At 68.2% G+C, this 55,741-nt stretch carries 55 protein-coding genes (2 of these 55 cut by a window edge); 17 read left to right on the top strand and 38 right to left on the bottom strand.

Annotated features, from left to right (window positions below; all coding sequences use genetic code 11):
- From mtgA to AXA74_RS09000, 3 genes are all read left to right on the top strand, one after another.
- A protein-coding gene (gene mtgA, locus AXA74_RS08990) for a monofunctional biosynthetic peptidoglycan transglycosylase (protein WP_032963313.1) crosses the window boundary here: on the top strand, positions 1-271 show its 3' portion. 446 nt of this gene lie to the left of the window's left edge; 271 of the gene's 717 nt are visible here — the last part of the coding sequence; its start codon lies off the left edge, out of view; its stop codon occupies positions 269-271.
- Between the two features lie 81 nt (positions 272-352).
- Complete coding sequence (lptG, locus tag AXA74_RS08995; protein ID WP_032979299.1) at positions 353-1,516, top strand: LPS export ABC transporter permease LptG; 1,164 nt, start codon at positions 353-355, stop codon at positions 1,514-1,516.
- Positions 1,517-1,562: 46 nt separating this feature from the next.
- Complete coding sequence (locus AXA74_RS09000) at positions 1,563-2,399, top strand: symmetrical bis(5'-nucleosyl)-tetraphosphatase (protein WP_032957382.1); 837 nt, start codon at positions 1,563-1,565, stop codon at positions 2,397-2,399.
- Between the two features lie 4 nt (positions 2,400-2,403).
- Here AXA74_RS09000 and AXA74_RS09005 read toward each other — a convergent pair whose 3' ends face one another.
- The 6 genes from AXA74_RS09005 to AXA74_RS09030 form a co-directional block, all read right to left on the bottom strand.
- Positions 2,404-3,144 (bottom strand): lysophospholipid acyltransferase family protein, encoded by a 741-nt coding sequence (locus AXA74_RS09005; protein WP_029580146.1) that lies wholly within the window; start codon positions 3,142-3,144, stop codon positions 2,404-2,406.
- Entirely contained in the window at positions 3,141-4,340 is a 1,200-nt protein-coding gene (locus tag AXA74_RS09010; protein ID WP_032979298.1) for an amidohydrolase family protein, read from the bottom strand. The genes AXA74_RS09005 and AXA74_RS09010 overlap by 4 nt, the downstream gene beginning before the upstream one ends.
- Positions 4,337-5,107: an aspartate carbamoyltransferase gene (locus AXA74_RS24665; RefSeq protein ID WP_230584669.1), complete on the bottom strand. Its 771-nt coding sequence runs from the start codon at positions 5,105-5,107 to the stop codon at positions 4,337-4,339. Before AXA74_RS24665 ends, AXA74_RS09010 begins: the two co-directional genes overlap by 4 nt.
- 5 nt (positions 5,108-5,112) lie before the next feature.
- Positions 5,113-5,508: a Holliday junction resolvase RuvX gene (gene ruvX, locus AXA74_RS09020; RefSeq protein WP_029580143.1), complete on the bottom strand. Its 396-nt coding sequence runs from the start codon at positions 5,506-5,508 to the stop codon at positions 5,113-5,115.
- The gene (locus AXA74_RS09025) at positions 5,501-6,094 is read right to left on the bottom strand and encodes a YqgE/AlgH family protein (RefSeq protein WP_029580142.1); all 594 of its coding nucleotides are present in this window, start codon (positions 6,092-6,094) and stop codon (positions 5,501-5,503) included. The genes ruvX and AXA74_RS09025 overlap by 8 nt, the downstream gene beginning before the upstream one ends.
- 62 nt (positions 6,095-6,156) lie before the next feature.
- Positions 6,157-6,321 (bottom strand): rubredoxin, encoded by a 165-nt coding sequence (locus AXA74_RS09030; RefSeq protein ID WP_003814980.1) that lies wholly within the window; start codon positions 6,319-6,321, stop codon positions 6,157-6,159.
- Positions 6,322-6,426: 105 nt separating this feature from the next.
- On the opposite strand from AXA74_RS09030, the gene thiD reads away from it, so the two are divergent.
- The 4 genes from thiD to AXA74_RS09050 all read left to right on the top strand — a co-directional run bounded on the left by thiD (position 6,427) and on the right by AXA74_RS09050 (position 11,102).
- Positions 6,427-7,281, top strand: a complete 855-nt coding sequence (gene thiD / locus AXA74_RS09035; protein ID WP_029580141.1) for a bifunctional hydroxymethylpyrimidine kinase/phosphomethylpyrimidine kinase — start codon at positions 6,427-6,429, stop codon at positions 7,279-7,281.
- On the top strand, positions 7,278-7,931 hold the full coding sequence (thiE, locus tag AXA74_RS09040) for a thiamine phosphate synthase (protein WP_032957371.1): 654 nt from the start codon (positions 7,278-7,280) through the stop codon (positions 7,929-7,931). The genes thiD and thiE overlap by 4 nt, the downstream gene beginning before the upstream one ends.
- 6 nt (positions 7,932-7,937) lie before the next feature.
- The gene (gene hemL / locus AXA74_RS09045) at positions 7,938-9,227 is read left to right on the top strand and encodes a glutamate-1-semialdehyde 2,1-aminomutase (protein ID WP_029580139.1); all 1,290 of its coding nucleotides are present in this window, start codon (positions 7,938-7,940) and stop codon (positions 9,225-9,227) included.
- Between the two features lie 213 nt (positions 9,228-9,440).
- Positions 9,441-11,102 (top strand): DUF342 domain-containing protein, encoded by a 1,662-nt coding sequence (locus AXA74_RS09050; protein ID WP_029580138.1) that lies wholly within the window; start codon positions 9,441-9,443, stop codon positions 11,100-11,102.
- A gap of 16 nt (positions 11,103-11,118) precedes the next feature.
- Here AXA74_RS09050 and AXA74_RS09055 read toward each other — a convergent pair whose 3' ends face one another.
- The 16 genes from AXA74_RS09055 to AXA74_RS09130 all read right to left on the bottom strand — a co-directional run bounded on the left by AXA74_RS09055 (position 11,119) and on the right by AXA74_RS09130 (position 27,595).
- Positions 11,119-11,523: a RidA family protein gene (locus tag AXA74_RS09055; RefSeq protein ID WP_029580137.1), complete on the bottom strand. Its 405-nt coding sequence runs from the start codon at positions 11,521-11,523 to the stop codon at positions 11,119-11,121.
- 20 nt (positions 11,524-11,543) lie between these two features.
- On the bottom strand, positions 11,544-11,972 hold the full coding sequence (locus AXA74_RS09060) for an acyl-CoA thioesterase (RefSeq protein ID WP_029580136.1): 429 nt from the start codon (positions 11,970-11,972) through the stop codon (positions 11,544-11,546).
- Positions 11,972-13,624 carry an AMP-binding protein gene (locus tag AXA74_RS09065; protein ID WP_029580135.1) on the bottom strand — a complete coding sequence of 551 codons (1,653 nt, stop codon included), beginning with the start codon at positions 13,622-13,624 and terminating at the stop codon, positions 11,972-11,974. Before AXA74_RS09065 ends, AXA74_RS09060 begins: the two co-directional genes overlap by 1 nt.
- A 25-nt stretch (positions 13,625-13,649) precedes the next feature.
- Positions 13,650-14,819, bottom strand: a complete 1,170-nt coding sequence (locus tag AXA74_RS09070; RefSeq protein WP_029580134.1) for an acyl-CoA dehydrogenase family protein — start codon at positions 14,817-14,819, stop codon at positions 13,650-13,652.
- Between the two features lie 3 nt (positions 14,820-14,822).
- A complete protein-coding gene (locus AXA74_RS09075) occupies positions 14,823-15,674 on the bottom strand; it encodes an enoyl-CoA hydratase family protein (RefSeq protein WP_029580133.1) in 852 nt (283 codons plus the stop codon).
- Between the two features lie 15 nt (positions 15,675-15,689).
- A complete protein-coding gene (locus AXA74_RS09080) occupies positions 15,690-16,478 on the bottom strand; it encodes an SDR family NAD(P)-dependent oxidoreductase (protein WP_032979297.1) in 789 nt (262 codons plus the stop codon).
- Positions 16,475-18,826, bottom strand: coding sequence for a bifunctional salicylyl-CoA 5-hydroxylase/oxidoreductase (locus AXA74_RS09085; protein ID WP_029580131.1), 2,352 nt, complete (start codon positions 18,824-18,826; stop codon positions 16,475-16,477). Before AXA74_RS09085 ends, AXA74_RS09080 begins: the two co-directional genes overlap by 4 nt.
- A gap of 130 nt (positions 18,827-18,956) precedes the next feature.
- Complete coding sequence (siaD, locus tag AXA74_RS09090) at positions 18,957-19,769, bottom strand: biofilm regulation diguanylate cyclase SiaD (RefSeq protein ID WP_029580130.1); 813 nt, start codon at positions 19,767-19,769, stop codon at positions 18,957-18,959.
- Positions 19,769-20,149, bottom strand: coding sequence for a biofilm regulation phosphoprotein SiaC (gene siaC / locus AXA74_RS09095; protein ID WP_029580129.1), 381 nt, complete (start codon positions 20,147-20,149; stop codon positions 19,769-19,771). The genes siaD and siaC overlap by 1 nt, the downstream gene beginning before the upstream one ends.
- A 40-nt stretch (positions 20,150-20,189) precedes the next feature.
- Positions 20,190-20,729, bottom strand: a complete 540-nt coding sequence (gene siaB, locus AXA74_RS09100) for a biofilm regulation protein kinase SiaB (protein ID WP_029580128.1) — start codon at positions 20,727-20,729, stop codon at positions 20,190-20,192.
- A gap of 19 nt (positions 20,730-20,748) precedes the next feature.
- On the bottom strand, positions 20,749-22,737 hold the full coding sequence (gene siaA, locus AXA74_RS09105) for a biofilm regulation protein phosphatase SiaA (protein WP_029580127.1): 1,989 nt from the start codon (positions 22,735-22,737) through the stop codon (positions 20,749-20,751).
- A gap of 275 nt (positions 22,738-23,012) precedes the next feature.
- Positions 23,013-23,717, bottom strand: a complete 705-nt coding sequence (locus AXA74_RS09110) for an ABC transporter ATP-binding protein (protein ID WP_032979296.1) — start codon at positions 23,715-23,717, stop codon at positions 23,013-23,015.
- Positions 23,711-24,496, bottom strand: coding sequence for an ABC transporter ATP-binding protein (locus tag AXA74_RS09115; RefSeq protein ID WP_032979295.1), 786 nt, complete (start codon positions 24,494-24,496; stop codon positions 23,711-23,713). Before AXA74_RS09115 ends, AXA74_RS09110 begins: the two co-directional genes overlap by 7 nt.
- Entirely contained in the window at positions 24,493-25,446 is a 954-nt protein-coding gene (locus AXA74_RS09120) for a branched-chain amino acid ABC transporter permease (protein WP_032957337.1), read from the bottom strand. Before AXA74_RS09120 ends, AXA74_RS09115 begins: the two co-directional genes overlap by 4 nt.
- A 2-nt stretch (positions 25,447-25,448) precedes the next feature.
- On the bottom strand, positions 25,449-26,369 hold the full coding sequence (locus tag AXA74_RS09125) for a branched-chain amino acid ABC transporter permease (protein ID WP_029580123.1): 921 nt from the start codon (positions 26,367-26,369) through the stop codon (positions 25,449-25,451).
- A gap of 62 nt (positions 26,370-26,431) precedes the next feature.
- Positions 26,432-27,595: an ABC transporter substrate-binding protein gene (locus AXA74_RS09130; protein ID WP_029580122.1), complete on the bottom strand. Its 1,164-nt coding sequence runs from the start codon at positions 27,593-27,595 to the stop codon at positions 26,432-26,434.
- A 251-nt stretch (positions 27,596-27,846) separates the two neighbouring features.
- Here AXA74_RS09130 and AXA74_RS09135 point away from each other — a divergent pair, with 251 nt between their 5' ends.
- The 7 genes from AXA74_RS09135 to AXA74_RS09165 all read left to right on the top strand — a co-directional run bounded on the left by AXA74_RS09135 (position 27,847) and on the right by AXA74_RS09165 (position 34,346).
- Positions 27,847-28,731: an alpha/beta hydrolase gene (locus AXA74_RS09135; protein WP_029580121.1), complete on the top strand. Its 885-nt coding sequence runs from the start codon at positions 27,847-27,849 to the stop codon at positions 28,729-28,731.
- Positions 28,732-28,749: 18 nt separating this feature from the next.
- Entirely contained in the window at positions 28,750-29,235 is a 486-nt protein-coding gene (locus AXA74_RS09140) for a MarR family winged helix-turn-helix transcriptional regulator (RefSeq protein WP_029580120.1), read from the top strand.
- A gap of 42 nt (positions 29,236-29,277) precedes the next feature.
- Complete coding sequence (locus AXA74_RS09145; protein WP_029580119.1) at positions 29,278-30,273, top strand: hypothetical protein; 996 nt, start codon at positions 29,278-29,280, stop codon at positions 30,271-30,273.
- Positions 30,274-30,364: 91 nt separating this feature from the next.
- The gene (gene argJ / locus AXA74_RS09150; protein ID WP_032979294.1) at positions 30,365-31,591 is read left to right on the top strand and encodes a bifunctional glutamate N-acetyltransferase/amino-acid acetyltransferase ArgJ; all 1,227 of its coding nucleotides are present in this window, start codon (positions 30,365-30,367) and stop codon (positions 31,589-31,591) included.
- Positions 31,592-31,744: 153 nt separating this feature from the next.
- Positions 31,745-32,611, top strand: a complete 867-nt coding sequence (locus tag AXA74_RS09155; RefSeq protein ID WP_029580117.1) for an ATP-binding protein — start codon at positions 31,745-31,747, stop codon at positions 32,609-32,611.
- The gene (locus AXA74_RS09160; protein ID WP_029580116.1) at positions 32,604-33,563 is read left to right on the top strand and encodes a Nudix family hydrolase; all 960 of its coding nucleotides are present in this window, start codon (positions 32,604-32,606) and stop codon (positions 33,561-33,563) included. Before AXA74_RS09155 ends, AXA74_RS09160 begins: the two co-directional genes overlap by 8 nt.
- A gap of 135 nt (positions 33,564-33,698) precedes the next feature.
- Positions 33,699-34,346 (top strand): fimbrial protein, encoded by a 648-nt coding sequence (locus tag AXA74_RS09165; protein WP_081093928.1) that lies wholly within the window; start codon positions 33,699-33,701, stop codon positions 34,344-34,346.
- A 5-nt stretch (positions 34,347-34,351) separates the two neighbouring features.
- On the opposite strand, the gene AXA74_RS09170 is transcribed toward AXA74_RS09165, so the two are convergent.
- From AXA74_RS09170 to AXA74_RS09200, 7 genes are all read right to left on the bottom strand, one after another.
- On the bottom strand, positions 34,352-35,782 hold the full coding sequence (locus AXA74_RS09170) for an efflux transporter outer membrane subunit (protein ID WP_032979336.1): 1,431 nt from the start codon (positions 35,780-35,782) through the stop codon (positions 34,352-34,354).
- Entirely contained in the window at positions 35,775-38,873 is a 3,099-nt protein-coding gene (locus AXA74_RS09175; protein ID WP_032957324.1) for a multidrug efflux RND transporter permease subunit, read from the bottom strand. Before AXA74_RS09175 ends, AXA74_RS09170 begins: the two co-directional genes overlap by 8 nt.
- Positions 38,870-41,965 (bottom strand): MdtB/MuxB family multidrug efflux RND transporter permease subunit, encoded by a 3,096-nt coding sequence (locus AXA74_RS09180; RefSeq protein ID WP_032979292.1) that lies wholly within the window; start codon positions 41,963-41,965, stop codon positions 38,870-38,872. The genes AXA74_RS09175 and AXA74_RS09180 overlap by 4 nt, the downstream gene beginning before the upstream one ends.
- Before the next feature lie 6 nt (positions 41,966-41,971).
- On the bottom strand, positions 41,972-43,210 hold the full coding sequence (locus AXA74_RS09185; RefSeq protein WP_029580111.1) for an MdtA/MuxA family multidrug efflux RND transporter periplasmic adaptor subunit: 1,239 nt from the start codon (positions 43,208-43,210) through the stop codon (positions 41,972-41,974).
- 176 nt (positions 43,211-43,386) lie between these two features.
- Positions 43,387-44,139 (bottom strand): cell division protein ZapD, encoded by a 753-nt coding sequence (zapD, locus tag AXA74_RS09190; RefSeq protein WP_029580110.1) that lies wholly within the window; start codon positions 44,137-44,139, stop codon positions 43,387-43,389.
- A 45-nt stretch (positions 44,140-44,184) separates the two neighbouring features.
- Entirely contained in the window at positions 44,185-44,826 is a 642-nt protein-coding gene (gene coaE, locus AXA74_RS09195; protein WP_032957318.1) for a dephospho-CoA kinase, read from the bottom strand.
- Positions 44,827-44,837: 11 nt separating this feature from the next.
- Complete coding sequence (locus tag AXA74_RS09200) at positions 44,838-45,587, bottom strand: prepilin peptidase (RefSeq protein ID WP_032957316.1); 750 nt, start codon at positions 45,585-45,587, stop codon at positions 44,838-44,840.
- A 202-nt stretch (positions 45,588-45,789) separates the two neighbouring features.
- Between AXA74_RS09200 and AXA74_RS09205 the strand changes: the two genes are divergently transcribed.
- Positions 45,790-46,530, top strand: a complete 741-nt coding sequence (locus tag AXA74_RS09205) for a copper resistance protein NlpE N-terminal domain-containing protein (RefSeq protein WP_032979291.1) — start codon at positions 45,790-45,792, stop codon at positions 46,528-46,530.
- Here the strand turns inward: AXA74_RS09205 and AXA74_RS23880 are convergent.
- The 4 genes from AXA74_RS23880 to AXA74_RS09220 all read right to left on the bottom strand — a co-directional run bounded on the left by AXA74_RS23880 (position 46,448) and on the right by AXA74_RS09220 (position 48,835).
- Positions 46,448-46,780 (bottom strand): response regulator transcription factor, encoded by a 333-nt coding sequence (locus tag AXA74_RS23880; RefSeq protein ID WP_080700181.1) that lies wholly within the window; start codon positions 46,778-46,780, stop codon positions 46,448-46,450. The two genes, AXA74_RS09205 and AXA74_RS23880, sit on opposite strands and share 83 nt — an antisense overlap.
- A 99-nt stretch (positions 46,781-46,879) precedes the next feature.
- Positions 46,880-47,722: a pantoate--beta-alanine ligase gene (gene panC / locus AXA74_RS09210; protein ID WP_029580106.1), complete on the bottom strand. Its 843-nt coding sequence runs from the start codon at positions 47,720-47,722 to the stop codon at positions 46,880-46,882.
- 14 nt (positions 47,723-47,736) lie between these two features.
- On the bottom strand, positions 47,737-48,624 hold the full coding sequence (locus AXA74_RS09215) for a segregation and condensation protein A (protein ID WP_032957314.1): 888 nt from the start codon (positions 48,622-48,624) through the stop codon (positions 47,737-47,739).
- 22 nt (positions 48,625-48,646) lie between these two features.
- Positions 48,647-48,835 (bottom strand): DUF3460 family protein, encoded by a 189-nt coding sequence (locus AXA74_RS09220; RefSeq protein WP_029580104.1) that lies wholly within the window; start codon positions 48,833-48,835, stop codon positions 48,647-48,649.
- Between the two features lie 118 nt (positions 48,836-48,953).
- Between AXA74_RS09220 and AXA74_RS09225 the strand changes: the two genes are divergently transcribed.
- A complete protein-coding gene (locus AXA74_RS09225) occupies positions 48,954-50,411 on the top strand; it encodes a DHA2 family efflux MFS transporter permease subunit (protein WP_032957312.1) in 1,458 nt (485 codons plus the stop codon).
- Entirely contained in the window at positions 50,398-51,915 is a 1,518-nt protein-coding gene (glpK, locus tag AXA74_RS09230; RefSeq protein WP_029580102.1) for a glycerol kinase GlpK, read from the top strand. Before AXA74_RS09225 ends, glpK begins: the two co-directional genes overlap by 14 nt.
- Positions 51,916-51,918: 3 nt before the next feature.
- Here the strand turns inward: glpK and AXA74_RS09235 are convergent, their stop codons facing one another.
- The 5 genes from AXA74_RS09235 to AXA74_RS09255 all read right to left on the bottom strand — a co-directional run.
- A complete protein-coding gene (locus AXA74_RS09235; protein ID WP_029580101.1) occupies positions 51,919-52,317 on the bottom strand; it encodes a CopD family protein in 399 nt (132 codons plus the stop codon).
- 18 nt (positions 52,318-52,335) lie between these two features.
- Positions 52,336-53,352, bottom strand: a complete 1,017-nt coding sequence (locus AXA74_RS09240) for a Bug family tripartite tricarboxylate transporter substrate binding protein (protein ID WP_029580100.1) — start codon at positions 53,350-53,352, stop codon at positions 52,336-52,338.
- 102 nt (positions 53,353-53,454) lie between these two features.
- Positions 53,455-54,195 (bottom strand): amino acid ABC transporter ATP-binding protein, encoded by a 741-nt coding sequence (locus AXA74_RS09245; protein ID WP_029580099.1) that lies wholly within the window; start codon positions 54,193-54,195, stop codon positions 53,455-53,457.
- 52 nt (positions 54,196-54,247) lie between these two features.
- Positions 54,248-55,348 (bottom strand): amino acid ABC transporter permease, encoded by a 1,101-nt coding sequence (locus AXA74_RS09250; protein WP_032957310.1) that lies wholly within the window; start codon positions 55,346-55,348, stop codon positions 54,248-54,250.
- A 1-nt stretch (position 55,349) separates the two neighbouring features.
- On the bottom strand, positions 55,350-55,741 hold the 3' portion of the coding sequence (locus tag AXA74_RS09255) for an amino acid ABC transporter permease (protein ID WP_029580097.1). The gene runs 799 nt beyond the window's last position; the window shows 392 of its 1,191 coding nt (coding positions 800-1,191); its start codon lies beyond the right edge, outside the window; it ends in the stop codon at positions 55,350-55,352.

The raw sequence follows: 55,741 nt of genomic DNA on the forward strand, positions 1-55,741 counted from the left end.
GACCTATATGATCGAACACGTCATGCCCAAGGAGCGCATCCTGGAGCTCTACCTGAACGTGGCGGAATGGGGCGTGGGCGTATTCGGGGCCGAAGCCGCGGCGCGCCATTACTATGGCACGAGCGCGGCCGGCCTGGGCGCTTCGCAATCGGCCCGGCTGGCGGCCATGCTGCCCAATCCCCGCTACTACGACAAGCACAGAAACACCAGCTATCTCAACTCCCGCACGGCGACACTGTTGCGCCGGATGCGCATGGTGGACATTCCGTGACCCGCAAGGGGCGGGGCCGGCTCCATATTTGTTAAAGTCTGGTGTTTTAGGCGCCCCGCGCCCTGAAGGTTTTTGAGATTCATGCGTACAGCCCGCCGCTATCTGGCCCGCGAGATCTATCGCTCCTGCGCAGTGGTCCTCCTGGCCCTGCTGGGGCTGTTCACGTTCTTCGCCCTGGTCGACGACCTGGACAACGTGGGCGACAAGTTCAGCATGCTGGCCCTGCTCTATATGCAGGCGCTGGCGCTGCCCACCCGCCTGTACGACCTGCTGCCCATCGGCTTGCTGATCGGCGCCATCCTCGCGCTGGCCGGCCTGGCGCAGCGCAATGAGCTGGTCATCCTGCGGGTGTCGGGCGTGAGCGGCATGCGGCTGATGCGCATGCTGTGGATCATCACCATCCCGATGATGATAGGCGCGACCCTGCTCTCGGAGTTCGTCACCCCCATTGCCGAAATCAAAAGCGGCGAAGCCGACCTCACCTTCCGCGGCAAAGCCGGCGGCGGGCGCCTGAACAGCGGCTACTGGTTCAAGGAGCCGACCCGCGACGGCGGCACCCGCATCATCAACATCAAGACCCTGCTGGCCGACGGCCAGGTGCGCGACGTCACCTTGTACGAATTCAAGCCCAACCTGGAGCTGGAATCCCTGTCCACGGCCGCCACCGGCCAGTTCACCGGCGGCGATCTGGTCCTGACCGACGTGGTGCAGACGCGCATCGACGACAAGGCCGCCGAGGCGCTGGCCAACGCCAGACCGCCCGCCACGCCCCCGGCTTCGGTGAGCCGGCAACCCAACCTGCGCCTGGACACCACGCTCAGCTCCGAGCGCCTGCTGGCCCGCGTGCTCACGCCCGAGCGCATGTCGGCCGTCACCCTGCTGGACTACATCGATTATCTGCATCACAACCAGCTGCAGGCCGATCGCCAGATCGTCGCCCTGTGGCGCAAGTTCGTCTATCCTTTCACCCTGCTGGTGATGATCACCATCGCCGCGCCGATCGCCTTCATGCAGACCCGCCGCGGCGGCGTCGGCGCCAAGGTCTTCATCGGCATCCTGATGGGGGTGGCCTTCTTCATGGTCAACCAGCTGGCCCTGAACGTCGGCATGCTCAGCCGCTGGCCGCCCTGGCTGACGGCCCTGGGCCCGAACGCCGCCGCCATGGTGCTCGCGCTGGGCGCGCTGGTCATGATGGAGTACCGGCACGGGTTCACCCGTCAATCGCAACAACGCAAGGCCGCCTGAAAGCGGTCCTTGGCAAGACCTCCTCAACCCGGAGATTAGCGTCGGCATGACGACTGGCAGCATCTGGATGATCGGCGACGTGCAAGGGTGCTGCACACCGCTGCAGCAATTATTGGCGCACCCCGATATCGCGTCCGATCCCGACTCGCGCTTCTGGTTCGCGGGCGACCTGGTCAACCGCGGCCCGGAGTCGCTGGCGACCCTGCGGCGCATCATGGCGCTCGGCGACCGCGCCGTGGCCATCCTCGGCAACCACGACCTGCACCTGCTGGCCACGGCGGCGGGCGTGCGCAAGCCCTCGCGCTCGGACACGCTCGATGACATCCTCAATGCGCCGGACGCCGCCGACCTGATCGACTGGCTGCGCCACCGGCCGCTGGCGCACTACGCGCATGAGCACCTGATGGTGCACGCCGGCGTGCTGGCCAAGTGGGATGTCGAAAAAACGCTGGCGCTGGCCGGCGAGGTGGAGGCCGCGCTGCGCGGCCCCAACTGGCAGAAAGCGCTGCAGAAGATGTATGGCAACGAGCCGGTCAACTGGAAGGAAGACCACAAGGGCGGCAAGCGCATGCGCGTCATCATCAATGCGCTCACCCGCATGCGCCTGTGCACGCCCGCCGGCCATATGGAGTTCGCCACCAAGGTGGCTCCGGGCGCCTGGCCCAGCGGCCTGGTGCCCTGGTTCGATGTCCCCCGCCGCGCCACGCGCGACGTGACCATCGTCTTCGGCCACTGGTCCACGCTGGGCCTGCTGATCCGGCCTCACCTGATCTGCCTGGATACCGGCTGCGTCTGGGGCGGCGCGCTGACCGCCATGCGGCTGCAGGACCGCAAGCTGGTGCAGATCAAATGCAGCCAGTTTCAGGACCCGCTGTCCGAATAAAGCCTCAGAGCTGCGCCAGGATGGCCTCGCGCGCCAGGCGCGAGAGCTCCAGCCGCGTATAGGGCGTGCCGTCCTCGTGCAGGGTATGCACCGGCGGCAGGAACACCACCTCGACCGCCAGGCCGGTGGCGCCCAGCACGCGCCACAGATTGGCGACCAGCGTTTCCTCGCCGACAAAGGCCGCGAAGCCGCTGCGCTGGCCATGATGCAGAAAGCGCAAGGCCACGGGCTGGATGTCCACCCCGGCAGCCCGGGCCGGCTCGAACAGGCTGGCATGGAAGGGCCGCAGTTCGAAGCCTTCGGTCGTCGTGCCCTCCGGAAACAACCCCACGGCGTCGCCGCGCGCGAAACATTCATGGATGGACTGCCCCATGGCATGCACGGCGTGGCGCTGGCTGCGTTCGATGAACAGCGTCCCGGCGCCGGCGGCCAGCCAGCCGATCACCGGCCAGCCGCGTATCTCGCTCTTGGCGACAAAGGCGGTGGCGCGCACCGCATTGACCACGAAGATATCGATCCAGGAAACATGGTTGGCGGCCCAGAGGACGGCGCCTGTCAGGCGCGGCTCGCCCTTGATGGACAGGCGCACGCCGCACATGCGCATCAGCCGGCGCGACCAGAATCGGTTGAGCGCCGCGCGCTGTCCGGCGGACAGGAATCGATAGACCAGGCTGACGCAGAACAGGCCGAACAACAGCCAGGGCAGCACCAGCATGGCCCGCAGGACAAAGCGCAAGAGCTTCAAGCCGGCATCTCCCAGAGTATGTTCCCGCCTATCAAGGTGGCGCGGACACGGCCGGGCAGCATCATACCCGCGAACGGCGTCTGCGCGCTGCCGCTCTGCATCTCCGCCACCCGGCGTTCGTCGTCCAGGTCCACCAGGCAGAGATCGGCCGGCGCGCCCGGCGCCAGGCTGGGCGCGGGCAGGCCGAGCACGCGGGCCGGGCCCAGCGTGACGCAGGCCAGCGCGCGCGCAGGGGCCAGTCCGCGCGCGCGGGCCCATTTGAGCGCCAGCGGCAACAACAGCTCCACGCCGCTGGCGCCCGGCGACGTTTCGGCAAAAGGCCCGGCCTTCTCGGCCGCGCCCAGGGGACGATGGTCGGAGCACAGGGCGTCCAGCGTGCCGTCGGCCAGGGCCTGGGCGATGGCCTCCCGGTCGCGCTGGCCGCGCAAGGGCGGGCGCAGGTGGCAGCGGCTGTCGTAGAAGCCGATGTCCAGGTCGGTCAGGTGCAGATGGTGGATGGAAGCGTCGGCCGTCACGGGCAGGCCTTCGGCGCGCGCGGCCCGCAGCAAGGCGATCCCGGCGGCGCTGGACAAGCGGCACAGGTGCAGGCGTGCTCCGGTGGCGCGCTGCAGGGTGAACAAGGTGTGAAGGGCCAGGACTTCGGCCTGTTCCGGAATGCCGGGCAGGCCCAGCCGGGTCGCGTAGGCGCCGGCCGCCATCACGCCGCCGGCGGCCAGCCCGGCATCCTCGGGACGCAGCCACAGGGTGGCGCCCAGGTCGGCCGCGTATTGCATGGCGCGCCACAGCAGGGCGCTGCCCGGCAGGGGCGCGTCGCCCAGGGCGATGCCGGCGCAACCCTGGTCCAGCAGGCCGGCCATGGCCGACAGCCGGCCCGCCGCATCCAGCATGGGCCCCAGGCGCAGGCTCCGCGGCATGCCCGGACCGTCCGGGGCCTCTGCCGGCAGCACCAGGCGGACCACGCCGCCGGACAGGGCCGCGCGGCCTTCCCGCCGCGGGTCCGCGCCCAGCTGCGCGGCCAGGTCGGTCAGGCCCGGCAAGACCGCCAGCCCGCCGGCCTCGATCACGCGCTCGGCCTGGAAGCCGGCCGGCGCCTGGCCATGGGCGATGATGCAGCCGTCGGCCAGGAAAAGATCCGCGACCTCGTCACGCCCGTCGAGCGGGTCCAGATGGCGGGCCGCGCGGATATGGATTCTCATGGCGCCCCCGCGACAAGCTGGCGGAACACCGCCATGGACGCGGCCTGCAAGCCCGGTCCATCCGGCGGCCCGAGGCGCAGCACGCCGGGCGCGGCCGCGCCCAGCGTCCAGCGGCGCGCATAGTCTTCGGCCGAAGGCAGGGCCGACAGGGCCTCCTCCGTCAGGCCGAGCTCCACCACGACGTCGACGCCATCGACGGCCTGGGCCAGGGAATCACAGGCGCGCAAGCCCAATTGGGGCAGGCCTTCGGGCAACAATGCCCGGGGGCCGGCGGCGCGCAGTTCGGGCGCGCCCAGCGTGGTCAGGGCGTGCGCCAGCGAACGGCCGCGCCCCGAATGCGCGAAATCGCCGATGAATGCCACCCGCAACTCGGTGAACCCGCCCTTGGCTTGGCGGATCGCCAGCAAATCGGCCAGGGCGGCCAGCGGCCGCGCATGCCAGCCGTCGCCGGCGTTGACCACGCGAGGCAGGCGGGCCGCCAGCGCATGGGCCGCGCCGCTGGCATGGTGGCGCAGCACATGGATATCGGCCTGGCTGGCGGCCGGCGGCGCGGCCAGCCGGCGCGTGGCCGCGCCCAGCGCGAGCGCCGCCTGTTCCAGGGCCTGGAGGGCGGCGCCGTCCGGACCGATCAGGCAGACCTCGCGGCCGGCCAGCGCGGCGCCGCCGCCATGGACGGCGAGCAAGGACTCCAGCAAGCGCTTGGGCAGGCCTTCGGTGGACAGGAAATGCAGCAGCTCGCCGCGCGGGCTCAATTGCGGATTGAACATATGCCTCAGGGCAGACGGTCGAGATAGCGCTGCAGGATGACGGCTGCGGCCATGGCATCGTCGGGCGCATGGCTGCCCAGCTGCGCCTGGGCCTCCATGCTGGAGCCGCGCTCGTCGACCAGCTCCACGGCCAGGCCGAAGCGGCCATGCAGCTGGTTGGCGAAACGCCGGCAGCGCTGGGTGGCGGGCTGTTCGCCGCCGTCGGTGGCCAGGGCCAGGCCCACGACCACGCGCTGGGGCTGCCACTCCTGGAGCAGTTGCGCGATACGGCCGAAGCGCTCGTCGCGGCGCTCGGAAAAGATGATCTCCAGCGGCCGCGCCTGGCGGGTCAGCGTATTGCCGATCGCGATGCCGATTTTTTTTTCGCCGAAATCAAAGGCCAGCAGGGTTTCCTCAGGCATGGCCCGCTTCGCCGGCCAGCATCACCGGATCGATTCCCAGAAGCTTCATGGCGGCGGGATAGCGGTCTTCGGCCGGCACGTCGAAAATGACGGCGGGATCGGCCGCGACATTGAGCCAGGCGTTCTGGCTCATTTCGCTCTCCAGCTGGCCGGCGCCCCAGCCGGCATAGCCCAGGGTCACGAGCATGCGCGCCGGGCCATTACCGTCGGCCACCGCCTGCAGCACATCGCGCGAAGTGGTCAGGGCCAGCTCGCCCAGCTTGATGCTGGAGCTGTAGTCGCCGGCCGGCGCGTGCAGCACAAAACCGCGGTCGGTCTGCACCGGACCGCCGAAAAAGACTTTTGCGTCGCCGACCGGGCCGATCTCCAGCTTGAGGTCGATGCGCTCGAACAGCGAAGCCAGCGTGAGATCGGTGGGCCGGTTGATGACCAGGCCCAGGGCGCCGCGGGCGGTATGCTCGCAGATGTAGATCACGGTGCCGGCCAGGTTTTCGTCGACCATGCCGGGCATGGCCATCAGGAACTGGTTGGAGAAGTCAGTGGGCAACGCGCCCGCGTCGGCCTCGGAATGGGGAATGTCGGTCATGGCGGTCTCCAGAACCTGTAGGGGGCGGCCAGCCAGGGCCGCCTGATAGGCCGAGGACCGGGTCAGATTTCCATCAGCTCGAAGTCTTCCTTGCGGGCGCCGCATTCGGGACAGACCCAGTTGGGGGGCACATCCTCCCAGCGGGTGCCCGGGGCGATGCCCTCGTCCGGCAGACCGGCCTCTTCATCATAGACCCAGCCACAGATAAGACACATCCAAGTACGCATAGTTCTCTCTAGTTCTCTGTGCGCCCCGCCCCCGCGGGGGCAAAGCACGAATCGCATCCATTAGAATGGGCATATCTTACCGAAACCCCGTCAGGATGCCGTCTGATGCAGAGCAAAGAAAGCATCCCTCCCCGTCCAGCCCAGCCCTCCGTGACCGCTGTTACCCCCCCTCTCGTACTGATTCTGGGTCCCCTGGACCCCACCGGCGCCGATGGCCTGCCGGCCGACGCCGTGACCTGCGCGCAATTGGGCTGTCATGGCCTGGCATCCGTCACCGCATTGACGGTGCAGGACACCGCCGGCATCGAGGACATCCACCCGGTCTCGCCCGACCTGCTCGACGACCAGGCGCGCTGCCTGCTCGAAGACATGCCGGTACAGGCGATCAAGGTAGGCGGCATGTTCTCGCCCGAGACCGCCAGCGTGGTCGCCCAGCTGGCGGCCGACTACAGCCAGGTGCCGCTGGTGCTGCACCTGGGGCCGCGCGCGCCCACGCCGCAGGACGCGGTCGAGCAGGACGACGCGGAGGAGCTGCTGGCCGCCACGCTGGAACTGGTGCTGCCCCAGACGGATCTGGTGGTGGTCGAGCATATGCGCCTGGCGCAATGGCAATCCGATGGCAGCATCGACACCTCGGGCTCGCCTTCGCCCGCCCATGCCCTGCTGGCCGGCGGCGCCCAATGGGCCCTGGTGCTGGGCAGTCCGCTGCGCCCGGGCCATGCGGCCAATGTGCTGGTGGGCCAGGATGGCCGCAGCTTCACCTGGACCTGGCAGGCGCCCCCGGCCCGCAGCGGAGACACTGGCGGCCTGCTGGCCGCGGCGGCCGCCGCCCTGCTGGCCGCCGGCCGCGACGTGCCCGCGGCGGTCGAGCAGGCCCTGACACATGCCGAGCAAGGCCTGGCCGCCAGCTTCACGGCCGGCATGGGCCGTCCCCTTCCCAACCGGCTGCCCCGGCCATGACCCAGACCCGCTTCCCCATCGGCCTGTATGGCGTGACGCCGGAATGGGATGACACGGCGCGGCTGCTGGACGCCGTGCGCCAGGCGGCCGCCGGCGGCATGCGCGCCTTGCAGCTGCGCCGCAAGCACCTCTCGCGCGCGCAACGCCTGGCGCAGGCGCGCGAACTCGCCCCGCTGTGCCGCGAGCTGGGCGTGGTCTTCCTGGTCAACGACGATTGGCAGACCGCCCTGGAAGCAGGCGCCGATGGCGCCCACCTGGGCCGCGAGGACGCCTCGCTGGCCGAGGTGCGCGCCGCCGCCCCCGGGCTCATCCTTGGCGTGTCCTGCTATGCGGACCTGGAACGCGCGCGCGGCCTGATGGCCCAGGGCGCCGACTACATCGCCTTCGGCGCGGTCTTCCCCTCGCCCACCAAGCCCCAAGCCGTGCACGCGCCGCTGGCCCTGCTGGGCGAGGCGGCCGCCCTGGTGCGCGGCCAGGCCGCGCCGCGGCCAGCCGTGGTGGCCATCGGGGGCATCACGCCGGCCAATGCCGGGCAGGCCGCCGCCGCCGGCGCCGACAGCATCGCCGTCATCACCGGCCTGTTCGAGGCCCCTGACATCCGCGCCGCGGCTCAAGCCTGCGCCGCGCCCTTCCCTTCTTTCCTAGCCTAGAGAGCCATGTCCCGAAACGCTGAACTCTTCGAACGCGCCTGCCGCAGCATTCCCGGCGGCGTCAACTCGCCCGTGCGCGCCTTCCGTTCGGTGGGCGGCACCCCGCGCTTCATCAAGCGCGCGCTGGGCCCGCACATCTGGGACGCCGAGGGCAGGCAGTACATCGACTACATCGGTTCCTGGGGCCCGGCCATCCTGGGCCATGCCCATCCCGAAGTGGTGCGCGCCGTGCAGGACGCCGCTACCGGCGGCCTGTCTTTCGGCGCGCCGACCGAAGCCGAGATCGAGCTGGCCGAGCTGCTGATCGAGCGCCTGCCCTCCATGGAACAGGTGCGCCTGGTCAGTTCCGGCACCGAGGCCACCATGACGGCCATCCGCCTGGCGCGGGGCGCGACCGGCCGCAACAAGATCATCAAGTTCGAGGGCTGCTATCACGGCCACTCCGACAGCCTGCTGGTCAAGGCCGGCTCGGGCCTGCTGACCCTGGGCAATCCCAGTTCGGCCGGGGTGCCGCCGGAGTTCGTCTCCCACACCATCACCCTGGACTACAACAACCTGCCCGCGGTGCAGACGGCCTTCGCCGAGCATGGCGCCGACATCGCCTGCGTGATCGTCGAACCGGTCGCCGGCAACATGAACCTCATCAAGCCGGCAGCCGGCTTCCTCGAAGGCCTGCGCGAGCTGTGTACCCGCCACGGCAGCGTGCTGATCTTCGACGAGGTCATGACCGGCTTTCGCGTCGGCCCGCAAGGCGTGCAGGGCCTCACCGGCATCAAGCCCGACCTGACGACGCTGGCCAAGGTCATCGGCGGCGGCATGCCGGTGGGCGCCTTCGGCGGCAGCGCCGAACTGATGCGCCATATCGCGCCGCTGGGCGGCGTGTACCAGGCCGGCACGCTGTCGGGCAACCCGGTGGCCGTGGCCGCCGGCCTGGCCACCATGCGCCTGATCGGCCAGCCCGGCTTCTACGAAGATCTGTCGGCCCGCACCCAGCGCCTCGCCCTGGGCCTGGCCGAACGCGCCCGCGCCGCCGGCGTGCCCTTCAGCGCCGACGCCGTCGGCGGCATGTTCGGCCTGTACTTCATGCCGCGCGTGCCCACCACCTTCGCCGAAGTCTCGGGCGCCGATACCGAAGCCTTCAAGCGCTTCTTCCACGCCATGCTGGAGCGCGGCGTGCATTTCGCGCCCTCGGCCTTCGAAGCCGGTTTTGTCTCGGCCGCGCATGACGACGCCACGCTGCAAGCCACCCTCGATCACGCCGAAGCGGTGTTCAAGCAGCTGCGGCACCCGGCCTGATCCCGGCCTCGCCTGCCCGCCCCCTTGCGCCGCGGGGGAGCGGGTTTTTATCTGGAATCAGTGACATAGCCTGAGAAACCCGCACAAAAAAGAACTCCCTCGGCCGGACGAATATCGCTTAATATGTCTTGGTATTTCTAGTTATTACTTAGCGATATCGCGCTCGTCCCCCCCAAGCGCCGGGTCAGGAGCCAGCGCCGCAGAGGGAGAAGCATGCCGCCTGTCGAAGAAGCGTTCCGGCTGGTGCTGGACGAGAACACCCGCGCCCTGATCGCCAGCTATACCCCCGAAGGGGAGGAAAGCGAGCCGCCGTCCTGGGAGACGCTGACCGCGGCCGTCCAAGCCCAGGGCTGGGAAACGGACGTGCTGGACCAGACCAGCGCGGTGAACTTCATCGAAGCCTGCCGCGAAGCCGGCGAGCCCGTGCTGGCCTCCGTGGGCGAAGTGCGCAACGGCAGCTTCGAGCTGGAGATTTCGCCCGACCGCATGGCGGTGGTGCTGTCGGTCAGCCCGCCGCGCGGCGGCCGCCGGGTCACGCTGGCTGATGTACAGGCGCAGCTGATCGAACTCGGCGTGGTCTATGGCGTGCGCGATGACGCCATCCTGAGCGCCGTCTCCGACCGGCGCACCAACACCGCTGTCATCGCCCAGGGCACCCCGCCCACGCTGGGCACGCCCGCCAGCTTCGAAAGCCTGCTGGATGCGCTGAAGACGCGCCAGCAGGAAGACGACGACAATGCCGTGGTCGATTACCGCGAACTGGGCAATCTGACCCTGGTGGCGCCCGGCACGCCGCTCATGCGCCGCATCCCGGCGGTACAGGGCAAACCCGGCCTGAACGTGCTGGGCGAGGCCGTGCCGCCGGCGCATGTGGCGGACACGCCCTTCGCCCCCAACCTCACCGGCGTCGCCGTCGACGAGAACGATCCCTGTCTGCTGCGCGCGGCCAGCGCCGGCTCGCCCATGGTCGTGCCCCAGGGCGTGCTGGTGAATTCGCTGGTCGAGGTCGACCGCGTGGACCTGTCGACCGGCAATATCAATTTCGACGGCACGCTCAAGGTGCGCGGCGACATCACCGCCGGCATGGAAGTCCGGGTTTCCGGCGATGTGGTGGTCAACGGGACCGTCGAGGCCGCCCATGTGCATGCCGGCGGCAATATCAGCGTCAACGGCGGCATCATCGGCATGGCCGAGCTCAAGCAGACCGGCGCGCGCGGACCCGGCAACCCGTCGCAGTCCGCCCAGACACGCACCGCGCAGATCACCGCGGGCGGCTCGGTCAAGGCGCGCTTCATCGAGAATGCCGTGGTCAACGCCGACAAGAATATCGCCGCCGAGCGCGAAGTCCGCCAGAGCCGGCTCTATGCCGGCGAAAGCGTGACGGTGGGCCCGCCCAAGTCCAATCAGGGGGTGATCACCGGCGGCGAGATCCATGCCACGAAATCGGTCAATGCCGGCACCATCGGCTCGCTGGCGGCCGTGCCGACCCTGGTCTGCGTCGGCCTGCATCCGCACGCCGAGGCCAAGCGCGCCGCGCTGCTGCAACGCCGCAACAGCCTGCAGGACGAGAAAGGCAAGCTCGAAAAACTCATTGTCTTCCTGCACAACAACCCGGCCAGGAATGTCAACGGCATGAGCGACCGGGCGCGCGCCACGCACGCGCGCGTGACCGGCGACCTGAACCTGCTGCAGGCCGAGGAGGAACGCCTGGACGAGCAGCTCCAGCCCCTGGACAACGCCACCATCGTGGCGCTCAAGCGCTTCCATGGCGGCGTCACCCTGCGGGTCAGCGGCAAGGTGCTGGAGATCATGGAAGAGCGGCCCGGCGGCCGGGCCATGCTCGACGCCGAGGCCGGCCAGGCGGTGATCCGCTGACCGCCGCGCCGCGGGGTCAGCCCTCCACCACCGCCGTGACCTCGATCTCCACCTTGGCGCGGTCCTCCACCAGGTCGGCGACCTCCACGGCGGTCATGGCCGGGAAATAGCGGCCTATCACTTCGCGGTAATGCCGGCCGATCTCCGGATAGGCGGCGACGTATTCCTGTTTGTCCTTGACATACCAGGTCATGCGCACGATGTGCTGCGGCCCCGCGCCGCCTTCCTTCAGGATGGCGACGATGTTCTCCAGCGTCTGGCGCACCTGCAGCGCGAAGTCGTCAGTCTCGAATTGCTGCTGGCTGTTCCAGCCGATCTGCCCGCCCACGAAAAGCAGGCGCGAGCCCACCGTCAGCTCGGTCATCATGCCGTTGGAATAGCCCCGCGGCGCCAGCCAGTCCGGCGGTTGCAAGATCTTCATAGCGTTCTCATCCTTTTGTATTAAGCCTGCGCCGTCAGCAAGAAATCCTGCATGCGCGCGCGCAAATCATCGGGCAGCGCCGTGGCGCGCATCCGGGACAGATCGACGGTGACAATGGTCACCGCCGCGGTCAGCCGGATTTGCCCGTCCTCCCCCTCGAATCGCACCGCCGCCTGGAACGACGCGCCGCCGATGCGCCGCAGCTCCAGCACCTGCCGCAGCCGCTCCCGCCAGCGGCTGGGCCGCTGGAAATCGCATTGCACCGAAACGGTGGGCGTGCCGATGCCGCGTTCGGTATGCAGGGTGTGGAAAGACAGTCCCAGGCCCTTGTCGAACCATTCCTCGACGAAGTCATTGATCATCTCGAAATAGCGCGGGTAGAACACGATGCCGGCCGGGTCGCAATGCCGGAAACGGATCTCCACCTCGCTGACGAAGGGCCCGGCCATCAACGCCCTCCCGAGGCCAGCTGGCGCAGCACGAAGCGCTGCAGCTTGCCGGTTTCGGTGCGCGGCAGCGTCGCCACGAACTTGATGACGCGCGGATACTTGTAGGGCGCGATGCTGTCCTTGACATAAGCCTGCAGCGCGGCCGCCATCTGCGGCGTACCCTCGAAGCCGGGCTTGAGCACCACATAGGCGGCCACCACCTGGCCGCGCTCTTCGTCGGGCATGCCGACCACGCCGCACTCGGCCACCGCCTCATGGCGCATGAGCGCGTCCTCGACCTCGGGTCCGGCGATGTTGTAGCCCGCCGAAATAATCATGTCGTCGTTGCGGGCCTGGTAGTACAGATAACCGTCGGCATCCTGCACAAAGGTGTCGCCAGGAAGATTCCAGCCCTGCTGCACGAACTTCGCCTGGCGCGGATCGGCCAGATAGCGGCACCCGGTAGGGCCCTTGACGGCCAGGCGTCCGGGCGTGCCATGAGGTACGGGCCGCATGTCGTCGTCGACCACCTGGGCGACATAACCCGGCACCACCTTGCCGATGGCGCCGCTGCGCACTGATTCGGGCGGGCTGGACACAAAGACGTGGATCATCTCGGTGCCGCCGATGCCATCTATCATCTCGATGCCGGTGGCCCGTTTCCAGAGCTGGCGCGTCGCGTCCGGCAAGGCTTCGCCCGCCGACACGCTTTTTTTCAGGCTGCCCAGGCGGAAACGGCCGGCCATGGGCGCCATCTGCCGGTAGAAGGTCGGCGCCGTGAAAACGATGGTGGCCTGGAAGTCCTGGATCAGCTGCAGCAGGGACTCGGGCGTAAGCTTCTCGGCCAGCACGGTGCTGGCGCCCACCCGCAAGGGAAAGCACAGCAGCCCGCCCAGGCCGAACGTGAAGGCCAGGGGCGGCGTGCCGCAAAAGATGTCGTCCGGTTCCGGCCGGATCACATGGCGCGGGAACAGATCGCACATGGCCAGCACGTCACGGTGAAAGTGCATGCAGCCCTTGGGCGCGCCGGTGGTGCCGCTGGTGAAGGCGATCAGGCAGACGTCGTCGGCCGAGGTATCGCAGGCCTCGAAGTCGTCCGGCTTGCCCGCCGCCAGCCGGTCCAGCGCGCCGGGGCCGTCGTCGTTGAACAGCATGATCTGCCCAAGCGTGGGGCAGAAATACTGGCCGGCGCCATCCAGGCAATCGAGGGCCTCGTCCTTCAGGCGGACATCGCAAAGCATGGCCTGCACTTCAGCCTTGTCGATGATCTGCTTGAGCTCCTTGGCGCGCAGCAGCGGCATGGTCGGCACGGTCACCAGGCCGGCCTTGATGGCGCCCAGCCAGGCCGCCGCCATCATGGGATTGTTGGGACCGCGCAGCAGGATGCGGTTGCCCGGCACCAGCTTCATGTCTTCGACGAGCACGCGGGCGATGCGGTTGCTCAGCGCCTGCAATCCGGCATAGCTCATGCTTTCCTGTCCGCCTTTGGCGGCCCAGCGCAGCGCGATGCGCTCCCCGCCACCCTGGCGCACCATGGCGTCGACCAGTTCGACGGCGCAGTTCAGCCGCGCCGGATAGGCGGTGTCGGGCCCGTCCAGCAGCAGCTCGGGCCACTGCTCGGCGGGCGGCAGATTGTCGCGGGCGAAAGTGTCCTTGTGCGCGGATGCTTCCATGGTGTTCCCCTGTCGCTATAGGTGATCAGTTTTTCAACAGTTCTCGGGCAATGATCAACTTCTGCACTTCCGTGGCGCCTTCGTAGATACGCAGCGCTCTGATTTCCCGATACAGCTTCTCGACCGGCTGGCCGCTCACCACGCCGGCGCCGCCGAACATCTGCAAGGCGCGGTCTATCACCTGTTGGGCGGATTCGGTGGCCGCCATCTTGGCCATGGCGGCCTCGCGCGTGCTGCGCTCGCGCTTCACGTCGCGCGTCCAGGCGGCGCGATAGGTCAGCAGCGCGGCGCTGTCGATCGCGCAGGCCATATCGCCCAGCGCGGCCTGCGTCAGCTGCAGATCAGCCAGCGTCTGGCCGAACATGCGGCGTGAACGCGCGCGCGCCAATCCCTCGTCCAGGGCGCGGCGGGCAAAACCCAGGGCGGCGGCCGCCACGGAGGCGCGGAAGATGTCCAGCGTCATCATGGCCAGCTTGAAGCCCTGCCCGGCCTCGCCCAGGCGCTGGCCGGCCGGAATACGGCATTGCTCGAAAGACAGCGTGGCCAGGGGATGGGGCGCCATCAGCGCGATGCGTTCGGAGACGCGCAAGCCCGGGGTATCCGCGTCGACCACGAAGGCGCTGATGCCGCGCGCGCCCGGCGCCTCGCCCGTGCGGGCGAAGACGCAATAGAAATCGGCGATGCCGCCGTTGGAGATCCACGTCTTGCTGCCGTCCAGCACATAGCTGTCGCCGTCCAGGCGGGCCGAACACTGCATGGCGGCCACATCGGAGCCGGCCTCGGGCTCGGAGAGCGCGAAGGCGGCGATGGCCTCGCCGCGCGCCACGCGCGGCAGATAGCGCGCGCGCAACGCGGGCGATCCCATGAGCGAGATTGCTCCGCTGCCCAGGCCCTGCATGGCCAGCGCGAAGTCGGCCAGCCCTTCATGGCGGGCCAGGGTTTCGCGCAGAATGCACACGGCGCGCGAATCGACCTCGGCCAGCTTGCCGCCCCAGGCCCCGTCGGGCCCGGCCGGCACGCAATAGCGCAGCCAGCCGGCCTTGCCCAGCGCCGCCACCAGCTGGCGGCAGGCCGCGTCCGTGTCGTGATGGTCGATGCGGGGCAGCTCGCGCGCGCACCAGGCCTGGAGATCGCGGGCGAGCTCGCCGTGCCAGGGCTCGAAGAAGGGCCAATCCAGCCAGGTGGCGTCCTGCATGGCTCAATCCCCTTCGAACACCGGCTTGCGCTTGTCCACGAAGGCCTCGTAGGCGCGGCGGAAATCGCGCGTCTGCATACAGATGGCCTGCGCCTCGGCCTCGGCCTCGATGGCCTCGTCCAGGCCCATATTCCACTCCTGGTGCAGGAGTTTCTTGGTCATGCCATGCGCGAAGGTCGGACCGGCCGCCACCTGGGCGGCCAGCTGCGCGGCCGCGCCGGCCAGCTCGGCGGATTCGTGCAGGGCATTGAAAAACCCCCAGGCCAGGCCTTCCTCGGCGCTCATGGCGCGGCCGGTGTAGAGCAGCTCGGAGGCCCTGCCCTGGCCTATGGTGCGCGGCAGCAGCGTGCAGGCGCCCATGTCGGCGCCGGCCAGCCCCACGCGGGTGAACAGAAAGGCCGTGCGCGCGGCCGGCGTGCCCAGGCGCATATCCGAGGCCAGGGCCATCATGGCCCCGGCGCCGGCGCACACGCCATCGACGGCCGCCACGATAGGCTGCGGGCAGGCGCGCATGGCCTTGACCAGATCGCCGGTCATGCGCGTGAAATCCAGCAGCTCGGGCATGCTCATGCGCGTGAGCGGCCCGATGATTTCGTGCACGTCGCCGCCCGAGCAGAAATTCCCGCCCGCGCCGGTGATCAGCACCACCTTGATGTCGGTGGCATACACCAGCCCGCGGAACAGATCGCGCAGCTCGGCATAGGAGTCGAAGGTCAGCGGGTTCTTGCGTTCGGGCCGGTTCAGCGTGATGGTGGCCACCTTGCCATCGGCGCTGGTCTGCCACAGGAAATGCCGTGGCCGATAGCCGGCCCAGGGCTGTTTGTGATGCTTCATGCTGTGCGCTTCCTGACTCATGCTGTCTCCTTTTGCTCAGGCGGCGGCTTCGCCGCCATCCACCGCGATGGCTTGTCCATTGACCGAGGCGCTGGCCGGCAAAGCCAGCCAGGCCACGGTATCGGCGACCTCGTCGGCCGACACCAGGCGGCCCTGGGGATTGCGTTCGGCCAGCCGCGCGCGGGCGGCGGCTTCGTCCATGCCGGTCTTCCTCATGATGTTGTCCACGGCCTCGCGCACGATGTCCGTCTCGGTATAGCCCGGGCACACGGCATTGACCGTGATGCCCTTGCGGGCCACTTCCTGCGCCAGCGCGCGGGTCAGACCCACCACGCCGTGCTTGGCCGCGCAATAGGCCGAGACATAGGCATAGCCGACCAGGCCGGCGGTGCTGGCCACGTTGATGACGCGCCCCCAGCCGCCTTGCAGCATGTCGGGCAGCGCCGCCTGGGTGCAATGAAAGGTGCCGCTCAGGTTGACCTGCAGCATCTGCTCCCAGAGCTGCGCCGAGGTCCGGTCGAAGCGCTCGCTCAAGGCCTGCCCGGCGTTATTGACCAGGATCTGGATCGGGCCGCGCGCCGCGCGCGCGGCCTCGAAGGCGTCGGCCACTTCCCCGGGACGGGCGACATCGGCCGCGGCCACGCTCACCGAGATGCCATCGCCGGCCAGGCCCAGGCGCGCCGCCTCCAGGGTCTGGATATTGCGCCCCAGCAGCGTCACGTCGGCGCCTCGGCCGGCCAGCGCGCGGGCGCAGGCCAGACCGATGCCGCGCGCCCCGCCGGTCACCAGGGCATGGCGGCCCCGCAGCTCAGGAAACGGCGTCATTTCACGTCCAGTTGCGCCATGCTGGCGGCGCGTTCGAAGTTGGTTTCCAGCTGGCGCTTGCCAGCCAGGTAGGGGTCCGGCCAGGCGATATCGCGATAGCCCACGCGGGCGGTCTCGCGCAGCGTCCAGGCCGCGTCGGCCAAGTGCGGGCGCGCCAGCGCGCACAGATCGGCCCGGCCCGAGGCGATGATGCCGTTGGCATGATCGGCCTCGAAGATCGCGCCGACAGCGATGGTCGGGATCCCGGCCTCATTGCGCACCCGGTCAGCGAAGGGCGTCTGGTACATGCGTCCGTAGACCGGTTTCTGGTCGGGGCTGACCTGTCCGGAGGAACAATCGATCATGTCGGCCCCCGCCTCCTTGAAGCGGCGGGCGATCTCCACCGCCGCATCCGCGTCGATGCCGCCCTCGACCCAGTCATGGGCCGAAATGCGCACTGACATGGGCTTGTCCTCCGGCCAGGCCTGGCGCACGGCGCGGAACACCTCCAGCGGATAGCGCAGGCGGTTCTCCAGGCTGCCGCCATAGTCATCGCCCCGTTGATTGGTGATAGGCGAGATAAAGCTGGACAGCAGATAGCCGTGGGCGCAATGCAGTTCCAGCCAGTCGAACCCGGCGGCCGCGGCGCGCGTCGCGGCCGCCGCGAACTCGTCCCGCACGCGGTCCATGTCGGCCCGCGTCATTTCGCGCGGCACCTGGGAAACCCCGGGCAGATAGGGCAGCGGCGAGGCCGACACCAGCGGCCAGTTGCCGGCCGGCAGCGGATGATCGATGCGTTGCCAGCCCAGCTGGGTCGAGCCCTTGCGTCCGGCATGGCCCAGCTGGATGCCGATGCGGGCCGGGCTGTTGGCATGCACGAAATCCACGATGCGCGCGAAGGCGCGGGTCTGCGCTTCGTTCCACAGGCCCGGGCAGCCCGGGGTGATGCGGGCATCCGGCGCGGGGCAGGTCATCTCGACCATGACCAGGCCGGCGCCGCCCATGGCGCGCGCGCCCAGGTGCACCAGATGGAAGTCGCCCGGCACCCCGTCCTCGCAGGAGTACATGGCCATGGGCGAGACCACGATGCGGTTGGGCAGGGTGACCGAGCGCGCCCGGTAGGGGGTGAGCATGGGCAGCGGCGGGCGCGCCCCGGCGCGCACCGGCAACCCGCCCTGCTCGGCCAGCCAGCGCTCATAGCCCTGCAGCCATTGCGGGTCGCGCAGGCGCAGGTTTTCGTGCGAAATGCGCTGCGAGCGCGTCAGCAGCGAATAGGCAAACTGCTCGGGCGGCAGGTCCGCGTAGCGCGCCACATTCTCGAACCATTCGGTCGAATTGCGCGCCGCGTTCTGGATCTTGAGCACCTCGACGCTGCGCACGGCCTCGTATTGCTTGAGCGCGCCGGGCAGGTTGCCCGGCGAGGCGTCCATGCAGCGGGCCAGCTCGATGGCGTCTTCGAGCGCCAGCTTGGTGCCCGAACCGATGGAGAAGTGAGCCGTATGCGCCGCATCGCCCATCAACACCACGGGCACATCGCGCAGGCCGCGCGCGGTCTCCAGCGTGTTCCAGTGCACCCAGGTGTCGCAGATGACCCGCGGGAAGCGGATCCAGATGGCCGAGCCGCGCAGGTGCGCGGCGTTGCTCATCAAGGGATGGCCGTCCAGCCAGGGCGCGAACAGCTTCTCGCAATAGGCGATGCCCTCCTCCTGGCTCATGCGTTCGATGCCGGCGGCCTGCCAGGTTTCTTCGGGGGTTTCCACGATGAAAGTCGACAGCCCGTCCTCGAAGCGATAGGCATGGGCCTGGAACCAGCCGTGCTCGGTCTGGACGAAGGCAAAGGTGAAAGCGTCGAAGACCTTGCGGGTGCCCAGCCAGACAAAGCGGCAGCGCCGCTGGTCGATGTCGGGCCGGAAGGTGGCGGCGTAGCGCCCGCGCACCTGGCTGTTGATGCCGTCCGAGGCGATCACCAGGTCGGCATCGTACTGGCGCGCAATCTCCTGGTCGTCCTGCACGAAGGTCTCGAAGACCAGCTTCACGCCGACGTCCTCGCAGCGCGCCTGCAGGATATTGAGCAGGCGCTTGCGGCCGATGCCGATGAAGCCATGGCCGCCACTGCGCACGGTGCGGCCCTTGAAATGGATGTCGATGTCGTCCCAGTGGTTGAAGGCCTCGCCTATGGTGCGCGCCGACACCGGATCGGCCTGGCGCAGATTCTCCATCGTCGCGTCGGAAAACACCACGCCCCAGCCGAATGTGTCGTAGGGCCGGTTGCGCTCAACCACGGTGACGTCATTGTCCGGATTGCGCAGCTTCATCAGCAGGCCGAAATACAGGCCGGCGGGCCCGCCGCCGATGCACACGATCTTCATTGCCTCTCGCTCCTTACGACCTGGCCTGCCGCAATAGACTTTAGACCTTGATAGTTTAGGCTTGAAATATATACCGCAAACGGCGGGCCGCGCCAATGGGGAAACTCCCCGGGCGCAAAATTGGGGACGATCAGTCCCCGGCAGCCTGCTGGCGGGGGACGCCGGGCAGCGCGACGCGGTCGCGGCCGTCGTGCTTGGCGAGGTAGAGCGCCTGATCGGCGCGGCTCAAGGTGTCAGACAGCGTCTCTCCCACCAGGTGGTCGGCCATGCCCACGCTGACCGTCAGCCGCAGGGTTTCGCCGCCCACGGCGATGGACAGGGCGCGGACCGCGCCCACCACCCGGTCCATGGCCAGCTGGCCGGCGGCCAGATCGGTCTCGGGCAGCAGCAGCAGGAACTCCTCGCCGCCCCAGCGGCCGCAATGGTCGCTGGCGCGCATGCTCTGCTGCAACACCCCGGCCAGCTCCACCAGCACGCGGTCGCCCGCCTCGTGGCCATAGCGGTCGTTGACCGACTTGAAATGGTCCACGTCCAGCATGGCGACCAGGAAAGCCTTGCCGCTGGCATCCGAACGCTGGACCTCCAGGCGGATGATGTCCATGAGCGCGCGCCGATTGAGCAGGCCGGTCAAGGGATCGCGCCGCGAGGTTTCTTCCAGTGTGCGGTTGAGGTCCCGCATCATGCTCTGGTAGTGATCGGAGATGCGCGCGATACGCGCCAGCCGCTGCAGCTGCCGGTCGAAACGCTCGTACAGGCCCTGCTCGCGCCGCAAGGCCATGGACTGATAGGCGTCGGAGATCTGCGTGATCCGCTCGATGCGGGCCATGTGCTCATTGGCCTGCAGCCAAAGCGTCTCCAGGGCTGCCCGCAGGGGATGGCCCTCATAGGCCGGGTCCGCCAACAAATCGGCAATACGCCGGTCCAGGTCGGACTTGGCGGCCATTACGTCCGCCCGACGACCGAGAAGGGGAAGGTGCAGTCTTCCTTGAACTCTTCGGCCAGCTCTCCCACCCGTTCGTTGCGCATATCGTAGTACCAGGTGACCGCCACGTCGCGGCCCTTCTGGTGGAAGGCTTCCAGGATGTCGAAGATGTCCATGATGGACTTAATGCTGCTGGTATTCAGGTACAGCAGTTCGAGCTCCAGGCGCAGGGGCTGGCTGCCGCCGGACAGGAAGTTCTCCACCCATTCGATCACAGGGCCGAACAGTTCGAAGGAGTTTTCCGGATAGGAGTCCCCGCCCATGAACAGCAGCCCCGCGCTGCTGTCCGTGCGGATGGCAGGCGTGGACTGCGTCCCGGCAATATTCAAATCACTACTCATTGATCGCTCCAAAATTGCTTGCGAGGGCGCTTGCACGGGCTCAGATCTCCACGCTGAGGCTGAAGAAATCCCAGCCCGCCTGGGCGCTGGGGCTCAGGCTGGCCCGCAACGGCGCTCCGGCGCGCCGCGCGATGTCTATCAGCCCCAGGCCCGCGCCGCTGGCCGCGCCGGGATCGCGCGGCCTGTGCAGCTGCGTCTTGTAGGCCGCCTTCAGGGCGGCCTTGTCCAGCGTCGCCAGCTCGGAAATCCGCCGCACCAGCACCTGCCCGTCCTCGGATTTGACGAGATTGCCCGCCGACACCTCGTAGCGGTTCTCGCCGCCGCGGCCGATGACCACCGTGGCGCGCGCCTCGGTCGACCCATGGGCCGCCGCATACTGGCGGATGTTCTGCACCATCTCGATATAGACCGAGAACACGTCCATGGCCTCCGCGGGCCGGGCGTGCTCGGCGTTCAGGTAGTTCTTGAGCGCATTGCCGATCTCTTCGATCAAGCTGCGGGAGATCGGGCCGTTGAAGCACAGGAGCACCCGGTTCTTGTCGAACCGCTCACCCAGCGCGTAGAGATCGGCAGCGTTCATGCAATACCCCAAGAAAAATTCAATCGAAGCGGAAAGACAGCAAGGTGATGTCGTCTCGCTGCGGCAGCTCGCCCTGGTATTCGGCCAGGGCCTGGGAAAACGCCTGGGCCTGCTCCTCCATGGAGCGCCGCGCATGGCGTTTGAGCATGGCCGCGAAACGGGTATTGCCAAAACCGAACCCGAACTCGCCGCCGGCCTGGTCCAGGAAACCATCGGTCACCAGGTAATACGTCCAGCCTGCCTGCAGCGGCAGCTCGATGTTCTCGTACTCGCCCATGCGCTTGTCGCCCAGGGCCCGGCGCCCGCCGTGCACCTCGCGCGCGTCTTCGCCATTGCTGGCATACAGGGAAATCTTCGCGCCGGAATAAACGAGCCGGCGCTTCTCGCGGTCAATATATACCAGGCCGGCGTCCGTGTTCGTCGCCAGGGCGCGCGGCAGCTGCGCATCGGCCAGCATCGCGCGGATGGCGCTGTCAGTGCGCCTGAGGATGCCGGCCGGGTCGCGCGGGCCGATTTCGGTCATGGCCAGGTCGATGGCCGCGCGCGCCAGCATGGTCATCAGCGCGCCCGGCACGCCATGGCCGGCGCAGTCCATGATGCCCAGCAGGCAATTCGCGCCGTCGGAGCGGAACACATAGAAGTCGCCCCCGACCACATCGCGCGGCTTCCAGAGCACGAAATGGTGCGCCCCCAGCGACTGGGTCATCTGGCGATCCGGCAGGATGGCGCGCTGGATCAGGCTGGCATAATCGATCGAATCGTCGATTTTCTTGCGGGCCGCGGCCATGGCGCGGTTGGCGGACTCCAATTCGGAGGTGCGCTCGCGCACCTTGCTCTCCAGTTCGGCGGTGTGCTTGCGGACCTTGTCGGCCATCACGCCGAAGGCGCGGCTCAGGTCGCCGATTTCATCCTGCCCGCCCGGCGGCAGGCGCACATCGTAGCTGCCATCGGCGATGGCGCGGGCCGATTGCTGCAGGCGGTGCAGCGGACGCAGCATCAGGCGCTCGATGGCAAAGCCGAAACACAGCACCAGGGCGACGAACAGCAGCACCAGGCCGATGGCGCCCGGCCACAGCCAGCCCGGATCCACCACCCGGGCCGCGCCGAAATCGACCAGCGTCACCACATGCCAGCGCAGCTCGGGCATATAGGCCACGGCCACCAGCTGGCGGGCGCCGTCCACCATGGCCCAGGTCATGGCCACGGCGCTGGCGTCTTCCCGGGCCTGACGCATCGCCGCCTCGAGATTGCCGCGGCTGTCGCCGGCGTCCAGGAGACTGAACACCAGGCCGCGCTCCTTGGCCTGCCCCTGGGCGCCGGAGTTGTAGGCGATGCGCGTGGCGTCTTTATAGGCCTGGATGGCGCCCTGCTCGTCGACAATGACCGGCGTGACGCCCGCCCGGCCGCTGTCGACGAACTCGCGCAGGAATCCCCCCACGTCCAGGCCGGTGCCGCTCAGGCCCAGCACTTGGTCGCCGTCGCGGATCTGCACATTGATCCAGACCTTGGTCGCCTTGAGCTTGATATCCGGATTGACATTGATGTTGTAGCGCTCGGGCGATTTGAGCGAGGCATAGAACCAGCCGTCCTCGGCGTCGTCCCGGCTCAGGGTGTAGCGCGGCTTGCCAGGGTGCTCGGCGGTGTCGCTGAAGTAATAGTTGCCGCTGGCCGCGCTGGCGATGAAATAGACATGGCCCATGAAATCGCGCCGATAGCCTTCGGCCTCGCGGAAGAAGAGCTCACGCGCGTCGGGGTCGTTTTCATGGCGCAGCCAGCGCCGCGTCACCTCGCTGTTGGCCAGGCGGATGGACAGCGCCATCTCGCGCGAGACCGGCGCCAGGATGCGCTGGCGGCTGAGCTGCGTGAAATTCTCCGCGAACGCGCGGCCGAAATGGTCTCGCACACCATCAAACACCAACCACGCAATCAAGATCGCCGGCGCCAGCATGACGATGCATGCCAACAGCAGCGCCATGAAGGACTTCTTGCGCAAACCCCACTTCGCCATACCTTCTCCCCAGCGGCCGGAACATCTTGCCACGACGGGGACCGCCGGCCGGGCCTGCCTGACTCCCCACTCTTGTTTCGCGATTGCGCTTGTGCCGCGTCGCGAAAGGCGCCGCTAGTGTAGATGCCAGCAAGGGGGTTGGAAACATCCGCACACGCCCGGCTTCTACTATGTCAACTTGTTGCGCAAGAAGGCGTTAGCGTCTGATATTTATTGCCGTAAATATCGAAAAATTCCGATCTGTCGCGCCTGCCGGCGGCGGCGCCCCCAAAGGACTAGACGCCCAGATAGCGCTCCCACAAGCCGCGGTCGTCGTCCAGGGCCGCCGAATCGCCGCTCCAGACCACCTTGCCCCGCTCCAGGATGACATGGCGGTCGGCCAGCGCCAGCAAGCGCTCGACATATTTATCGATCACCAGGATGGTCTGGCCCGCGGTGCGCAAGCGGGCCAGGCACTGCCAGATTTCTTCGCGTATCCTGGGCGCCAGCCCTTCGGTGGCCTCGTCCAGGATGAGCAGGCGCGGGTTGGTCACCAGCGCCCGGCCGATGGCCAGCATCTGCTGTTCGCCGCCCGACAATTGGTTGCCCATATTGCCGGCGCGTTCGGCCAGGCGGGGGAAGAGCTCAAAGACCCGCTCCGGCGTCCAGGGCTGGCCGATGTCGGGATTGCGCCGGTCGGCAAAGGCCGTCAGGTGTTCGCGCACGGTCAGGTTGGGAAAGCACTGCCGGCCTTCGGGCACCAGGGCCAGCCCGCTGCGCGCGATGCGGTCCGGGCTCCAGCCGCCGATGCCGCGTCCGGCGAATTCAATGCTGCCGGCCCGCAGGGGCAATTGGCCGAACAGCGTGCGCAGCAAGGTCGTCTTGCCCATGCCGTTGCGGCCCAGCAGCGTCACCACCTGGCCGGCGCCGATCTCCAGATCCACGCCAAACAGCACCTGGCTGGCGCCATAGCCGCTGACCGCTCCCTTGATGCTCAGCATGTCTTCTCCCGGGCATGTTCGCCATCGTCGCCGAGATAGGCCTGGCGCACATCGGGATTGGCGCGGATTTCCTCGGGCGTGCCGGTGGCGATCACCCGCCCGTACACCAGCACCGAAATCCGGTCGGCCAGGCGGAACACCGCCTGCATATCGTGTTCGACCAACAGCATGGCGGCCTGCCCGCGCAGCGATTCGATCAGTTCGGTCAGGCGCAGGGTTTCGTCCGGCCCCATGCCCGCCATGGGCTCGTCCAGCAGCAGCACGCGAGGCTTGGCGGCCAGGGCCAAGGCGAACTCCAGCTTGCGCTGTTCGCCATGCGGCAAGGTGCCGGCCTGGCGGTCCAGCAGGCTGGCATCGATGGCGCACTGGCGCGCGAGCTCCCGCGCGGCGTCATAGAGCGCGGTTTCCGAGGCGCGGGGACGCCAGAAACGGAAACTGCTGCCGGCATGCGCCTGCACCGCGAGCAGCAGATTGTCCATCACCGTGAAGCCGCGGAAGATGTTGGTGATCTGGTAGGAACGCGACAGCCCGCTGGCCACTCTCTGGTGGGCCGACAGGCGCGACACGTCGGTCTGGCCCACCATCAGCCTGCCCGCGTCGGCGGCCAGCGTGCCCGACAGCAGATGGATGAGCGTGGACTTGCCCGCGCCGTTGGGGCCGATCAGGGCGTGGATCTCTCCCGGCGCCAGGGTGAGGCTGACGTGGTCGGTGGCCAGCAGCGCGCCGAAACGGCGCACCAGCCCGGTGGCATGCAGCGCCGGCGTGGTGTGCGGGGTCATGATTGCGCCTTCGGAGAACGGCCGCCGAACCAGGGCGCGGCCAGGCCGGCCAGCCCGCGCGGCGCGCCCAGCACCACGGCCAGCAGCAACAGGCCCAGGGGCAGGTGCCAATACTCGGTCCATTGCCGCAAGGCCTCTTCGAGCACCAGCATGACAGTGGCGCCGGCCACGCCGCCATAGCGCAGGCCGATGCCGCCCACCAGCACCATGATGAGCAGGTTGGCCGATTGGGTCCAGTGCATCAGGCTGGGCGAGATGAAAAGGTTGTGGTTGGCCAGCAGCGCGCCGGCCAGCCCGGCGGCCGCGCCGCTCAGCACGAAGGCGGTGAGCTTGATACGGTAGACGGGGTAGCCCAGGGCCTCCATCCGCGATTCGTTTTCGCGCACGCCCTGCAGGGCCGCGCCGTAGCGCGACGCCACCAGCCGGTTGAAGAGGAACATCGCCGCCACCAGGATGGCCAGGACCAGGTAGTAGAAAACCACGTCATTGGCCAGGTCCAGCCCCGGCAGGGTCGAATAGCCCGCGAGGTTGAGCCCGTCCTCGCCGCCGTACTGCCGCAGCGAGATGAAGATGTAGTAGACCATCTGCGCGAAGGCCAGCGTGATCATGATGAAGTACACACCGCGGGTTCGCAGCGAAATCGCGCCTATCACCCAGGCCAGCGCGGCGGCCAGCAGCATGGCCGCCGGCCACACGATGAGCGCCGCCATCACGCCCGAGGCGCCCAGGATGCCCACGGCATAGGCGCCGGCCCCGAAGAAAGCCGCGTGGCCCAGGGCCACCATGCCGCCATAGCCCAGCACGAGGTTCAGGCTGGTGGCCGCCAGCGCGTAGATCAGCACGCGCCGCACAAAAGAGATATAGAAATCCAGCCCCAGCGCCGGCGCGGCCAGCGGAAAAGCCACCAGCGCGGCCAGCAGGATCAAGGTGAAGACCAGGCTTTTGCTCATGGTCAGCCCCGCGCCGGAAACAGGCCCGACGGGCGGAACACCAGGATGGCCGCCATCAGGACGTAGATCAGGATGGCCGCAAGGGTCGGGCCGACGCTGGAGGCCACCGCCGGCGAGAACACCTGGCGCAGCAGCATGGGCAGGAAGGCGCGCCCGGCCGTATCCACCATGCCCACCAGCAGCGCGCCCACGAAGGCGCCGCGTATGGAGCCGATGCCGCCGATGACAATGCAGACCAGCACGAGGATGAGGATCTCCTCGCCCATTCCGACCTGCACGGCCGTCACCGGCCCCAACAGGGCGCCGGCCACCGCGGCCAGCATGGCTCCCAGCGTGAAGACGCCCAGGAACAGCACCGGCACGCGCACGCCCATGAGCGTGGCCATCTGGCGATTGGAGGCGCCGGCGCGCACCAGCACGCCGGCCCGGGTCCGCGTGACGAACCAATACAGGCCGGCGGCGGCGGCCAGGCCGAAGATGATGATCATCAGGCGATAGGCCGGATACAGGAGATCGGGCAGCAGGCGCACGGGGCCGGACAGGGCGGCGGGCATGTTGAGCATGACGGGCGCCGGCCCCCAGATCATCTTGACGAGGTCATTGGCGATCAGGATGACCGCGTACGTGCCCAGGACCTGGGCCAGGTGATCGCGCACGGCGAGCCGGCGGATGAGCACCAGCTCCAAGAGCGCGCCCACCGCGCCCGTGGCGATGGCCGCCACCAGGACGGCGGCGGCGAAGGAGCCCGTGCGCTGCATGGTCTCGGCGGCGACATAGGCCCCGGCCATATAGAGCGAACCATGGGCGAGGTTCATGATGTCCATGATCCCGAACACCAGCGTCAGCCCCGCCGCGATCAAAAACAACATCAACCCGAACTGGAGACCATTGAGCAACTGCTCGACGACCAGCGTAAACGTCATGAACCTTTCCCCGTGTGCCGCGGGCGGCGGCCGCGCCGCCCGCGTTCATCCCCGCGATGGGATTACAGCTTGCACTCGCCGACGTAGACGTCCTGGTACTTGTCGAAGACCTTGCCCACGAGCTTGTTGGTGATGCGGCCGCTGCCGTCCTTGTCGACCACGCGCACGTAGTACGACTGGATGGGATAGTGGTTCTTGCCGTAGGTGAAAGGCCCGCGCACCGAGGAGAAATCGGCCTTCTGCAGCGCGGCCACCACGGCGTCGCGGTCGCTGGCCTTGCCGCCCGATTGCTTGACGGCGGCGTCGATGGCCATGATGACGTCATAGGCCTGGGCGGCATAGACCGAAGGATAGCGGCCGTTGTATTCCTTGCGGAAGGCCTCGACGAACTGCTTGTTCTGCGCGTTGTCCAGGTCATGGGCCCATTGCGCGGTGTTGTACATGCCCAGCATGGGTTCGCCCACCGCCTGGATCACGTCCTCGTCGGCCGAGAACCCCGGGCCGATCAGCGCCGTGCCCTGCGACAGGCCCGCCGAGACGAACTGCTTGACGAAATTGATGCCCATGCCGCCGGGCAGGAAGATATACACCGCATCGGGCTTGGCGGCGCGGATCTGCGCGATCTCGGCGGCGTAGTCCAACTGGCCCAGCTTGGTATAGAGCTCATCGCTCACGGGCGTCTTGTAGCCGCGCTTGAAGCCGGTCAGGGCGTCCTTGCCGGCGGGATAGTCCGGCGCCATGATGAAGACCTTCTTGTAGCCGCGGTCGGCGGCCACCTTGCCGGCGGCCTCATGGAAGGCATCGTTCTGGTAGGACAGGCCGAACCAATAGCGGTTGCACTGGGCGCCGGCGAACTGGCTGGGGCCCGGGTTGTTCGACAGATAGGGCACCTTGGCGGCAAATAGCGCCGGCCCCACGGCCAGGGCGACATTGGAGCCGATCGGGCCCGTGAAGAAGTCGATCTTGTCGCGCTGCAGGTAGCGCGTGACGAGCTGGCGCGCCTGGTCGGGGTTGCCGCCCATGTCGGTCTGCAGGAACTCGGCCTGCTGGCCGCCCAGCTTGCCGCCAAGCTGCTTGATGGCCAGGTTGAAGCCGTCGCGCGCCTCGGCGCCCAGCGCCGCGAAGGGGCCGGAAATGTCGTTGGCGATACCGACCTTGATGGTGTCGGCCGAGGCCATGGCGGGCATCAGGACGGCGGCGGCCAGAAGAGAGGGGAGGAAACGCATGGTGGAGCTCCTTGCGCTCGCGCGCGGCAGAGATATTGTTATTTCGGCGTTCGGATGGGTTGGCGAGTGCTGCGGCAATGCCCGCGACGCCACGACGTGATCCCCGGGGCGCTCTCCAGTCGGCAATACCGGAGAAGAAACTGGCATCCGGCATAGTTTAGGTTTAAAGTATTCGGCAAAACAAGTCTAGGGTTTGCCCCAGGCCCGTCATTTTCCCAGCCCGTCTTCCCCAAGCCCGGTTACAAGCGCCGATGACCCTGCTCTACCGCAACTACGACCGCAGCGCGCTGGACGTGCAGTACAACGCACGCGCGACAGTACCCGACATCCAGGCGATACTCAAGCAGTACGCCGATGAGAGCCGCCGGGCGCGGCTCGCCGTGGCCTGCCGGGCCGACATCGCCTATGGGCCGCATGCCGACGAAACGCTGGATATCTTCCCAGCCCGCCAGGCCGATGCGCCGGTGTTTTTCTTCATACACGGCGGCTACTGGCGCGCGCTGTCCAAGGACGACTCCTGCAATATGGCGCCCGCCTTCACGGCCGCCGGCGCCACCGTCGTGGTCATGAATTACTCGCTGGCGCCGGCCGTCACGCTGGACCGCATCGTCGACCAGGCGCGCCGGGCGCTGGCCTGGGTCCACGCCCATATCGGCGAGCATGGCGGCGATCCCCGGCGCATCCACGTCTGCGGCAGCTCGGCCGGCGGCCAGCTGGTCGGCATGCTGCTGGCGCCCGGCTGGCAGGCCGCCCATGGCCTGCCCGACGACGCCATCCGCGGCGCCGCCTCGCTCTCCGGCCTCTACGACCTGCGGCCCCTGGTCCACACACACATCAACGAGTGGATGCGCATGAGCCCGGCCGACGCCGAGCGCAACAGCCCCGCCCTGCTGCCGCTGCCCGCCCGGGGCTGCCCGCTGCTCATTACCTACGGCGAAACCGAGACCGACGAATTCAAGCGCCAAAGCCGCGACTATCTCGCGCAATGGCGGGCGGCCGGCCATACCGGACGCTATGTGGACATGCCGGGCAGCAATCACTTCGATCTGGTGCTCAAGCTCAACGATCCCCGCGCCGCCCACACCCGCGCCATTCTCGAACAAATGGGCCTGGCCCCCGGGCCGGCAGCCTCCTGACATCCCGCCGAGACCACCATGACCGACACGCCCGATCTGGAAAGCCGCGCCGCGCCGGAAGACCACCACGCCCTGCGGCTCTGGCTGCGCATGCTGACCTGCTGCAATCTGATCGAATCCGAGATCCGCAGCCGGCTGCGCACCGACTTCGACACCACCCTGCCCCGCTTCGACCTGATGGCCCAGCTGCAGCGCGCACCCAAGGGCATGAAGATGGGCGAGTTGTCGCGCCACATGATGGTCACCAACGGCAATATCACCGGCATTACCGACCAGCTCGAAAAAGAAGGCCTGGTGGTGCGCACCAAGGTCGAGTCGGACCGGCGCAGTTCCGTGCTCAAGCTCACACCGCAGGGAAAGAAAACCTTCGCCCGCATGGCCCGCGCCCATGAGTCCTGGGTCAAATCCATGTTGGGCGACCTGCCCGAGGCCAGCCGCAACGCCCTGTACAAGGCGCTGGGCGAACTCAAGCTGCAGGTGGTGGCGCGCCAGGGACGGCCATAGCGGCCGGGCGGCGGGAGAGCAAAAAAGCGCATAATGCCCGGCATGATTCCGGTATCTCTTCCTGGCGGTAATTTCTATGTAACCATGGGCCTGTCCCTGGTCTGCCTGGCGACCCTGCTGACCTGGGCCGCCATGCTGGCGCGCAGCCGCGATGCGCGTCTCTGGCTGGCCGGCCATCGCCGCCTGGGGCCCGTGCTCATGGCCGTGCTGGCGGGCGTCGGGGCCGTGTTCCCGTATCAGCAGTTCAGCAACTGGGTCGAGAACCAGCGCGTGGCGCGCGCCGAGGCTGCGCGGCGCACCGTGCTGGCCCAGGCGCGCGAGCTGGCCGGCATTGCCATGCCCGCCGGCACGGAATTGCGCCTGCGCGCCGCGGACGACCCCGCGAGCTTCGACCAGGCGCGCTTTCCCGCCCCCACGCCGGTGGCCGGCGTCAAGGCCGCCCGCCTCGTCCGGCACTTCGACGCGGCCGGCGGCCCGGCCGCGTGGTCGCTGGGCTTGGCGCAGGATGAACCGGTCTCCGGCTGGACCTGCAGCCGCGGCCATATGGCCGAGTTCCAGGTGCGCCAGGGCCGGCCCGAATTCGCCAGCTGCCACCTGGCGGCGGGCAACCAGCTCGATGCGCAGCAACTGCCCCCCGGCACCTGGCTGCAAGCCATCCCCGAAGGCTGGCTGCTGCGCACCGACGGCAGCGAAGCCTTGCGGCTGGACGGCCTGGATCTGCTCAAGGCCGACGTGCGCCTGGACCCGGGCCGCCGCCGGCTGGGTTTCGAGGGCCTGCTGGCGCATGAATCAACCCTGGGCGACATGACCTATCCGGCCGGCACCCGCGTGACGCTGGCCGGCGCCAAGGTGCCGGGCGCCCAGCCCGGCGACCTGCTGTTCTCGCCCTCCCGGGGCCGCAGCGCGCGGCGCGCCGGCGGCGCCGAGATCGCGGCGGGCAAATCCGTGCTGCAGGCGCCCGACGGCGCCGTGCGGGCCGTGCTGGGCAACCGCGAGGCCGGCGTGCTGGACGTCGCCAGCGTGCGGCTCGGGCCCTGACTCACCCCGGCGCGCCAGCGGTGGGATAATACGGTTTTGACCGCCGCCCCATCCGGGCGGCCGCAACCGCCCAGCCCAGCGAGACGTACTCATGGCCGTTAATCTCCAGATTCCCTCCGAATCCGAAATCTTTCCCGTCGCCGGTGTCGAAATCGGCGTGACCGAGGCCGGCATCCGCAAGGCCAACCGCCGCGATCTCACCGTCTTCCGCCTGGCGCCGGGCGCCACCGTGGCCGGCGTGTTCACGCGCAACCGCTTCTGCGCGGCGCCGGTCCAGGTCAGCCGCGCCCACCTGGCCAAGGGCGGCCCGATCCGCGCGCTGGTCATCAATACCGGCAACGCCAATGCCGGCACGGGCGAGCCCGGCCTGAAGAACGCCTTGGACACCTGCGCCGAACTGGGCAAGCTGCTGGGCGTGCCCGCCGAGCAGGTCCTGCCCTTCTCGACCGGCGTCATCCTGGAGCCGCTGCCCATGGACCGCCTGCTGGCCGGCTTGCCCAAGGCCGTGGCCGCGCTGGGCGGCAACCAGTGGTTCAATGCCGCCCACGGCATCATGACCACCGACACCCTGCCCAAGATCTTCTCGCGCCGCGTGCAGATCGGCGGCAAGACCGTCACCCTGACCGGCATCAGCAAGGGCGCCGGCATGATCCGCCCCAATATGGCGACCATGCTGAGCTTCCTGGCCACCGACGCCGGCATCGCGCAGCCGCTGCTGGACAAGCTGGCGCTTGAACTGGCCGACCAGTCGTTCAACCGCATCACCATCGACGGCGACACGTCGACCAACGACTCCTTCATCGTCGTGGCCACCGGCCAGTCCGGCCTGCAGGTCGATGCCGCCGGCGATGCCGATTACGCCGCCCTGCGCCAGGCCCTGGCCGACGCCGCTGCCGACCTCGCGCAGAAGATCGTGCGCGACGCCGAGGGCGCCACCAAGTTCATGACCATCCGCGTCGAAGAGGCGGGCAATACCGAGGAAGCCCTCAAGGTCGCCTATGCCGTGGCCCACTCGCCGCTGGTCAAGACCGCTTTCTACGCCTCCGACCCCAACCTGGGCCGCATCCTGGCCGCCATCGGCTATGCCGGCATCGATGACCTGGACGCCAACAAGATCCGCCTCTGGCTGGACGATGTGCTGGTGGCCAAGGACGGCGGCCGCAACCCCGACTACCAGGAAGAAGACGGCCAGCGCGTCATGAAGCAGGCCGAGATCCTGGTGCGCATCGCGCTGGGCCGGGGCCAGGCCAGCGATACCGTATACACCTGCGATTTCTCGCACGAGTACGTCAGCATCAACGCCGACTACCGTTCCTGATTCGCCCCCAGAGGACGGGCACGACGCCCGTCCCGCGCGCGCCGCGCTACCCGCGCGGCGCCCGATCGCCGTCGCGTCCTTTGCAACCTCCTGGCCGGCGCCGGCGTCCTCACGAGACCGTGCTGTTAGACCGATGCCCTCCTAGGAAACGAAGTGACCGCAACTGACTTCACCCAACTGATCGCCCGCGCCGAGCGGGTGCTGGCGCAATTGGAAGCCTGGCTGCCCGCCGCGCCTCCGGAAATCGACTGGAACGCCCACGCCTTTCGCTGGCGCCGGCGCGGCTCGCGCGGCTGGCTGGACGCCGTGCGCCATGTCGCCCGCATCCAGAAAGACGACCTGCAGCATATCGAACGCCAGAAAGACATCATCGACCGCAACACGCGCCAGTTCCTCGAGAAAAAACCGGCCAACAACGTGCTGATGACCGGCGCGCGCGGCACCGGCAAAAGCTCGCTGGTCAAGGCCATGCTGGCCGCCTACGGCGACCGCGGCCTGCGCCTGATCGAGGTCGACAAGAGCGACCTGGGCGACCTGCCGGAGATCGTCGAACTGGTGGCCGCCCGCCCCGAGCGCTTCATCGTCTTCTGCGACGATCTCTCCTTCGAGGAAGGCGAGGCCGGCTACAAGGCCCTCAAGTCGGTGCTGGACGGTTCGGTGGCCGCGGGCGGCGACAACCTGCTTATCTACGCCACCTCCAACCGGCGCCACCTCATGCCGGAGTACATGAGCGAAAACCTGCAGGCCAAGCACCAGCCCGATGGTGAAATCCATCCGGGCGAGACCGTCGAGGAAAAAATCTCGCTGTCCGAGCGCTTCGGCCTCTGGCTGTCCTTCTACCCCTTCAAGCAGGACGACTATCTGGACATCGTCCATCACTGGCTGCGCGAGCTCGGCTGCCCGGCCGACCGCATCGAGGCTTCGCGCGCCGAGGCCTTGCAATGGGCGCTGGAACGCGGCTCGCGCTCCGGCCGCGTGGCCTACCAGTTCGCGCGTGATTGGGCCGCCCGCCATGTCTGACAAGATCATCGACGTCGCCGCGGGCCTCATCATGCGGCCCGACGGGCAGCTGCTGCTGGGTCAGCGGCCCGAGGGCAAGCCCTGGGCGGGCTGGTGGGAGCTGCCCGGCGGCAAGCTGGAGCCGGGCGAGACCGTGCTCCAGGCCCTGGCCCGCGAACTGCGGGAAGAAATCGGCATCACGGTCACCGAGTCGCGCCGCTGGGTGACCTATGTCCACGCCTATCCGCATACGACCGTTCGGCTGGCCTTCTGCTTTGTCACTGGCTGGACGGGCGAGCCGCGCAGCCTGGAAAACCAGCGCCTGGCGTGGGTGGATCCGCGCCAGGCCGCCCAGGTCGGCGATCTGCTGCCGGCCACGCTGCCGCCGCTGCGCTGGCTGCAGCTGCCCGTGGCCTATGGCATCAGTTCGGCGGGTTCGCCCGAAGGCATGCCGGCCTTTCTGCAGCGCCTGGACCAGGCCCTGGCCGGCGGCCTGAAGCTCGTGCAATGGCGCGAGGCGGCCTGGCCGGGCGGTCCCTCCGCCTCGCAGGCCGGTTTCGAAGCCGCGCTGGAGCGCTGCCGCCGGGCCGGCGCCCGCCTGCTGGTCAACAGCGCCCACCCGCAAGCCTGGTGGCGCCTGGCCGACGGCGTGCACTTGCGTGCCGCCGATGCCGCCAGCCTGCACAGCCGCCCGGACCTGCCCGCGGGCAGCCTGGTCGGCGTCTCGGCGCACAACCACGCGGAAATCCTTCGGGCCCGCGAGCTGGGCGCCGACTTTGCCGTCGTCGGCCCCGTGGCGGCCACCCCCAGCCACCCTGGCCAGCCGCCGTTGGGCTGGGACGGTTTCGAGGCCGCCAACCGCGATGCCGGGCTGCCGGTCTACGCGCTGGGCGGCCAATCGCCGGCCACCCTGGCGCAGGCGCAGGCGCATGGCGCGCACGGCGTGGCGGGGATACGCGGCCTGCTGGGCTGATCGCCCTGTGTCCGATCCGGAATGGGGCGGCCCTCTCGGACGTCCCGGTTTCCATGGCGATTTTCCGCTGTTTCCGAGCCATGCGCCGGGCAGACTGGGCGCTCATGAAAACACCATCCCTCGGCAAACCGCCCTATGCAATCCGCAATCCGCAATCCGCAATCCGCAATTGAATGCGTAAAGATCGCCGCCGCCTCGCTGGCCGTGGCGGGAGCGATGGGCCTGCCGTCCGCCCATGCCGCCGACGGCACCATCACGATCACCGGCGAGATCACCGACACCACCTGCAAGATCGAGAGCAAGGATCCGCCCCATGACCTGATGGTGACGCTGCCCAAGATCAGCAGCAAGACCTTGAAGAACGTCAACGACACGGCGGGCGCTACGGTCTTCGCCATCCGGATCACTGACTGCCCGGAGGATCTCAGCGGTAGCGTCAAACTCTATTTCGAACCCGGCCCGACCACGGATTACGGCACCGGCAATCTCATCGCCTACGCCGAAGCGGCGCCGGTCAACGCGGCGAGCAGCATCCCGGACCGCAGCGGCGCCACGGTATTCAACAATGTGCAGATCCAGCTGGCCAATCTCGACGGCAGCCCCATCATGCTGGGCAAATCCGTGGCGGAACAGGCCGTCCAGGGCGTGCCGTTGAGCAATGGCAGCGGGGACGCCAAGCAGGCCACGCTGCGCTATCTGGCGCGCTACATCAGGACCTCGGACAACGCCATCACGGCCGGCAAGCTGCTGACCTACGTGCAATACACCGTCGTCTATCCCTGACCGGCTCAGGGCTGGGCCGGCGGGTCCAGCCCCTCCCAGCCGCCGCCCAGGGCCGTCACCAGCTGCACGCTGGCGATCAGTCGATTGCCCAAGAGGCTGATCGCGTTGCGCTCGCTGGCCAGCGCCGTGGCTTCCACCACGGCCACGCTCAGGTAATCCACCAGTCCGGCCTCATATTGGTTGCGCGTCAGGCGCAAGGACTCCCGCGCCGACTCCAGCGCCCGCCGCTGCACCTGCTGCTCCTCGGCCATGACGCGCAGCTGCACGAGATAGTCCTCCACCTCGCGCAGGGCGGTGAGCACTGACTGGCGGTAGGCAGCCGCCTGTGCATCATAGGCGGCGCGCGCCGAGGCGATCTGCGCCTCGCGCGCGCCGCCGTCGAAGATCGTCAAGGCCAGCGCCGGCCCCAGGGACCAGAAGCGCGCCGGCGCGGTCAGCCAATCGGCGAACTGCCCGCTACGAAAGCCGCCCGAGGCCGACAAGGTCAAGTCCGGAAACCAAGCCGATTGCGCCACGCCGATTTGCGCATTGGCCGCCGCGGCGCGCCGCTCCGCCGCCGCGACGTCCGGGCGGCGCTGCAGCAAGGCCGAGGGCAGGCCCACCGGGATCTCCGGCAACTGCTGCGTGAACGTCACCGGCGGCAGGGAAAACTGCGAGGGCGCCGTGCCCACCAGCACGGCGATCGCATGCTCGTACTGGCCGCGCTGCCACTCCAGGTCCACCAGTTGCGCCCGCGTGCTTTCCAGCTGGGTCTGCGCCACGGCCACATCGGCCTTGCCGGCCACGCCCGCGTCATAGCGGTTGCGCGTCAGGGTCAGCGACCGCTCATAGGCTTGCACGGTCGCCTGCAGCAGGCGCTTCTGCTCATCGAGCACCCGCAGCTGCAGATAGTTCTGCGCCAGCGCGGCCTGCGCCGACAGGCGCGCCGACGCCAGATCGGCGGCGCTGGCCGCTTCGCTGGCGCGGCTGGACTCCAGCTCGCGGCGCAGGCGGCCCCACAGATCCAACTCCCAGCTCACATTGCCGGTCAGGGAATACTGGTTGCCGACGGAGGCGCTGCCGGACGAGGTCCCGCCGCCGGAGCGCGTCACCCCGGCGCCGACGCCCACGGTCGGGAAAAAGCCCGCCCGCGCCACGCCCACCAGCGCCCGGGCCTGGCGATAATTGGCTTCGGCCTGGGCGATGGTCTGGTTGGCCGAGTTCAGCCGGGTCATCAGGCCGTCGAGCAGCGGATCGCCGTAAATCGTCCACCACTGGCCGCGCGCGACGGTATCGGCCGGCTGCGCCGGCCGCCAGCCGGGCACGGTCTGCTGGCCTTCCTTGAAGGCCGTGCCCACGTCGATGTCCGGCCGCTGGTAGTCCGGGCCGACGGCGCAGCCCGCCAGCAGGGCGGCCAGCGCCAAGGGCAATGCTCGGGCGGGAAGGAACTTAGGCATCATGGCTGGTCGGGTTCAGGATGGGCCGGCGATTGGCCCACAGGCGGAAACGGTCGAGATAAAGATAGACCACCGGGGTGGTGTAGAGCGTCAGGATCTGGCTGAGCACCAGGCCGCCGACAATGGTGATGCCCAGCGGCCGGCGCATTTCCACGCCCGCGCCCGTGGCCAGCACCAGCGGCAGGGCGCCGAATATCGCGGCCAGGGTCGTCATCATGATGGGCCGGAAACGTGTCAGGCAGGCCTGGTAGATGGCCTCGCGCGGCGTCAGGCCCTGCCGGCGCTCGGCCTCCAGCGCGAAGTCCACCATCATGATGGCGTTCTTCTTGACGATGCCGATCAGCAGAAAGACCCCGATCAGCGCGATCAAGGTGAACTCGGTATTCAGCGCCATCAGGGCGAGCAGCGCGCCAATGCCGGCCGAGGGCAGGGTCGACAGGATGGTCAGCGGGTGCACCAGGCTCTCGTACAGGATGCCCAGCACGATATACATGGCGACCAGGGCGGCCAGGATGAGCCAGGGCTGGCGCGCCAGGGTCTTCTGCAATTCCGCCGCCGTGCCCTGGAACCCCGCCTGGATCTGGTCCGAGGGCAGCCCGATGCGCGCCACGGCGGCGTCGATGGCCCGCGTGGCCTGCTCCAGCGACACGCCCGGCGCGGTGGCGAAAGAGATGGTGTCGGCCACGAACAGGCCCTGGTGGCTCACGCTCAGCGGCGCGTTTCCTACCTCCAGCCGGGCGAAGGCCGCCAGCGGCACCCGGCTGCCATCGGCGGCCACCACATGGAGCTGTTTGAGGGACTCCGCGTCCTCGGCGAACTTCTGGTCCACGCCCATGACGACGTGATACTGGTTCAGCGGCCCGTACATGACCGACACCTGCCGCTGGCTGTAGGAGTTGTTGAGCACCGCGGCGATGGTGGCCATATTGATGCCCAGCCGGGTGGCGGTCTCGCGGTCGATGATGAGGTTGATCTGCCGGCCTTTGTCCTCGACGTCGGCATCGACGTCGGTCAGCTCGGGCAGCTCCGACATGGCGCGCTGCACCCGCGGCATCCAGGTGCGCAGCAAGGCCAGGTCGCCGGCCATCAAGGCGTAGTCATAGGAACCCGTGCTCTGGCGGCCGCCGATGCGTATGTCCTGCTGCGACACCAGGAAGAGTTGCGCCCCGGGTTCGCGCTGCAGGCGGCCGCGCAGGCGATTGATCACCTCGTCGGCGCTCACGCCACGCTCGGCCAGGGGCTTGAGCTGGATCTGCATGAAGCTGGTGTTGCTGCCGCCGCGCCCCCCGGCATAGGCGGTGATGCTCTGCACCGCCGGATCGGCCATGATGATCTTGCGGAAGAACTCCAGCTTGGGCACCGTGGCCTGGAAGGACGTGCCCTGGTCGACACGGAAGAAGCCCAGCAGCTGGCCCGTGTCCTGCTGCGGCAGAAAGCCCTTGGGCACGGCCGTATAGAGGTAGACATTGAGCGCGATCGTGCCCAGCAGGATCGCGATCATGAGACGCCCATGGCGCAGGGCCCAGTGCAGGGAGCGGCCGTAGCCCTCGCGCATGCCGTCGAAAAACCGCCCGATCCAGCCGGCCGGCCGGCCCGCGGCGCGCATTTCGGGCTCGGCGCGCAGCAGCCGGGCGCACATCATGGGCGTGAGCGTGAGCGAGACCACCAGCGACACCATGATGGCGGCCGACAGCGTGACCGCGAATTCACGGAACAGGCGCCCCACCACGCCGCCCATGAGCAGGATGGGAATGAACACCGCCACCAGCGACAGGCTCATGGACAGCACCGTGAAACCCACCTCGCGCGAGCCGCGCAGCGCCGCCCGCATGGGCGGCACGCCGCGCTCGATGTGGCGCATGATGTTCTCCAGCACCACGATGGCGTCGTCCACCACGAAGCCGGTGGCCACGATAAGCGCCATCAGCGAGATAGTGTTCAGCGTGTAGCCGCACAGATACATGATGCAGAACGTGCCCACCAGGGACACGGGCACGGCCACCGAGGGGATGATGGCCGCGCGCCAGCGCCGCAGGAACATCAGTACCACCATCACGACCAGGCCCACGGCGATGACCAGGGTCAGCTCGGCCTCGTGCAGGGAGGCGCGGATGCTGGGCGTGCGGTCCTGCGCCACGGAGAGGTCCACATCGCCGGGCAGGAAGGCGGCCAGTTGCGGCAGCTGGGCCCGCACCGCGTCGACGGTTTCGATGATGTTGGCGTCGGCCTGGCGCCGCAGGATGAGCAGGATGGCCTTGCCGTCGTTGTAGAACCCCGTCTGGAACAGATCTTCGACCGAATCCTCCACCGTCGCCACATCCGACAACCGCACCGCCGCCCCGTTGACCCAGGCGACGATGAGCGGCCGGTATTGCTCGGCGCGGCTGAGCTGGTCGCTGGCCAGGATCTGCCAATGGTATTCGTCATTCTCGAGCAGGCCCTTGGGGCGCAGGGCGTTGGCGTTGGACAGCGTCTGGCGCACCTGGTCGAGCGACACCCCGCGGTTGGCCAGCGCGCCCGGATTCAGGCTCACCCGCACGGCCGGCAGGGAGCTGCCGCCCACGGTCACCTCGCCCACGCCGTTCACCTGGGCGAGCTTCTGGGCCACGATGGTCGAGGCCAGGTCATAGAGCTGGCCCTGCGTCAGCGTCTTGGACGTCATGGCCAGCGTCATGATGGGCGCGGCCGAGGGATTGGCCTTGTGATAGGTCGGATTGCTGCGCAGGCTGGTGGGCAGCAGCGAGCGCGCGGCGTTGATGGCCGCCTGCACGTCGCGGGCGGCGCCGTCGATATCGCGGCTCAGGTCGAACTGCAGCGTGATGCGGGTGGAGCCCTGCGTGCTGCGCGAGGTCATCTCGGTCACGCCGGCGATGCTGCCCAGCGAGCGCTCCAGCGGAGTGGCCACGCTGGACGCCATGGTCTCGGGGCTGGCCCCGGGCAGGCTGGCCGTGACGGAAATCGTCGGAATGTCCACCTGCGGCAGCGGCGCGACCGGCAGCAGGCGGAAAGCCAGGGCACCGGCCAGCACCACGGCCAGCGCCAGCAAGGTGGTGGCGACGGGCCGGACGATGAAGGGCGCCGACAGGATCATGGCTCGGTCCGCGCCCGGCCGGCCGCGCCGCGCGGGCGGGCCAGGCGGTCAAACATCAGATAGATCACCGGGGTGGTGAACAGCGTCAGCACCTGGCTCAGCAAGAGACCGCCCACCATGACCAGGCCCAGGGGCTGGCGCAGCTCCGCGCCGGTGCCGGTCGAAAGCATGAGCGGCAAGGCGCCGAACAGCGCGGCCAGCGTCGTCATCAGGATGGGCCTGAAGCGCAGCAGGGCTGCCTGGTGGATGGCTTCGCGCGGGGCCATGCCCTGCTTGCGTTCGGCTTCCAGGGCAAAGTCGATCATCATGATGGCGTTCTTCTTGACGATGCCGATCAGCAAGATGATGCCGATGATGCCTATCATGTCCAGGTCGGTGCCCGACAGCAGCAGGGCCAGCAGCGCCCCCACCCCGGCCGAGGGCAAGGTCGAGAGAATGGTGATCGGGTGGATGTAGCTCTCATAGAGCACCCCCAGCACGATGTACATGGTCACCACCGCCGCCAGGATCAGCCACAGCGTGCTGGTCAATGAATTCTGGAAGGCCAGCGCCGCGCCCTGGAAGCGCGTCTCGATGGCCGTGGGCATGCCGATTTCGCGTTCGGCCGCGGCGATCGCGTCGACGGCGGCCGACAGGGAAGCGCCCGGTGCCAGGTTGAAGGACACCGTCACCATGGGGAACTGGTCCAGCCGGTTGATGGCCAGCACCGTATGCCCTTCCGAGATGCGCGCCACCGACGACAGGGGCACCTGGCCGCCGCCGGCGGTCGGCACATGGATCTGGTCCAGCGCCGAGGCGTCGCGGCGGAACTGCGGCAACACCTCCAGCACCACGCGGTACTGATTGGATTGCGTGAAGATGGTGGAGATCAGGCGCTGCCCGAAGGCGTCGTAGAGCACCTCGTCGATGGTCGATGCCGTGATGCCCAGCCGCGAGGCCGCGTCGCGGTCGATTTCCACCCAGGTCATCAGGCCCTGGTCCTGCAGATCGTGCGAGACATCGGCCAGCTCCGGCAGCTGGCTCAGGCGCTCCACCAGCTTGGGCGCCCACTCGCTCAGCTGGGCGAGATCCGGGTTGGACAGCGTCATCTGGTATTGCGTGCGCGCCACGCGGTCTTCGATGGTCAGATCCTGCACGGGCTGCAGATAGAGCGTTACGCCGTTGTTCATGCCGGCCACGGCATCCTGCAGGCGCTGCATGGTCGCCTTCTGGCTGGAACTGCGCTCGCCCTGCGGTTTGAGCGCGATCTGCATGCGCCCGGCATTGAGCGTGGCATTGCTGCCGTCCACGCCGATGAACGACGACACGGCCTCCACGTCCGGGTCTTGGGCAATGCGATTGGCGACTTCCTGCTGGCGCTGCGACATCGCCGCGAAGGAGATGGTCTGGGGCGCCTGCGTGATGCCTTGGATGAGGCCGGTGTCCTGCTGCGGGAAAAAGCCCTTCGGGATGGCGATATACAACAGGACCGTCAAGGCAAAAGTCGCCAGCGCCACCAGCAGCGTAAGCGCCTGGTGCTCCAACACCACCTTGAGCATGCGGTCGTAGCCGGCGATGACGCGGTCGATGGCGTTGCCGGTCCACCGATGGAAGCGCCCATGGCGCTGGGCCGACTCGGGCTTGAGCAGACGGGCGCACATCATGGGGGTGAGCGTGAGAGACACCACCAGCGAAATCAGGATGGACACCGCCAGCGTCACGGCGAACTCGCGGAACAGCCGGCCTACCACCTCCTGCATGAAGAGCAGCGGAATCAGCACGGCGATCAGCGAGAAGGTCAGCGAGATCAGCGTAAAGCCGATCTGCGAAGCGCCCTTCAGGGCGGCCTGCATCGGCGACTCGCCCTCCTCGATATGCCGGGCGATGTTCTCGATCATGACGATGGCATCGTCGACCACGAAACCCGTGGCGATGGTCAGCGCCATGAGGGTCAGGTTGTTGATGCTGAAACCGGCCAGGTACATGATGCCGAAGGTGCCGATCAGCGACAGCGGCACGACCACGCTGGGAATGAAGGTCGCCGTGGCGCTGCGCAGGAAGACAAAGGTCACCAGCACCACCAGGGCGACGGCCATGAACATCTCATGCTGGACGTCCTTGACCGAATCGCGGATGGTCTGGGTGCGGTCGGAGACCACGTGCAGGTCCAGCGTGGCGGGCAGGGCCGCGCGCAGCTGCGGCAGCATGTCGCGGATGCGGTCCACCACATCGATGACGTTGGCTCCCGGCTGACGCTGCACATTCAGCAGGATGGCCGGCTTGTCCCCCACCCAGGCTGCCTGGCGCGTATCCTCGGCGGCCTGGACGGCGCGCGCCACATCCGACAGGCGCAACGGCGCGTTGTTCTTGTAGGCGATGATCAGGTCGTTGTAGTCGGTGGGCGATTTCAGCTGGTCATTGGCGTCGATAGTGGTCGAGCGCAAGGGTCCGTCCAGGTTGCCCTTGGGCTGGTTGACGTTGGCGCCCACCACGGCCGTGCGCAGGTCGGACAGGCCCAGGCCGGCGGCGGCCAGCGCCTGCGGATTGACCTGCACGCGCACGGCTGGCCGCTGGCCGCCAGCCACGCTGACCAGGCCCACGCCCGGCACCTGCGACAGCTTTTGCGCCATGCGCGTATCGACCAGGTCGCGCACCTGCGGCAGGGGCATGGTGGGCGAGGTGATGGCCAGGGTCAGCACCGCCGCGTCGGCGGGATTGACTTTGTTGTAGACCGGCGGCACCGGCAGGTCGCTGGGCAGGAGATTGGATGCGGCGTTGATGGCCGCCTGCACCTGTTGCTCGGCCACGTCCAGCGACAGGCTGAGGCTGAACTGCAAGGTGATGACCGAGGCGCCGCCCGAACTGGTGGACGACATCTGGTTCAGGCCCGGCATCTGCCCAAACTGGCGCTCCAGCGGCGAGGTCACCAGCGAGGTCATCACATCAGGGCTGGCGCCCGGATACAGCGTCACGACCTGGATGGTCGGATAATCGACCTCGGGCAGCGCCGACACCGGCAGCAGCCGATAGGCGATCAGGCCGGCGATCAGGATGGCCACCATGGACAGCGTGGTGGCCACCGGCCGGAGGATGAACAGACGCGACGGGCTCACGGCCGCTTACCTGGCGGCGTGCCGGCGGCCGGCGGACGCGGCGGCCGGCGGCGCCTCCGGCGCGCCCTGGGCGGCAGGCGGCGTCACCTGGACCTTGGACCCCGCGCGCAGGCGGTCGGTGCCCTCGGTGACCACCCGGTCGCCCGGGGCCAGGCCCTCGTTGACCGCCACCCAGCCGGCATTGACCGCGCCCAGCTTCAGCGGCTTGACGGCCACGGTGTCATCGGCCTGGACCTGGAACACGAAAGCGCCCACCGAGCCCTGCTGCACGGCGGCCGTCGGAATGGCGGTCACGCCGCCGCGGGTCTCGACCAGCAGATGCACATTGACGAACTGGTTGGGAAACAGCCGCTGGTCGGCGTTGTCGAAACGCGCCTTGAGCTTGACCGTGCCCGTGGACACATCGATCTGGTTGTCGATGGTCTCCAGCACGCCCGAGGCGATGCGCTGCGTATCGGCGCGATCATAGGCCTGGACTGTCAGCGTCTTGCCGGCGCGGACCTGCTCCAGCACCTGCTGCAACTGCGTCTCGGGCAGCGTGAACAGCACCGAGATGGGCTGGGTCTGGGTAATGACGACCAGACCGTTGGCATCGCTGCTGGACACCAGATTGCCCTGGTCCACCTGGCGCAGGCCCAGCCTGCCGCTGATGGGCGCGGTGATGCGCGAATAGGCCAGGTTCAGTTTGGCGCTGTCGACCGCGGCCTGGTCGCTCTTGACCGAGCCCTCGTACTGCCGCACCAGCGCCGCCTGGGTGTCGAGCTGCTGGCGGGCGATGGAATCCTGCTTGAACAGCGTCTGGTAGCGCTGCAGGTCGCGCCGGGCATTCTCCAGCTGGGCCAGGTTCTGCTGCTGCTGGCCCTGCGCCTGAGCCAGGGCCACCTCGAAGGGGCGCGGATCGACCTGGGCCAACAGATCGCCGGCCTTGACCATCTGGCCTTCGGTGAACGCCACCTGCACCAGTTCGCCGCTGACCTGGGGCCGCACCGTGACCGTGTTGTAGGCGGTGACCGTGCCCAGCGCGCGCAGCACGATCTCGATGTCCTGGGCGCGCGCCTCGGCCACCTTGACCGGTATGGCCATGTTCATCAGCGCCGCCGGCCCGCCCGGCCCGCCGCGCCCCATGCGGCCGCCGGGTTTGCCCGGCTTGAGCACGACCCAGGCCACCGCGGCCAGCACGACGACGACAAGCGCGATGCCGATCCAGCGGCGGCGGCGCGAGGCGGTGAGGGAGGATTCAGGCATAGGACGGGCCCAGGATGCGAGAGGTAAAGAAGGGACGGGGAGCGGCTATTCTCCCTCAGACCCGGGCCGAACGTCAGGGTTCTGACGCCTCTCTGAAATCCCGCGCAACATCTTCCCCCGGGGAGAAATAACCTGTCCCCGTTATAGACGGCAGATGAGGCAGGCCGGAGCGGCGCTCAGGAGGCGCACAAAGACATCTTGAACCCGATGTCCCGCCCCACTTGCTGGGGCTTGAGATCGCCATCCTGGGTGGAAAAACGGATCCAGACCATGTATTTGTTGGCGCTGATTTCCGGGAAGCAGCCCGTCTCCGGATCCACCCAGACGCGCAGCAGCTGGAAGGTCTTGCCGCCCAGCATCTGCTGGTAGGCGCCCTGCTCGGCCAGGGCGTCGTTGCGCCGGCCAGCCTCGCGCAGCAGGCGCAAGGCCAGGCCCAGGCCCTCTTGCAGCGGCTGGAAGGGCTGCATCCAGTTTTGCAGGTCGGCCACGCGCACGGCCTCGGGCTTGTTCTGCCAGGCGTAGTAGGAAGGCATGTCGACCTGGGTGGCGCCGCCCGGCACGGCCAGCCGGCCGCGCAGGCTGCCCAGCCATTCGTTTTCGCGCAGGCCCTGCCCAGTCTTGCCGACCACCGACAGGGCGCCGAACACCCGCTCCAGTTCGCGCAGCATGGCATCGAGGGCATGCGGATCGACGCTGGGATGGTCGCGCAGGCCGTTCAAGGTCATCCGCTGGCGCTCCAGATCCTGCAGCACCGCCCCCTTCATGTCCGTGCGCTCGCAGGCATCGAGGATGTCGAACAGCGACGTGACGGCGACCTGGTGCTGGCGGGCATCACCCTCGCGCGCGAAAAAGGCCAGGCGGTCGAAGAGATACTCCAGCCGCAGATAGGCCCGGATGCGTTCGTTGAAGGGGTATTCGTACAGGATCACGCTGGCTACAGGCCCGTCTTGTATCGGCCGCGAGGCCGAGGTTGGTCAAGGATTGCCGGCTCCGGGATGCCCTGGCCGGTCCTGCGCGCACGCCAATGCAAGATAGCGTTCGTGCAGACTTCTTGTCCGCGCGAGCAGGACCTCGGGCGTGGTGGAGCCGTCGTTGACGATGACATCATCGGCGGCTGCCAGCCGGGTCGTTCGCGCGGCCTGTGCCGCCATGATACGCCTGATGTCGGACTCCGTCAGCCCGCTGCGGGCCTGGACGCGGGCGATCTGCGTCTCGGGGTCGCAATCGACCACACATATGCGATCAACCCGCTGGCGCCAGCGCCCCGATTCGACCAGCAGCGGCACCACGAAAACCACATAGCTGCCCTGCGCGCGCTCGGCCGCGGCCCGCGTCTGCCGGCCGATCAGCGGATGCAGGATGGCCTCCAGCCGGGCCCGCGCCTCGGGCTCGCGAAACACCAGGGCGCGCATCCAGTCGCGGTCCATGGCGCCGTCGGCGCGCGCGGCCTGCGCGCCGAAGGCTTCGATGATGGCGGGCATGGCCAGCCCGCCCGGCTGCGTGAGGGCATGGGCGATGGCGTCCGTGTCGATGACGCAGGCTCCCCATTGCCCCAGCATGTCGGCCACGCGGGTCTTGCCCGACCCTATGCCGCCGGTCAAACCAATCTTCAGCATCCCGTTTCCGTTCAAAACAGCCCGTCCCAATTCGGCGGCCACAGCAACGCGACCACGCCGGCCATGGCAAGAAAGGGCGCGAAGGGCTGCGGCCGGTCCGGGCCGCCGCGCAGCCGGGCCGCCACCCCCGCCACCACGCCGGCCAGCGCGGCCAACAGCAACAGCGGCGCGAGCACGCCCACGCCCAGCCAGGCCCCCAGCGCGGCGGTCAGCTTGAAATCGCCATAGCCCATGCCTTCGCGTCCGGTGCAGCGCTTGAAGACATGATAGAAGACCCAGAGCAAACCATAACCGAACACCGCCCCCAGCACGGCTTGCGGCAAGGGCGTCAACGCGCCATCCAGGTTCACGAGCAGGCCGGCCCACAGCATGGGCAAGGTCAGGATATCGGGCAGGATACAGCTGCGGCTGTCCACCCAGGCCATCAGCAGCAGCGCCAGGCAATAGACCATCGCGCACACGGCCAGCCAGCCGGCGCCGAAGCGCCAGACGCAGGCCATGAACAGCACCGCCAACAGCAGTTCCGGCCAGGGCGCCCGCCAGGCCGCGCCGCGGCGCCCCGTGCCGTCGCGCGCGGCAAGATACCAGCCTATCCAGGGCCAGGCGCGCCGGCGCGCCCGCGGCGGCAGGCAGGCGCGCGCCGGCCGGCCGCGCCAGGCGCGCCGCAGATAGGCGGGCAGATAGTGGCTGAGCACCGTCACCCAGCCGCCCAGCGCCAGCCCCGCCAGCGCGGCCACGAGGTAGACGACGGAGACAGACATGCGCTCAGCCTTGTGAAACGAGCCGTTGAAGGGAGTAAGCAAACGCTTGCACTGTCGCAGTGTATCGGACGAAATAACGTTCGCGTGGCGGTTTATGGGCATAAAGCGTTGTCAAAGACACGCGCTGCCGGGCGCCGGCGTATCGAATCAATGCAATCGTGCGTAAAATCAGGACAGACCAACAAATTCCGGACACGCTGCCATGGCTGCCCTCACGCTCGCACTCCGAATCCGCCCTCTCCCCCTGGCCGGCGCCCTCTTGGCGGCGGCGCTCATGGCCGGCTGCGCGCAACAGCGCGGCGACGGCTACTACAACCCGCCGGCCGAAAGCACCGTCACTGATGCGCAGTCCCAGGCCCAGGGCGCGGGGTATCGCACGGTGGTGCATGCGCCCTCGCAGCTGCAGATCGAACTCAAGCCGCGCCAGCCCGGCCGCCAGCAGAATGTGCAGCAGACCACGGCCAGCAACGAAGAAGGCGTGGCGGCCCCGGACAACGACAGCAGCGACGGCGCTGCGGCCGCCGCCCCCGCGGCGGCCTCGACGGCCGCGCGCACGCTGGTGCCCCAGGCCCAGACCTACCAAGGCACCCTGCCCTGCCTGAACGCCGAACTGAACTGCGACGCGCAGCGCGTGACGCTCACCCTGGCGCCCACTGGCCAGTGGCGGGCCCGCATCGCCTACCTCGAGGGCCATCCCAACGCCGGCAAGCCGCTATTCGAGCAAGGCTGCTGGGATGCCCTGCAGGAACGCCCGCCGCGCGTGCTGCTGCTGGACCGCAGCGGCAACGTGCGCGCGGATTTCTCCGTGCCCGTGAACAACACCCTGCGCGTGCGCTCGGTCAACGGCAAGACGCCCAATCTCAACTACACCCTGACGCGCCAGCCGGACCTCGATCCGGTGTCCGAGCTGGACAAGCAACCGGCGCCGCGCTGCGGGCAGTAAGCCCCCCGGCCAGGCAGGCCGGCGCCGGCTCGGCCAGCGCCGGCCGGTAGGGACACAGCCGGCAGACCAGCTCTAGCACATTGCGCACCCCGAGCTTGCGGAAAATCCGCGCCCGGTGCGCTTCCACGGTGCGCATGGAAATACCCAACTCGATGGCAATGACCTTGTTGGCCCGGCCGCGCGCCAGATAGGCCAGGACTTCGCGCTCACGGGGCGTAAGCGCGGCCCCCAAAGAAAAATCAGCGTGCATGAAAACCGCCTGCAATCCTGTGTTGCAGCGCAGTCTGTCATCCGAGGCGCGCTCCGGCCATCTGATTCTTCCGAGGCCAGAGCGCTTTTGCGACAGTTTCTAGATTTCGAGGTTGTCGATCAGCCGGGTCGCGCCCAGCTTGGCCGCGGCCAGCACCACCAGGGGCTCGCGGGCATCGAAGTCGGCCGTCGTGGGCGGCTTGAGATCGCGCTGCCGGCGCAGCGACACGTAATCCACCTTCCAGCCATGGCCGGACAGCGCGGCCGAGGCGTCCTGCTCCAGCGCGGCGGCCTGCCGCGCGCCGTCCAGCACGCGCTGGCGCAGCTCGCCCAGCACAGCATAGAGGCGCGGCGCCTCGGCGCGCTCCTCGGCCGACAAATAGCGGTTGCGCGAGGACAGCGCCAGGCCGTCGGCGGCGCGCACGGTCTCATGCGCCAGGATCTCCACCGGCAGCTGGAACTGGCGGCACATGGCGCGCACGATCATGAGCTGCTGATAATCCTTCTTGCCGAACACGGCCACGCGGGGCTGCACGCAGGACAGCAGCTTGAGCACGACCGTGCACACCCCCTGGAAGAAGCCCGGGCGGAACTCGCCCTCGAGGATGTCGCCCAGGTCATCGGGCGGCTGCACACGGTAGTTCTGCGGCTCCGGGTACATCTCGCGCTCATCCGGCGCGAACACCATGTAGACGTCGCGCTCGCGTTCCATCTTCTCGACGTCGGCCTGCAGGGTGCGCGGGTAGCGGTCGAAGTCCTCGCTGGGACCGAACTGCAGGCGGTTGACGAAAATGCTGGTGACGACCGGGTCGCCATGCTGGCGCGCCAGCTTCATGAGCGCCAGGTGGCCTTCATGGAGATTGCCCATGGTGGGCACGAAAGCGATGCGGTTCTGGCCGCGCAGATGGTCGCGCAGGTCCTGGATGGTGTGGACGACTTTCAAGAAACTCTCCGGATCTAGGCCGCGGCCGTCACGCTGGTGTAAGCCAGGCGCACGTAGATCGGCGCATAGGGTTCGGCCTGGGTGATATCCAGCAAGGACTCGCGCGCGAGCTCCAGCATGGCAATGAAATGCACCACCACCACCGCCACGGGCGCGCCTTCGGTGATGCGCTCCAGGAAGAGATCGGTGAACTCCATGAAGCGCACATCGTTCAGGCGCCGCAGGATGTGCGTCATGTGATCGCGCACCGAGAGCTGTTCGCGTGTGATGTGATGGTGCTGGTTCAGGCGGGCGCGCTTGATGATGTCGGCCCAGGCGCTGCGCAGGTCCTCGAGGCTGACCTCGGGCATCATGCGCTCGACGCTGATCTCGGCCACGCCCTGGGCGCGCTGGAAGTCTCGGCCCAGCTGGGGCAGGGCATCCAGGCGCTGCGCGGCCAGCTTCATCTGCTCGTACTCGAGCAGGCGGCGCACCAGCTCGGCGCGCGGATCCTCCGGCTCTTCGCCCGTGTCGCTCTTCTTGACGGGCAGGAGCATGCGCGACTTGATCTCGATCAGCATGGCCGCCATGAGCAGGTATTCGGCGGCCAGCTCCAGGTTGTGCGTGCGGATCTGCTCCACATAGGAGAGATACTGGCGCGTGACATCCGCCATGGGGATGTCCAGCACGTTGAAGTTCTGCTTGCGGATCAGGTAGAGCAAGAGGTCCAGCGGCCCCTCGAACGCCTCGAGAAAGACCTCCAGCGCGTCGGGCGGGATATAGAGGTCCGTGGGCAGCTGGAACAGCGGCTCGCCGTAGAGGCGGGCAAAGGCCACGCTATCGACGGTGTCGGGCGTGCTGTCGACCGGCGGCTGCACCAGCGCCTGCAGGTCGTCCCCCGGGATCATCGTGTTCTGCGACATTCGCGCCCGCCGCTATCCAGGCTCAGTCGGCCTGGTAGACGTAGGGCTTCTGGGGTACGCGGCCCGCGCGGAATCCTTCCAGCAGTTCGGTGTCCTGCGGCTTGTCCCAAAGGCGGGCGCGGCCTTCGCGCTGGCGCTCTTCGGTGCCGGGGTGCTTGGCCTTGTAGTCCTTCAGGAACAGGGTGATCTCGGATTCGTAATTCTTGGCCATGGCAAAGCGAGCAAAAAGAGGTTTACGGGATGGCACATAGTGTACTGTAGCCCGGCCGGGCCGCCGCCTCCGACGGCGTTACAATCGACCGGCACTATCGCCCCCGCCCCTGCCGCCCATGCCCGCCGAACCCGCCTCAGCCGCCGCCTCGTCTTCCCTGACCGATCCCAAGGCCGCGCGAGCGGCGCGCATGATCCCCTTCATCGTCGGCTGCGCCCTGTTCATGCAGATGCTGGACTCGACCGTCGTGGCCACGGCCCTGCCGGCCATGGCGGCGGCGCTGGGCTCCACGCCGGTGCGGCTCAATGTCGCCATCACCTCCTATCTGCTGGCGGTCGCCGTGTTCGTGCCCGTCAGCGGCTGGGCGGCCGACCGCTTCGGCGCGCGCCGCGTCTTCATCGGCGCCATCGCCCTGTTCGCCCTGAGTTCGGTGGCCTGCGCCTTGTCCCAGGACCTGGCGCAGCTGGTGATCGCCCGGGTGGTGCAAGGCATCGCCGGCGCCATGATGGTGCCGGTGGGCCGGGTGATCCTGCTGCGGACCGTGCCCAAGCAGGACCTGCTCAAGGCCATGTCCTTCCTGTCCATCCCGGCCTTGCTGGGCCCGGTCATCGGGCCGCCGCTGGGCGGCTTCATGGTCACCTATATGTCCTGGCACTGGATCTTCCTGATCAACGTGCCCATCGGCATCATCGGCATCTACCTGGTGCTGCGTTTCGTCGAGGAGATCCGGATCGAGAACGCCCCGCGCCTGGACGCCATCGGCTTCATCCTGAGCGCGGTCTGCCTGGCCGGCCTGGTCAGCGGTTTCGAGGCCCTGGGCCATGGCCTGCTCAGCCCCGCGCTGCTGGCCCTGCTGCTGGTGGGCGGCCTGGCCTGCGGCCTGCTCTATGTCTGGCACGCCAGGCGCGTCGAGCACCCCATCCTCGACCTGTCGCTGCTGCGCATCCCGACCTTTGCCATCTCCACCCTGGGCGGCAATCTGTGCCGCTTCGCCGTGGGCGCCGTGCCCTTCCTGCTGGCCATGATGCTGCAGGTCGGCTTCGGCCTGTCGCCCTTCTCGGCCGGCATGATCACCTTCGCCAGCGCCGCCGGCGCCCTGCTGATGAAATTCGTCGCCACCCCCATCGTGCAGCACTTCGGTTTCCGCCGCGTGCTCACGGTCAACGCGGTGCTGACCGGCCTGTTCATCATGTGCTGCGCCTTCTTCACGCCGGACACCCCGGTCTGGCTCATGATATTGATCCTGCTGATCGGCGGATTCTTCCGCTCGCTGCAGTTCACCGGGGTCAACACCCTGTCGTACGCCGACATCCCGCCCGAGAAGATGAGCCGGGCCAGCAGCTTCGCCGCCATGGCTCAGCAGCTGGGCATCAGCCTGGGCGTGGGCGTGGCGGCCATCACCCTGAACCTGAGCATGATGGCGCGCGGCGCCGACCACCTGGCCGTCTCCGATGTCGTCGTCGCCTTCATCACCATAGGCGTGCTGTGCGCGCTGTCCACGCTTTCCTTCCGCCGCCTGGCGCCTGACGCTGGCGCTTTACTCAACCGGAACAAGGTGCAAAGTGACGACGAGTGATTATGTGCTCGCCCTGGACCAGGGCACGACCAGCTCCCGCGCCATCGTCTTCGACCGCAAGGGCGAGCTGCGCGGCGTGGGCCAGCGCGAGTTCCGCCAGTACTATCCGCGTCCGGGCTGGGTCGAGCACGACGCCGTCGAAATCTGGACCAGCCAGCTCGAAGTCGCGCGCGAGGCATTGCGCAACGCGGGCGTAAGCGCGGCCGACCTGGCCGCCATCGGCATCACCAACCAGCGCGAAACCACCCTGCTCTGGGAGCGCGCCACCGGCCGCCCATTGGCGCGCGCCATCGTATGGCAAGACCGCCGCACCGCCCCGCTGTGCGAACAGCTGCGCCGCGACGGCCATGCCGACTGGCTGCAGGCGCGCACCGGGCTGGTCGTGGACGCCTATTTCTCGGGCACCAAGCTGGCCTGGCTGCTGGAGCATGTCCCGGGCGCGCGCCAGGCCGCCGAACGCGGCGAACTGGCCTTCGGCACGGTCGACACCTGGCTGGTCTGGCAATTGACCGGCGGAGCGGTGCACAGCACCGACCCCAGCAATGCCTCGCGCACCATGCTGTTCGACCTGCACACCCAGGACTGGAACGAAGACATCCTGGCGCTGCTGAACATCCCGCGCTCGGTGCTGCCCCAGGTCGCGCCCAGCAGCGCCGTCATCGGCCGTGCGCAGCCCGAATGGCTGGGCGGCCCGGTCCCCATTGCCGGGGTGGCTGGCGATCAGCAGGCGGCCACCTTCGGCCAGGCCTGCTTCGCGCCCGGCATGGCCAAGAACACCTATGGCACGGGCTGCTTCATGCTCATGAATGTGGGCGAATCGCCGGTCGCCTCGCGCAACCACCTGCTATCCACCGTGGGCTGGGGGCTGCCCGGGCCGCAGCGCTGGCGCGCCACCTATATGCTGGAAGGCGGCGTCTTCGTGGCCGGCGCGGCCGTGCAATGGCTGCGCGACGGGCTGGGCATCATCCAGCACGCCGAGGACATCGAACCGCTGGCCGCCAGCGTGGCCGACACCGACGATGTCTTCATGGTGCCGGCCTTCGCCGGGCTGGGCGCGCCGCACTGGGATCCCTACGCGCGAGGCACGCTGGTGGGCCTGACCCGCGGCACGACCCGCGCCCATATCGCCCGCGCCACGCTGGAGTCGATCGCCCTGCAAAGCGCCGAGCTGCTGGCATGCATGAACGCCGACAGCGGCATCCCGCTCTCCGAGCTGCGCGTCGACGGCGGCGCCGCCCGCAATGACCTGCTGATGCAGATGCAGGCCGACCTGCTGGGCGTGCCGGTCGTGCGCCCCCGGGTGGCGGAATCCACCGCGCGCGGCGCGGCCGGCCTGGCCGGCCTGGCGGTCGGAGTCTGGAGCGGCCAGGAGGAATTTGCCGGCCAATGGCAGGCCGAACGCCGCTTCGAGCCGCGCTGGCCGGACGATGTGCGCCAGGCGCGCATGCAGCGCTGGCGCCAGGCGGTCGAACTGGCCAAGCACTGGACCCGGCCGGCGGCCTGAAGCTCAGAAAAAAGGCTTGGCCACGGCCAGGGTGACGGCCAGCGCCGTCAGCAGGAAGACCGCGGCGCCGGACAGGCCCATCCAGCCTGGGGCGCGGTAATCCGCATGGGCGCGCGACAGCACGCGGGTCTGCCACAGCTGCAGCAAGGTCAACAAGGCCACCAGGCCCATCTTGACGTCCAGCCACGGCTGGCCGAACCATCCCACCATGCCCGCCATGGCCAGGCCGAAGCACCAGGTCAGCACCATGGCCGGCAGCACCAGCCGATGATTCCAGCGCGCCAGCCGGCGCAGGCTGGCCGGCGCGGCCGAGAACCCGGTGCTCGAGCAGAGCCAAAGCAGGCCCAGGATCCAGACCGTGATCGCCAGCACGTGCAGCACCTTGAGGACGGAATACAGCATGGTCCGGCAGGGGCGGGATCAGTTCAGGCTGGCGCCCGAGATCTTGACGATCTCCTGGTATTTGTCCTTCTCGGCCTTGACGAAGGCGGCGAATTGGTCGGCGCTCATCGGCTCCTGCTCGGAGCCCATGGTCAGCAGGCGCTGGCGCACGTCGGGCAGGCGCAGCGCATCGCCGTAGGCCTTGTTCAGCTTGGCGACCACCGCGGCCGGCGTGCCGCCCGGGGCGAACACGCCGAACCACGTACCCAGGTCGAAGCCCTTGACGCCCGACTCCTCGACGGTGGGGACATCCGGCAGCAGCGAGGACCGCTTGGCCGTCGTGACCGCCAGCGCCTTGACCTTGCCGTCCTTGATGAGCGGGGCCGAGGCGGCCAGGTTGTCGAACATGAAGTCCGACTGGCCCGACAGCAGCGCCAGCTGGGCCGGCGCGGCGCCCTGGTAGGGGATGTGTTCGGCGGCGATGCCCGCCCGGGCCTTGAGCAATTCGCCGGAGAGGTGGCCGGCGCTGCCATTGCCGCCCGAACCGTAGTTCAGGCGGCCGGGGTTCTTCTTGGCGTAGGCGACCAGGTCCGCCACGCTGTTGATGTTGTTCTTCTGCGCGAATTCGAGGTTCATGACCAGCACATTGGGCACCGACGCCACGATGGTGATGGGCGCGAAGTCCTTGATGGGGTCGTAGGGCAGGTTGGCGAACAGGAAGGGGTTGATGGCATGCGTGGCCACCGCGCCCATGACCAGGGTGTAACCGTCGGGCGCGGACTTGGCGACCAGGTCCGCGCCGATGTTGCCGCCCGCGCCCGCCTTGTTCTCGACCACCACGGGCTGGCCCAGCGAATCGCGCACCTTCTCGGCCAGCAGGCGGGCCATGGTGTCCAGCGGGCCGCCGGGCGGATAGGGCACGATGAAACGCAGCGGCTTGCTCGGGAAATCGGTTTGGGCGGCGGCAGGCGCGGCCATCAGGGAAAGACCGGCCGCCAGGGCGAGGGCGCCGCCGACCAGCGCGCGGCGCGTGGCGGACACGAGAGAGCGAGTCATGGAAAGTCTCCGGACAGGGGGTGTTATGTGTGCGTATGTTTCAGCGTGGCCCGTAGCATAACGCAGCCCCCCTGCCGCGGCCATGCCCGGCCGCGTGCCGCTTCAATGCAAGATCTGGCTGAGGAAGAGCTTGGTGCGCTCGTTCTGCGGGTGGTCGAAGAACTCGTCGGGCGTGTTCTCTTCGATGATCTCGCCGCGGTCCATGAAGATGACGCGGTTGGCGACCTTGCGCGCGAAGCCCATCTCATGGGTCACGCAGAGCATGGTCATGCCGCTCTCCTGCGCCAGGCTGACCATCACGTCCAGCACCTCCTTGACCATTTCCGGGTCCAGCGCCGAGGTCGGCTCATCAAAGAGCATGATCTTGGGGCTCATGCACAGCGAGCGCGCGATGGCCACGCGCTGCTGCTGGCCGCCGGAGAGCTGGCCGGGGAATTTTTTCGCCTGGTCCGGGATGCGCACGCGCTCCAGGTATTTCATGGCGGTGGCCTCGGCTTCGGCGCGCGATTTCTTCAAGACCCAGACCGGCCCCAGCGTCAGGTTTTCCAGCACGGTGAGGTGCGGAAAGAGATTGAAGTGCTGGAACACCATGCCGACATCCTTGCGGATGGTTTCGATGTGCTTGAGATCGTTGGTCAGTTCGGTGCCGTCGACGACGATCTTGCCCTGCTGGTGCTCTTCGAGCCGGTTGATGCAGCGGATCATGGTCGATTTGCCCGACCCCGAGGGGCCGCAGATCACGATGCGCTCGCCAGGCTCCACGTCCAGGTTGATATTGCGCAGGACGTGGAACTGGCCGTACCACTTATTGACTTCCTGCAGGCGGATGATGGCATTGGACATGCCTGTACTCCTGAAAAAGTGACCGGCCGCCGCGAGGTCGGCCGGCGCGTTTCTATCGTTGATGACCGGTCGCCAGGCGGCGCTCCAGCCGCTGGCTGTATTTGGACATCGAGTAGCAGAAGACAAAGTAGATGAGCGCGATGAAGATGTAGGCCTCCACGCCGAAGCCGCGCCAGGCCGCATCCGACAACGCCGCCTTGGCCGCCAGCGTCAGGTCGAAGATACCGATGATCACGACCAGCGAGGTGTCCTTGAACAGCGCGATGAAGATGCTGACCAGCGGCGGGATGACGATCTTCAGCGCCTGCGGCAGGATGATCTTGCGCATCTTCTGCCAATACGACAGGCCCAGCGAATCCGCGCCCTCGTATTGGCCCTTGGGGATGGCCTGCAGGCCGCCACGCACCGTCTCGGCGATATAGGCCGCCGCGAACATGATGATGGCGATCTGCGCGCGCAGCAGTTTGTCTATCGTGAAGCCTTCGGGCAGGAACAGCGGCAGCATCACCGAGGACATGAACAGCAGGCTGATGAGCGGCACGCCGCGGATCAGCTCGATGTACACCACGCACAGCGCCTTGATGGCCGGCATGCGCGAGCGGCGGCCCAGGGCCAGCAGCACGCCTATCGGAAAGGCGAAGGCGATGCCGAAGGTCGACAGGATGAGCGTCAGCGGCAAGCCGCCCCAGCGGCTGTTCTCGACATAGGTCAGCCCGAGGATGCCGCCCCACATCAGGATGGCCACCAGGGTCAGGCCCACGATCCAGATCAGCGCCAGGATGGGCTTCCAGAAGCGGCGCATGCCGCTCATGACGATGACCGCGATCAGGATGAAGGTCGCGATCAGCGGACGCCATTGTTCGTCGTAGGGATAGGTGCCGAACAGGATGAGCCGGTGCTTCTCGGCGATGAAAGCCCAGCAGGCGCCGCCCGAGGCGCGGCACTCCTGGGCCGAGGTGGCCGTGAAGTTGGCGCGGATGAAGGCCCATTCCACCAGCGCCGGCACGGCCATGATGACCAGCCAGGCCAGCAGGACGGTCGCCAGGATGGACAGCGGCGAGGAGAACAGGCGCGTCTTGAGCCAGGGCCAGACGCCGACGTGGCTCGACGGCGGCGGCAGGTCGGCGCGCGGGGTTTGCGTAGTGCCGCTCATATCAACGCTCCACCAGCGCGATGCGCTTGTTGTACCAGTTCATGAAGATCGAGATCGACAGGCTGACGGTCAGGTAGGCCCCCATGATGATCAGGATGCCCTCGATCGCCTGCCCGGTCTGGTTCAGCGTGGTGTTGACCACCGACACGATGTCCGGATAGCCGATCGCCACGGCCAATGAACTGTTCTTGGTGAGGTTGAGATACTGGCTGGTCATCGGGGGGATGATCACGCGCAGCGCCTGCGGCAGCACGACCAGGCGCAGCACCAGCGAACGCCGCAGGCCCAGCGCGCCGGCCGCCTCCCACTGGCCGTTGTTGACGGCCTGGATGCCCGAACGCACGACCTCGGCGACGAAGGCCGAGGTGTAGATCACCAACCCTGCCAGCAGAG

The sequence above is a fragment of the Bordetella hinzii LMG 13501 genome (assembly GCF_001548475.1).
In the GTDB taxonomy this organism is placed as follows: Bacteria; Pseudomonadota; Gammaproteobacteria; order Burkholderiales; family Burkholderiaceae_B; genus Bordetella; species Bordetella hinzii.

Excerpts from the sequence above, each read along its gene's own strand:
- lptG (WP_032979299.1), top strand. The coding sequence starts at position 353 with ATGCGTACAGCCCGCCGCTATCTGGCCCGCGAGATCTATCGCTCCTGC.
- AXA74_RS09000 (WP_032957382.1), top strand. The coding sequence starts at position 1,563 with ATGACGACTGGCAGCATCTGGATGATCGGCGACGTGCAAGGGTGCTGC.
- AXA74_RS09010 (WP_032979298.1), bottom strand. The coding sequence starts at position 4,340 with ATGAGAATCCATATCCGCGCGGCCCGCCATCTGGACCCGCTCGACGGG.
- AXA74_RS24665 (WP_230584669.1), bottom strand. The coding sequence starts at position 5,107 with ATGTTCAATCCGCAATTGAGCCCGCGCGGCGAGCTGCTGCATTTCCTG.
- ruvX (WP_029580143.1), bottom strand. The coding sequence starts at position 5,508 with ATGCCTGAGGAAACCCTGCTGGCCTTTGATTTCGGCGAAAAAAAAATC.
- AXA74_RS09025 (WP_029580142.1), bottom strand. The coding sequence starts at position 6,094 with ATGACCGACATTCCCCATTCCGAGGCCGACGCGGGCGCGTTGCCCACT.
- AXA74_RS09030 (WP_003814980.1), bottom strand. The coding sequence starts at position 6,321 with ATGCGTACTTGGATGTGTCTTATCTGTGGCTGGGTCTATGATGAAGAG.
- thiD (WP_029580141.1), top strand. The coding sequence starts at position 6,427 with ATGCAGAGCAAAGAAAGCATCCCTCCCCGTCCAGCCCAGCCCTCCGTG.
- thiE (WP_032957371.1), top strand. The coding sequence starts at position 7,278 with ATGACCCAGACCCGCTTCCCCATCGGCCTGTATGGCGTGACGCCGGAA.
- hemL (WP_029580139.1), top strand. The coding sequence starts at position 7,938 with ATGTCCCGAAACGCTGAACTCTTCGAACGCGCCTGCCGCAGCATTCCC.
- AXA74_RS09050 (WP_029580138.1), top strand. The coding sequence starts at position 9,441 with ATGCCGCCTGTCGAAGAAGCGTTCCGGCTGGTGCTGGACGAGAACACC.
- AXA74_RS09055 (WP_029580137.1), bottom strand. The coding sequence starts at position 11,523 with ATGAAGATCTTGCAACCGCCGGACTGGCTGGCGCCGCGGGGCTATTCC.
- AXA74_RS09060 (WP_029580136.1), bottom strand. The coding sequence starts at position 11,972 with ATGGCCGGGCCCTTCGTCAGCGAGGTGGAGATCCGTTTCCGGCATTGC.
- AXA74_RS09065 (WP_029580135.1), bottom strand. The coding sequence starts at position 13,624 with ATGGAAGCATCCGCGCACAAGGACACTTTCGCCCGCGACAATCTGCCG.
- AXA74_RS09070 (WP_029580134.1), bottom strand. The coding sequence starts at position 14,819 with ATGCAGGACGCCACCTGGCTGGATTGGCCCTTCTTCGAGCCCTGGCAC.
- AXA74_RS09075 (WP_029580133.1), bottom strand. The coding sequence starts at position 15,674 with ATGAGTCAGGAAGCGCACAGCATGAAGCATCACAAACAGCCCTGGGCC.
- AXA74_RS09080 (WP_032979297.1), bottom strand. The coding sequence starts at position 16,478 with ATGACGCCGTTTCCTGAGCTGCGGGGCCGCCATGCCCTGGTGACCGGC.
- AXA74_RS09085 (WP_029580131.1), bottom strand. The coding sequence starts at position 18,826 with ATGAAGATCGTGTGCATCGGCGGCGGGCCCGCCGGCCTGTATTTCGGC.
- siaD (WP_029580130.1), bottom strand. The coding sequence starts at position 19,769 with ATGGCCGCCAAGTCCGACCTGGACCGGCGTATTGCCGATTTGTTGGCG.
- siaC (WP_029580129.1), bottom strand. The coding sequence starts at position 20,149 with ATGAGTAGTGATTTGAATATTGCCGGGACGCAGTCCACGCCTGCCATC.
- siaB (WP_029580128.1), bottom strand. The coding sequence starts at position 20,729 with ATGAACGCTGCCGATCTCTACGCGCTGGGTGAGCGGTTCGACAAGAAC.
- siaA (WP_029580127.1), bottom strand. The coding sequence starts at position 22,737 with ATGGCGAAGTGGGGTTTGCGCAAGAAGTCCTTCATGGCGCTGCTGTTG.
- AXA74_RS09110 (WP_032979296.1), bottom strand. The coding sequence starts at position 23,717 with ATGCTGAGCATCAAGGGAGCGGTCAGCGGCTATGGCGCCAGCCAGGTG.
- AXA74_RS09115 (WP_032979295.1), bottom strand. The coding sequence starts at position 24,496 with ATGACCCCGCACACCACGCCGGCGCTGCATGCCACCGGGCTGGTGCGC.
- AXA74_RS09120 (WP_032957337.1), bottom strand. The coding sequence starts at position 25,446 with ATGAGCAAAAGCCTGGTCTTCACCTTGATCCTGCTGGCCGCGCTGGTG.
- AXA74_RS09125 (WP_029580123.1), bottom strand. The coding sequence starts at position 26,369 with ATGACGTTTACGCTGGTCGTCGAGCAGTTGCTCAATGGTCTCCAGTTC.
- AXA74_RS09130 (WP_029580122.1), bottom strand. The coding sequence starts at position 27,595 with ATGCGTTTCCTCCCCTCTCTTCTGGCCGCCGCCGTCCTGATGCCCGCC.
- AXA74_RS09135 (WP_029580121.1), top strand. The coding sequence starts at position 27,847 with ATGACCCTGCTCTACCGCAACTACGACCGCAGCGCGCTGGACGTGCAG.
- AXA74_RS09140 (WP_029580120.1), top strand. The coding sequence starts at position 28,750 with ATGACCGACACGCCCGATCTGGAAAGCCGCGCCGCGCCGGAAGACCAC.
- AXA74_RS09145 (WP_029580119.1), top strand. The coding sequence starts at position 29,278 with ATGATTCCGGTATCTCTTCCTGGCGGTAATTTCTATGTAACCATGGGC.
- argJ (WP_032979294.1), top strand. The coding sequence starts at position 30,365 with ATGGCCGTTAATCTCCAGATTCCCTCCGAATCCGAAATCTTTCCCGTC.
- AXA74_RS09160 (WP_029580116.1), top strand. The coding sequence starts at position 32,604 with ATGTCTGACAAGATCATCGACGTCGCCGCGGGCCTCATCATGCGGCCC.
- AXA74_RS09165 (WP_081093928.1), top strand. The coding sequence starts at position 33,699 with ATGCAATCCGCAATCCGCAATCCGCAATCCGCAATTGAATGCGTAAAG.
- AXA74_RS09170 (WP_032979336.1), bottom strand. The coding sequence starts at position 35,782 with ATGCCTAAGTTCCTTCCCGCCCGAGCATTGCCCTTGGCGCTGGCCGCC.
- AXA74_RS09175 (WP_032957324.1), bottom strand. The coding sequence starts at position 38,873 with ATGATCCTGTCGGCGCCCTTCATCGTCCGGCCCGTCGCCACCACCTTG.
- AXA74_RS09185 (WP_029580111.1), bottom strand. The coding sequence starts at position 43,210 with ATGCCTGAATCCTCCCTCACCGCCTCGCGCCGCCGCCGCTGGATCGGC.
- coaE (WP_032957318.1), bottom strand. The coding sequence starts at position 44,826 with ATGCTGAAGATTGGTTTGACCGGCGGCATAGGGTCGGGCAAGACCCGC.
- AXA74_RS09200 (WP_032957316.1), bottom strand. The coding sequence starts at position 45,587 with ATGTCTGTCTCCGTCGTCTACCTCGTGGCCGCGCTGGCGGGGCTGGCG.
- AXA74_RS09205 (WP_032979291.1), top strand. The coding sequence starts at position 45,790 with ATGGCTGCCCTCACGCTCGCACTCCGAATCCGCCCTCTCCCCCTGGCC.
- AXA74_RS23880 (WP_080700181.1), bottom strand. The coding sequence starts at position 46,780 with ATGCACGCTGATTTTTCTTTGGGGGCCGCGCTTACGCCCCGTGAGCGC.
- AXA74_RS09215 (WP_032957314.1), bottom strand. The coding sequence starts at position 48,624 with ATGTCGCAGAACACGATGATCCCGGGGGACGACCTGCAGGCGCTGGTG.
- AXA74_RS09220 (WP_029580104.1), bottom strand. The coding sequence starts at position 48,835 with ATGGCCAAGAATTACGAATCCGAGATCACCCTGTTCCTGAAGGACTAC.
- AXA74_RS09225 (WP_032957312.1), top strand. The coding sequence starts at position 48,954 with ATGCCCGCCGAACCCGCCTCAGCCGCCGCCTCGTCTTCCCTGACCGAT.
- AXA74_RS09235 (WP_029580101.1), bottom strand. The coding sequence starts at position 52,317 with ATGCTGTATTCCGTCCTCAAGGTGCTGCACGTGCTGGCGATCACGGTC.
- AXA74_RS09240 (WP_029580100.1), bottom strand. The coding sequence starts at position 53,352 with ATGACTCGCTCTCTCGTGTCCGCCACGCGCCGCGCGCTGGTCGGCGGC.
- AXA74_RS09245 (WP_029580099.1), bottom strand. The coding sequence starts at position 54,195 with ATGTCCAATGCCATCATCCGCCTGCAGGAAGTCAATAAGTGGTACGGC.
- AXA74_RS09250 (WP_032957310.1), bottom strand. The coding sequence starts at position 55,348 with ATGAGCGGCACTACGCAAACCCCGCGCGCCGACCTGCCGCCGCCGTCG.